General features: G+C 41.9%; 35 protein-coding genes, 1 tRNA gene and 1 pseudogene. 27 read left to right on the plus strand and 10 right to left on the minus strand.

The window, feature by feature from the left end; translation table 11 throughout:
* Positions 1-26 precede the first annotated feature (26 nt).
* Positions 27-623, minus strand: coding sequence for an HAD-IA family hydrolase (locus EAG18_RS18870; protein WP_125253914.1), 597 nt, complete (start codon positions 621-623; stop codon positions 27-29).
* Positions 620-1,330 carry a bifunctional 2-polyprenyl-6-hydroxyphenol methylase/3-demethylubiquinol 3-O-methyltransferase UbiG gene (gene ubiG / locus EAG18_RS18875; protein WP_125253915.1) on the minus strand — a complete coding sequence of 237 codons (711 nt, stop codon included), beginning with the start codon at positions 1,328-1,330 and terminating at the stop codon, positions 620-622. The genes EAG18_RS18870 and ubiG overlap by 4 nt, the downstream gene beginning before the upstream one ends.
* A gap of 262 nt (positions 1,331-1,592) precedes the next feature.
* Here ubiG and gyrA point away from each other — a divergent pair, with 262 nt between their 5' ends.
* The 9 genes from gyrA (at position 1,593) to pyrF (ending at position 12,089) form a co-directional block, all read left to right on the plus strand.
* Positions 1,593-4,265 carry a DNA gyrase subunit A gene (gene gyrA / locus EAG18_RS18880; RefSeq protein ID WP_125253916.1) on the plus strand — a complete coding sequence of 891 codons (2,673 nt, stop codon included), beginning with the start codon at positions 1,593-1,595 and terminating at the stop codon, positions 4,263-4,265.
* Positions 4,266-4,483: 218 nt separating this feature from the next.
* Entirely contained in the window at positions 4,484-5,566 is a 1,083-nt protein-coding gene (gene serC / locus EAG18_RS18885) for a 3-phosphoserine/phosphohydroxythreonine transaminase (RefSeq protein ID WP_125253917.1), read from the plus strand.
* Positions 5,566-6,846, plus strand: a complete 1,281-nt coding sequence (gene aroA, locus EAG18_RS18890; RefSeq protein WP_125253918.1) for a 3-phosphoshikimate 1-carboxyvinyltransferase — start codon at positions 5,566-5,568, stop codon at positions 6,844-6,846. Before serC ends, aroA begins: the two co-directional genes overlap by 1 nt.
* A gap of 249 nt (positions 6,847-7,095) precedes the next feature.
* Positions 7,096-7,812, plus strand: coding sequence for a (d)CMP kinase (gene cmk, locus EAG18_RS18895; RefSeq protein ID WP_125253919.1), 717 nt, complete (start codon positions 7,096-7,098; stop codon positions 7,810-7,812).
* Between the two features lie 97 nt (positions 7,813-7,909).
* Positions 7,910-9,577, plus strand: coding sequence for a 30S ribosomal protein S1 (gene rpsA, locus EAG18_RS18900; RefSeq protein ID WP_125253920.1), 1,668 nt, complete (start codon positions 7,910-7,912; stop codon positions 9,575-9,577).
* Positions 9,578-9,639: 62 nt separating this feature from the next.
* Positions 9,640-9,930, plus strand: coding sequence for an integration host factor subunit beta (gene ihfB, locus EAG18_RS18905; RefSeq protein WP_010377033.1), 291 nt, complete (start codon positions 9,640-9,642; stop codon positions 9,928-9,930).
* Positions 9,931-9,947: 17 nt separating this feature from the next.
* On the plus strand, positions 9,948-10,211 hold the full coding sequence (locus tag EAG18_RS18910; protein ID WP_125253921.1) for a LapA family protein: 264 nt from the start codon (positions 9,948-9,950) through the stop codon (positions 10,209-10,211).
* 2 nt (positions 10,212-10,213) lie between these two features.
* Positions 10,214-11,350, plus strand: a complete 1,137-nt coding sequence (locus tag EAG18_RS18915; RefSeq protein ID WP_125253922.1) for a lipopolysaccharide assembly protein LapB — start codon at positions 10,214-10,216, stop codon at positions 11,348-11,350.
* Positions 11,351-11,378: 28 nt separating this feature from the next.
* The gene (pyrF, locus tag EAG18_RS18920) at positions 11,379-12,089 is read left to right on the plus strand and encodes an orotidine-5'-phosphate decarboxylase (protein ID WP_125253923.1); all 711 of its coding nucleotides are present in this window, start codon (positions 11,379-11,381) and stop codon (positions 12,087-12,089) included.
* A gap of 57 nt (positions 12,090-12,146) precedes the next feature.
* Here pyrF and EAG18_RS22225 read toward each other — a convergent pair whose 3' ends face one another.
* The 3 genes from EAG18_RS22225 to EAG18_RS18935 form a co-directional block, all read right to left on the minus strand.
* Positions 12,147-12,914, minus strand: coding sequence for a hypothetical protein (locus EAG18_RS22225; protein WP_185745626.1), 768 nt, complete (start codon positions 12,912-12,914; stop codon positions 12,147-12,149).
* Positions 12,914-14,713, minus strand: coding sequence for a 6-hydroxymethylpterin diphosphokinase MptE-like protein (locus EAG18_RS18930; protein ID WP_185745627.1), 1,800 nt, complete (start codon positions 14,711-14,713; stop codon positions 12,914-12,916). Before EAG18_RS18930 ends, EAG18_RS22225 begins: the two co-directional genes overlap by 1 nt.
* A 348-nt stretch (positions 14,714-15,061) precedes the next feature.
* Positions 15,062-15,265, minus strand: a complete 204-nt coding sequence (locus tag EAG18_RS18935) for a hypothetical protein (protein ID WP_125253925.1) — start codon at positions 15,263-15,265, stop codon at positions 15,062-15,064.
* Between the two features lie 42 nt (positions 15,266-15,307).
* On the opposite strand from EAG18_RS18935, the gene EAG18_RS18940 reads away from it, so the two are divergent.
* The 4 genes from EAG18_RS18940 to EAG18_RS18955 all read left to right on the plus strand — a co-directional run bounded on the left by EAG18_RS18940 (position 15,308) and on the right by EAG18_RS18955 (position 22,961).
* The gene (locus EAG18_RS18940) at positions 15,308-17,344 is read left to right on the plus strand and encodes a bifunctional 2',3'-cyclic-nucleotide 2'-phosphodiesterase/3'-nucleotidase (protein WP_125253926.1); all 2,037 of its coding nucleotides are present in this window, start codon (positions 15,308-15,310) and stop codon (positions 17,342-17,344) included.
* A gap of 417 nt (positions 17,345-17,761) precedes the next feature.
* Entirely contained in the window at positions 17,762-18,799 is a 1,038-nt protein-coding gene (locus EAG18_RS18945; RefSeq protein WP_125253927.1) for an efflux RND transporter periplasmic adaptor subunit, read from the plus strand.
* Positions 18,800-18,807: 8 nt separating this feature from the next.
* The gene (locus EAG18_RS18950) at positions 18,808-21,924 is read left to right on the plus strand and encodes an efflux RND transporter permease subunit (protein ID WP_125253928.1); all 3,117 of its coding nucleotides are present in this window, start codon (positions 18,808-18,810) and stop codon (positions 21,922-21,924) included.
* 155 nt (positions 21,925-22,079) lie between these two features.
* A complete protein-coding gene (locus tag EAG18_RS18955; protein ID WP_125253929.1) occupies positions 22,080-22,961 on the plus strand; it encodes a patatin family protein in 882 nt (293 codons plus the stop codon).
* Between the two features lie 41 nt (positions 22,962-23,002).
* Here EAG18_RS18955 and EAG18_RS18960 read toward each other — a convergent pair whose 3' ends face one another.
* Both EAG18_RS18960 and EAG18_RS18965 read right to left on the minus strand, forming a co-directional pair.
* Positions 23,003-23,833, minus strand: a complete 831-nt coding sequence (locus EAG18_RS18960) for a S1-like domain-containing RNA-binding protein (RefSeq protein WP_125253930.1) — start codon at positions 23,831-23,833, stop codon at positions 23,003-23,005.
* A 2-nt stretch (positions 23,834-23,835) separates the two neighbouring features.
* Positions 23,836-25,167 (minus strand): DEAD/DEAH box helicase, encoded by a 1,332-nt coding sequence (locus tag EAG18_RS18965; RefSeq protein ID WP_125253931.1) that lies wholly within the window; start codon positions 25,165-25,167, stop codon positions 23,836-23,838.
* A 208-nt stretch (positions 25,168-25,375) separates the two neighbouring features.
* Between EAG18_RS18965 and EAG18_RS18970 the strand changes: the two genes are divergently transcribed.
* The 9 genes from EAG18_RS18970 to EAG18_RS19010 all read left to right on the plus strand — a co-directional run bounded on the left by EAG18_RS18970 (position 25,376) and on the right by EAG18_RS19010 (position 35,620).
* Complete coding sequence (locus tag EAG18_RS18970; RefSeq protein ID WP_125253932.1) at positions 25,376-26,359, plus strand: rhodanese-related sulfurtransferase; 984 nt, start codon at positions 25,376-25,378, stop codon at positions 26,357-26,359.
* Between the two features lie 267 nt (positions 26,360-26,626).
* Positions 26,627-28,009: an NAD-dependent succinate-semialdehyde dehydrogenase gene (locus tag EAG18_RS18975; RefSeq protein WP_125253946.1), complete on the plus strand. Its 1,383-nt coding sequence runs from the start codon at positions 26,627-26,629 to the stop codon at positions 28,007-28,009.
* Positions 28,010-28,332: 323 nt separating this feature from the next.
* Positions 28,333-29,343: an L-threonylcarbamoyladenylate synthase gene (locus tag EAG18_RS18980; protein ID WP_125253933.1), complete on the plus strand. Its 1,011-nt coding sequence runs from the start codon at positions 28,333-28,335 to the stop codon at positions 29,341-29,343.
* 216 nt (positions 29,344-29,559) lie between these two features.
* Positions 29,560-30,576, plus strand: a complete 1,017-nt coding sequence (locus tag EAG18_RS18985; protein WP_125253934.1) for an efflux RND transporter periplasmic adaptor subunit — start codon at positions 29,560-29,562, stop codon at positions 30,574-30,576.
* A gap of 45 nt (positions 30,577-30,621) precedes the next feature.
* Positions 30,622-33,672, plus strand: a complete 3,051-nt coding sequence (locus EAG18_RS18990) for an efflux RND transporter permease subunit (protein ID WP_185745628.1) — start codon at positions 30,622-30,624, stop codon at positions 33,670-33,672.
* A 232-nt stretch (positions 33,673-33,904) separates the two neighbouring features.
* On the plus strand, positions 33,905-34,276 hold the full coding sequence (locus tag EAG18_RS18995) for a hypothetical protein (RefSeq protein ID WP_125253936.1): 372 nt from the start codon (positions 33,905-33,907) through the stop codon (positions 34,274-34,276).
* An 82-nt stretch (positions 34,277-34,358) separates the two neighbouring features.
* Positions 34,359-34,449, plus strand: a tRNA-Ser gene (locus EAG18_RS19000).
* Positions 34,450-34,502: 53 nt separating this feature from the next.
* Positions 34,503-34,886 (plus strand): hypothetical protein, encoded by a 384-nt coding sequence (locus EAG18_RS19005; RefSeq protein WP_125253937.1) that lies wholly within the window; start codon positions 34,503-34,505, stop codon positions 34,884-34,886.
* A 119-nt stretch (positions 34,887-35,005) separates the two neighbouring features.
* The gene (locus EAG18_RS19010) at positions 35,006-35,620 is read left to right on the plus strand and encodes an FKBP-type peptidyl-prolyl cis-trans isomerase (RefSeq protein ID WP_125253938.1); all 615 of its coding nucleotides are present in this window, start codon (positions 35,006-35,008) and stop codon (positions 35,618-35,620) included.
* A 99-nt stretch (positions 35,621-35,719) separates the two neighbouring features.
* Here the strand turns inward: EAG18_RS19010 and asnS are convergent, their stop codons facing one another.
* Positions 35,720-37,117, minus strand: coding sequence for an asparagine--tRNA ligase (gene asnS / locus EAG18_RS19015; RefSeq protein WP_125253939.1), 1,398 nt, complete (start codon positions 37,115-37,117; stop codon positions 35,720-35,722).
* Positions 37,118-37,344: 227 nt separating this feature from the next.
* Here asnS and EAG18_RS19020 point away from each other — a divergent pair, with 227 nt between their 5' ends.
* The gene (locus EAG18_RS19020) at positions 37,345-37,779 is read left to right on the plus strand and encodes an ATP-binding protein (RefSeq protein WP_125253940.1); all 435 of its coding nucleotides are present in this window, start codon (positions 37,345-37,347) and stop codon (positions 37,777-37,779) included.
* A 225-nt stretch (positions 37,780-38,004) separates the two neighbouring features.
* On the opposite strand, the pseudogene EAG18_RS19025 reads toward EAG18_RS19020, so the two are convergent.
* Positions 38,005-38,242: pseudogene (locus EAG18_RS19025) on the minus strand (site-specific integrase); the annotation flags it as partial.
* 393 nt (positions 38,243-38,635) lie between these two features.
* On the opposite strand from EAG18_RS19025, the gene EAG18_RS19030 reads away from it, so the two are divergent.
* From EAG18_RS19030 to EAG18_RS19045, 4 genes are all read left to right on the plus strand, one after another.
* Positions 38,636-39,025, plus strand: a complete 390-nt coding sequence (locus tag EAG18_RS19030; RefSeq protein ID WP_125253941.1) for a hypothetical protein — start codon at positions 38,636-38,638, stop codon at positions 39,023-39,025.
* Between the two features lie 81 nt (positions 39,026-39,106).
* Positions 39,107-39,502 carry a hypothetical protein gene (locus EAG18_RS19035; RefSeq protein ID WP_125253942.1) on the plus strand — a complete coding sequence of 132 codons (396 nt, stop codon included), beginning with the start codon at positions 39,107-39,109 and terminating at the stop codon, positions 39,500-39,502.
* A gap of 6 nt (positions 39,503-39,508) precedes the next feature.
* On the plus strand, positions 39,509-40,429 hold the full coding sequence (locus EAG18_RS19040) for a hypothetical protein (protein ID WP_125253943.1): 921 nt from the start codon (positions 39,509-39,511) through the stop codon (positions 40,427-40,429).
* Between the two features lie 127 nt (positions 40,430-40,556).
* Entirely contained in the window at positions 40,557-40,883 is a 327-nt protein-coding gene (locus EAG18_RS19045; RefSeq protein WP_125253944.1) for a hypothetical protein, read from the plus strand.
* Between the two features lie 268 nt (positions 40,884-41,151).
* Here EAG18_RS19045 and EAG18_RS19050 read toward each other — a convergent pair.
* Positions 41,152-41,992, minus strand: an 841-nt coding sequence (locus tag EAG18_RS19050) for a transposase (RefSeq protein WP_275557342.1), incomplete at its 5' end; no start/stop codon positions are given.

Consider the following 41,992-nt stretch of genomic DNA (forward strand, 5'->3'; position numbering starts at 1 on the left):
GAACCCCCACATCGCAACAGCACTTTTCATTTTTGCAGATTTTGCAGCAATAATGTGAACCCCCACATCGCAACAGCACTTTTCATTTTTGCAGATTTTGCAGCAATAATGTCACGCTCTGCATCACCTACATACATACATTGACTGGGATCAACCCCCAGTTTTGAGGCAACCAATAAGAGCGGCTCTGGGTGTGGTTTTGCGACTGAAAGCGTATCGCCACAAACCACWATATCTATCATTGCCAGTTCTGGTATTTGCTTTAATAACGGTAGCGTCAAAAACTCAGGCTTATTGGTCATGATCCCTACCTTTATGTTTTGCTTTCGAAGGCTATCCAATAACGCCCCAATATTTGCAAAACAATGAGAGTGTTTGGCAAGGTTATCCGCATAATAGTCGAGTACAGATTGGCGTAGTTGATTAACATCAAATTGATGCAAGGTGTCGCCAAACCCCACTTTTAGCATTGCCGCGACCCCGTCAGATATGGCACTGCTGTAAATGGCTTTTTCAACCACAGCCATATTATTCATTGCTAAAACGTGATTTAGCGCAGCACCCAAGTCTTCACTCGTGTCGAGCAGTGTGCCATCTAGGTCAAATAAAACAGCGTTAATCATACTAGCTTCTCAAAATGAAGTACGTAGTTGACGGAAACGTCTTTAGTTAAAGTGAATGTCTGTCCAATCGGATTGTAGTGAATACCGCTTGCTGCTCTTACTTTTAAGCCATAACTCTCAGCCCAATTTATCAAAGTAGAAGGACGAATAAATTTGTCATGTTCGTGAGTGCCTTCTGGCACAATCTTCAGTAACTTTTCAGCGGCAACAATAGCTAGCAAATAAGCTTTAGTGGTTTTGTTTAAGGTAGAAAAGAACGCATGTCCACCAGGTTTCACTAATTTTGCAACTGCGCGGATGATAGACTCTGGATCGGGTACGTGTTCAAGCATCTCCATACAGGTAACTACATCAAATGTACCAGCACGCTGCTGGGCAAAATCTTCAACTGGTACTTTTTGGTAGTTCACCTGAATATTGGCTTCTAGCGCGTGTAGTTTGGCAACATTTAGTGGCTCTTGACCCATATCAATACCGGTTGCATGTGCCCCCATCTTCGCCATACTTTCCGTTAGTATTCCGCCACCGCAGCCAACATCTAGTACATCTTTAGCAAATAAACCGCCACATTTATCGTTAATAAAGTCTAATCGCAAGGGGTTAACATTATGAAGCGGCTTAAACTCTCCTTCTTTGTCCCACCAGCGTTCGGCGATTTCTTCAAATTTTGCTATTTCATTAGGGTCTACATTTTGATGTTCGGTCATAAAAAACTTCCTCGTCGAATTGAGCGCATTATAAAAGGGATTTGATAAAAATAGCACCTGTAAAACGCTAAAAAGTGTGATAGCATGGCTAACGAATTTTATAATAAACAACACCCTTGCTGATACGCTGAAGCAATTCGGTTTTTAATAAGTGCTTTGATTTTGCATTTCAATTAACAAGCCATTTGATATTCAGCAAACAGCGCTACACACGTAATAGTGTGACATAAAAGGGGTGGACACTGAAGGAAAGTGGAGTCAAATGTCTGATCTCGCCAATGAAATCCTGCCAGTCAATATCGAAGATGAATTAAAAAATTCATATCTAGATTATGCGATGAGCGTTATTGTAGGCCGTGCATTACCTGATGTACGTGATGGTCTAAAACCAGTTCACCGCCGTGTATTATTCGCGATGAATGAATTGAAAAATGACTGGAATAAACCTTATAAGAAATCAGCTCGTGTAGTTGGTGATGTTATCGGTAAATATCACCCGCACGGCGATAGTGCTGTGTACGATACAATTGTACGTATGGCTCAACCTTTCTCTCTGCGCTATATGCTAGTAGATGGACAAGGTAACTTTGGTTCTGTTGATGGTGACTCTGCTGCTGCAATGCGTTATACGGAAGTGCGTATGGCGAAAGTTGCACATGAGTTACTTGCAGATCTTGAAAAAGAAACTGTGGATTATGTGCCAAACTATGATGGTACAGAACAAATACCTGATGTTTTACCAACAAAAATACCAAACCTATTGGTTAACGGTTCTTCTGGTATCGCAGTTGGTATGGCAACCAATATTCCACCTCATAATTTAACTGAGGTGATCAATGGCTGTTTGGCTGTTATCCAAAACCCAGACATTACCATTGAAGAATTGATTGACTATATACCAGGTCCTGATTTTCCAACTGCTGCTATTATCAGTGGTAAAAAAGGCATCGAACAAGCTTATAAAACAGGTCGTGGTAAGATTTATATCCGCGCCAAAGCGGAAATTGAAGTCGATGAAAAAACAAACAAAGAAACAATCATCGTCCACGAAATTCCGTATCAAGTAAATAAAGCGCGATTAATAGAGAAGATCGCTGAGCTTGTAAAAGACAAAAAAGTCGAAGGGATCAGTGCGCTGCGCGACGAGTCAGATAAAGACGGTATGCGTATTGTTATTGAAATTAAGCGCGGTGAAGTCGGTGAAGTTGTACTAAACAACTTATATGCACAAACGCAGTTACAAACTGTGTTTGGTATTAATATGGTTGCGCTAGACAACAACCAGCCTAAATGTTTCAACCTCAAAGAAATGCTCGATGCGTTTATTATTCACCGTCGTGAAGTAGTAACTCGTCGTACTGTTTTTGATCTTCGTAAGGCCAGAGACAGAGCACACACGCTTGAAGGTTTAGCAATTGCACTTGCAAACATTGACCCAATTATTGAACTGATCCGTCGCTCACCAACACCAGCTGAGGCGAAAGCAGCATTAACAGCGCGTGGGTGGGACCTTGGTAATGTGAAAGCAATGCTTGAGCGCACTGGCGAAGAGAACGTTGCACGTCCAGATTGGTTAGCTGAAGAGCTAGGGATCCGTGATGGTCAATATTACTTGTCTGAACAACAGGCGCAAGCCATTCTTGACTTAAGGCTACACAAGCTAACCGGTCTTGAACATGAGAAAATTTTAGCTGAGTATAAAGAGCTACTCGACATCATTGCTGAACTTCTGTACATCCTATCTTCTCCAGAACGCTTGATGGAAGTTATCCGCGATGAACTAGTTGAAATCAAAGATACGTATGGTGATGAGCGTCGCACAGAGATCACCGCGGCTGCACATGACATTAGCCTTGAAGATTTGATCAACGAAGAAGACGTCGTGGTTACACTTTCTCACGAAGGCTACGTGAAGTACCAGCCTCTTAGTGATTACGAGGCACAGCGCCGTGGTGGTAAAGGGCGCTCTGCAACTAAGATGAAGGATGAAGACTTCATCGAGCGTCTACTGGTGGCAAATACGCATGATACAATCTTGTGTTTCTCAACCGCTGGCCGTTTATATTGGTTGAAAGTTTACCAATTGCCACTTGCCTCTCGCGCTGCGCGCGGCAAACCAATCGTTAACTTATTACCATTGGAAGCCGATGAACGTATCACGACAATTTTACCGGTTCGCGAATACGAAGAGGATAAGTTTATCGTCATGGCGACGGCAAGTGGTATCGTTAAGAAAACACCTCTGACAGCATACAGTCGTCAGCGTGCAAGTGGTATTATTGCCATCAACTTGAACGAAGGCGATAGCCTTATCGGTGCTAACATTACCACAGGCGAAAATGACATCATGCTGTTTACTGAGCATGGTAAAGTTGTCCGCTTCAATGAGAAACAACGTGACTCGGAAACGGGTGAAGTGAAGCGTGACCCTGAAACAGGTGAAGAGTTGCTAGCCTTACGTCCTATGGGTCGTACAGCTACAGGTGTTCGTGGTATCAAGATGCCAGACGATGTGAAAGTTGTATCGCTAATTGTACCGCAAGGAGAGGGTGCAATCTTGACCGTGACTGAAAACGGTTACGGAAAGCGTACTCCACTTGAAGAGTATCCAGCGAAGAGTCGCGCGACACAAGGTGTTGTGTCTATCAAAGTGACTGAAAGAAATGGTTCGGTGGTTGGCGCTGTTCAAGTTGATGATAACGATGAAATCATGTTGATTTCAAATCGTGGCACACTAGTAAGAACACGTGTAAACGAAGTATCGACGGTAGGAAGAAACACTCAAGGTGTTATCCTAATTCGTACGATGGAAGAAGAAAAAGTGGTCGGTCTTCAACGGATTGAAGAAATTGAAGTAGAAGACTTGCCAGAAGGTGAAATTGTTGAAGCTGAAGGTGAAGCAACCCCAGCAGTTGATTCGGACACCGAGGAATAACACAACCTTATCTTTAATATAAAAAGCGACTTCGGTCGCTTTTTTTCTTTATGTCAGTTTTTTCAATCTCCCCCTCTATGACAATAGCTCGAACCCTGATAAATTAAGGCTACGAACTATCCGGCTTTTGCTTGGGCAACTCACTGTTCATTCAAAAAAATATGATAACAATTCATCGRTAATTTGGATGGGCTAGTTTATTAGGAATGAGGAAAAATATGACGGTTTATAATTTTTGCGCGGGTCCTGCGATGTTACCTGTTGAAGTGATGAAAAAAGCGCAAAAAGAGTTTTTAGATTGGCAAAATTTAGGCGTATCGGTGATGGAAGTTAGCCATCGCTCTGCGCCTTATTTGGAGATGGCGAAGCAGTGCGAGGCCAGCCTACGTCGTTTAATGAATATCTCCGACGAGTTTGAAGTGTTATTTATGCACGGTGGCGGCCGTGGTCACTTTTCAGCAGTACCATTGAATTTGCATGTGGATGGTTTGCCTGGCGTGTATGTTGAAAATGGTATTTGGTCAACCGGCGCGACAAAAGAGGGCGCGAAGTTTACTCAAACACACGCAGTTAATATCCGAGCCGACGAAAATGGTCAGTTTGACATTTTGCCTGTATCTAAGTGGAAATTACCGGAGGAAGCGTCATTTATTCATTATTGCCCAAATGAAACAATAGACGGCATCGAAATATTTGAAGTACCTAAGCATCCTACAGCACCAATTGTTGCTGATATGTCCTCCAACATCCTTTCACGCGAAATCAATGTGGATGATTTTGATTTGATTTACGCAGGTGCGCAGAAAAACATTGGCCCTTCAGGGTTAAGTATTGCAATTGTTCGTAAAACATTACTAAAACGAGAGGGCTTGCCTAGGCCTGCAATTCTAGACTACGCTATTGAAGCTGATCAGCAAAGTATGTACAACACACCACCTACATTTGCTTGGTATCTTGCCTTTGAAGTATTCAAGCACTTAGAAAGTATCGGTGGCGTGAAAGCAATGGAAGCGCATAATACAGCGAAAGCAGCTGTGCTTTACGATTACATTGATAGCTCAGATTTCTACTCAAACAAAGTGGCTAAACATTGCCGTTCGCTAATGAATGTACCATTTTGGCTAAATGATGAAAGTCTCAACGACAAATTTTTAGCTGAAGCTGAGCAAAACGGCTTAATAGCGCTAGAGGGCCATCGTTTTGTAGGTGGCATGCGTGCAAGTATTTATAATGCAATGCCAATTGAAGGGATAAAAGCTTTAGCTGCATTTATGGACAAGTTTGCCAAGGAGAATGGTTGATGGAACAGTTAACGCTTAAGCCTATAACCAAAGTTAGTGGCAGTGTCACGTTACCTGGCTCTAAAAGCTTATCAAATCGTATTTTGTTGCTTGCGGCATTGTGCGAAGGCACGACAAAAGTGACGAACTTATTGGATAGCGATGACATTCGCCATATGTTAGGTGCACTGTCTCAATTAGGCGTTGAAGTGACACTAGAAGACGACAACACGGTGGCACTTGTCAAAGGAAATGGTGGTAACTTTATTTCCCCCGTTGAGCCGTTATTTTTAGGCAATGCTGGTACGGCGTATCGGCCATTAACTGCTGTGCTTGCTGCTATATCCGGTGATTATGAACTGATTGGTGAGCCGCGAATGGAAGAGCGCCCAATTGGCCATCTTGTTGATGCCATGCAAACGCTTGGTGCAGATATTCAATATCTCAAAAACAAAGATTATCCACCGCTAAAGATTGTCGGTAAGCAACTTACCGGTGGTGAAGTTGAAATTGACGGCAGTATTTCAAGTCAATTTCTAACAGCACTGCTGATGGCAGCGCCACTTTTCAGTGGCGATACTAAGATCAGGATTAAAGGTGAACTTGTATCTAAGCCTTATATTGATATTACCATTGGCGTGATGGCTCACTTTGGGGTTCATGTAGAAAACCACGATTATCAGTACTTTGTTGTGAAGGCCGGTCAGCAGTATCGGTCTCCAGGTACACTCATGGTTGAAGGAGATGCGTCCTCGGCGTCCTATTTTATTGCTGCCGCTGCCATTGCAGGTGGTGAAATTGAGATCAACGGAGTGGGTAAACAAAGTGTGCAAGGGGACATTGGTTTTGCCAAAGTGATGGAACAGGTTGGTGCGCATATCGAGTGGTATGATGAACGTATTGTGGTTCGTAAGGGCCAGTTAAATGGTGTAGACATTGATGCCAATGCAATCCCTGAYGCGGCAATGACACTTGCAACGGTAGCGTTATTTGCCAGTGGTAAAACGGCGATTCGAAATATTTACAACTGGCGTGTAAAAGAAACTGATAGGTTGGCTGCAATGGCGACTGAACTAAAAAAGGTCGGTGCGCACGTAGTTGAAGGGCATGATTATATCGAAGTGACTCCTCCTGTTAATTTTAACTTTACAGATGTGGACACATATAACGATCATCGTATCGCGATGTGTTTCTCTATGGTTGCGGTAGGAGGGCAGTCTATCACTATTAACGACCCTAAATGTACAGCCAAGACTTTTCCCACTTATTTTTCAGTACTAGAAAGTATTAGCCAGTACTGAAATCTATCTTGATGCCGAGTCTCTTCGGCATCAACTTTCAGTTTACCTCAGCTAAAAAGTAACCCGTTCTAACAATTATTTGTATAAATTTGATGGCTGGTTTTATGCCAAAAGCTTGTGTCTTACGGTATTTAATGGCACTAATAATTTGACATATAACAAAAAATGACAGGTAAATAAGGATATATTCAGCAAATTGACGTATACTGTGCGCCGTCAAATTCAGGTGAGCATTTTTAGGAGGTCTAAATGCAGGCAGCTATGCCAGTTATCACCGTAGACGGCCCAAGTGGTTCAGGCAAAGGAACTGTTTGTCGCTTGTTAGCTGAAACATTAAATTGGGAAGTGTTGGACAGTGGTGCGATTTATCGCGTACTTTCTTTGGCTGCACTACACCACCAAATTGCTACAGACAACGAAGAGGGGTTAGTCCCACTCGCTGCCAATTTGGATGTACAATTTTCAATAGATAAAGAAACTAAAAGAAGCAAAATTGTACTTGAAGGTGAAGACGTCACAAACACCATTCGCAATGAAGAAGTTGGTGCGGCAGCATCAAAAATTGCGGCACTTCCTCGCGTGAGAGAAGCTTTACTGCGTCGTCAACGTGCTTTTAGAAGCGAAGTAGGTTTGATAGCAGATGGACGTGATATGGGAACGGTTGTGTTCCCTGACGCAGAGCTCAAAATTTATTTAACGGCAAGCGCAGAAGAACGCGCTCGCAGACGATTTGTTGAGTTGAATGAAAAAGGCCATGATGTTACACTAAGTGGTCTGTTGGAAGACATTAAAGCTCGCGATGATCGCGATATGAATCGCAAGGTTGCCCCATTAGTGCCTGCCAGTGATGCTATTGTTGTTGATACAACAGAGCATAACGCTGAGCAAGTGTTCGAACAGGTTATGTCTTTTATCCAAGACGCCATTGTGGCAGGTAAGCTTCCTAAAAGTTGCTTGCCGAAGTAATTTTTTAATGACACAGGCAGGAAGCTAGTGTTTATTTAACAACCCCATGCAGCATGGTTGCTAATTGGTAATTTAACTTTATAGAGACGTATTTAGTATGTCAGAAAATTTTGCGCAGTTATTTGAAGAAAGCCTACAGGGTTTTGAAGTTGAGCAAGGCTCAATCGTTAAAGGTACAGTAATCGCTATCGAGAACAACGTTGTTCTTGTTGACGCTGGCCTTAAGTCTGAAAGTGCAATCCCTGCAGAGCAATTCAAAAATGCTGCTGGTGAACTAGAAGTTGCAGTAGGCGACGAAGTAGACGTAGCACTAGATGCAATCGAAGACGGTTTCGGTGAGACTATCCTTTCTCGTGAAAAAGCTAAGCGTCACGAAGCTTGGATCCGTCTTGAGAAAGCTTGTGAAGAGCAAGAGACTGTTACTGGTGTTATCAACGGTAAAGTTAAAGGCGGTTTCACAGTTGAAGTTGATTCAATCCGTGCATTCCTACCTGGTTCACTTGTTGATGTACGTCCAGTTCGCGACACCGCTCACCTTGAAGGTAAAGAGCTAGAGTTCAAAGTAATCAAGCTAGACCAAAAACGCAACAACGTTGTTGTTTCACGTCGTGCTGTTATCGAGTCTGAAAACTCTCAAGAGCGTGAAGAACTACTTCAAAACCTTGTTGAAGGTCAAGAAGTTAAAGGTATCGTTAAGAACCTTACTGACTACGGTGCATTCGTAGACTTAGGCGGTGTTGACGGTCTTCTACACATCACTGACATGGCTTGGAAGCGTGTTAAGCACCCTTCAGAGATCGTGAACGTAGGTGACGAAATCAACGTTAAAGTACTTAAGTTCGACAAAGAGAAGACTCGTGTTTCTCTAGGTCTTAAGCAACTTGGCGAAGATCCATGGGCTGCTATCGCTGGTCGTTACCCAGAAGGTGCAAAGCTTACTGGTCGCGTAACTAACCTAACTGACTACGGCTGTTTCGTTGAAATCGAAGAAGGCGTTGAAGGTCTAGTACACGTTTCAGAAATGGACTGGACTAACAAGAACATCCACCCTTCAAAAGTAGTTTCACTAGGTGATACTGTTGAAGTTATGGTTCTTGAAATTGACGAAGAGCGTCGTCGTATTTCTCTAGGTCTTAAGCAGTGTAAAGCTAACCCTTGGCAAGAATTTGCTCGTCTTAACAATAAAGGCGACCAAGTTTCTGGTAAGATCAAGTCAATCACTGACTTTGGTATCTTCATCGGTCTTGACGGTGGTATTGACGGTCTTGTACACCTATCTGACATCTCTTGGAACACTCCAGGCGAAGAAGCTGTACGTGAGTACAAGAAAGGTGACGAAATCACAGCTATCGTTCTACAAGTTGACCCAGAGCGTGAGCGTATCTCTCTAGGCGTTAAGCAAATCGATGCTGATCCATTCACTAACTACCTAGACGCCAACAAAAAAGGTGCTATTGTTAAAGGTAAAGTGACTGAAGTTGACGCTAAAGGCGCAACTGTAGAGCTAGGTGAAGGCGTTGAAGGTTACATCCGTGTAGCTGACATCGCACAGGAGCGTGTTGAAGACGCAACTGCTGCTGTTTCTGAAGGTGACGAAATCGAAGCTAAATTTGTAGGTGTTGATCGTAAGAATCGTACTATCAGCCTATCTGTTAAAGCTATCTTCGAAGCTGAAGAAAAAGAAGCTCTAGAGAAGCTTAAGAAAGAAGAGCCTGCGTTCGAAAACGCAATGGCTGCAGCTTTCAAAAATGCTCAAAAAGACTAATTAATAAGTCTTTACACTAGGAAGGGCGCTTAGCCCTTCCTTATACCCTTAAAGGAAACATTATGACAAAGTCTGAATTGATAGAACAACTTGCACTGCAGCACGCTCATGTTCCTGTTAAAGATGTAGAAAATGCGGTAAAAGAAATCCTTGAACAAATGGCTGGCTCATTATCAGACTCGGAACGCATAGAGATCCGCGGTTTTGGTAGTTTCTCGCTTCATTTCCGTTCACCTCGTACTGGTCGTAATCCTAAGACTGGCGAAACAGTTGAATTAGACGGTAAATATGTCCCGCACTTTAAGCCAGGCAAAGAACTGCGCGATAGAGTAAACGAAAGCTTAAATAATTAAGTCTAACGGAGCAAAACTTGGTTGCAGTATTGAAAAAGGGATTAGCTGTTGTTGCCATACTGATTGCATTTTTAGTTGGAACACAAAATCCACAAGTAGTTGGTGTCAATTTTGTAATTGCAAGTGCAGAGTTACCACTCGCAACCTTAATGAGCATTTGTTTAGCGTTTGGAATAATGATTGGCTTATTGGTAACCGCACCGGTTTTATCTAAGCTTAAATGGCAGAACCATCGCCTAAAAAAAAGTAATAGTAAGCTTAGCCAAGCAACCGAACGCTAGTCATGATCGAGCTGCTGTTTTTATTACTACCTGTGGCCGCTGCATACGGTTATGTTATGGGTAAAAATAGTGCTAAAAATCAAGCACTAGAACAAAGCAGGCAGATCACCTCAGAATATAGTAAAGGCCTGAAGTTCCTATTAGATAGAGAGGAAGATCAAGGTCTTGAACATCTTACCAAACTTTTAGAAGTCTCTGCAGATTCAGTAGATCATTATCTTACCCTTGCATCTTTATTTAGGAAGCGAGGAGAGCTAGATAGAGCAATCAAAATTCATGAACTGTTACTTAAACAGCCAAATCTTGATGAAGAAGTTGTCAAATCATGCCGTTTAGAACTTGCTCAAGATTACATATTGGCAGGTTTATTAGATAGTGCCGAGGAGCACTTAGTTATTCTAGTAAAATTGGGTTTTAAAGAGGCGCTTGATCCGATTTTAAACCTCTACTCTCAAACTAGAGACTGGCGTAAAGGAATGCATATGTATGAGGCGCATTCTGAGTTATTCAAAAAAAACTCCCATTGTGCAACGATTGCAAATTTTTACTGTGAAGCTGCCGTTCTCGAAAATAACCCAAGCTTATTTGAAAAGGCGACCTCTCTTGCCCATGAAACGGTTAGACCTCTTTATGAAATGGGAAAAGATGCGTATAAACACGATGACTATGTTAAGTGTATATATTATTGGCGTAAACTTGTAAGTCAGTTTGTATTTATGGCTCCTCTAGTGTTAGAAGAGCTAGAATCTTGTTATGTTAAATTAAATATTCACGAACAGTTCTTTGAGTTGGTGTCTGAGTTATTAGAGAAAGGTGGGGTATTGATTAGAATAAAGTTTTGCCAAGGTATGGTAAGACAAGGGAAAATTCCAGAGGCCATAGAGTTTCTAACTGATAGTTTAAAGCGTGAACCATCAATTAGAGGCTTTAGTTATTTGCTACAACTTATAAGTGGTAAAGATGCTAAAATTGATCACGTATTGCAAGAAATAGATAAACTGGTTAAGTCTTATATTGCGACTAAACCAAATTATCAATGTGGTCATTGTGGATTTACAAGCCATACGATGTATTGGTTATGTCCCTCATGTAAACACTGGGAGTCTCTTGCTCCAAGCCGTGGATTAGACGGTTATTAAATTTTTGATTTGGCCAAATAGGGTAACTATGTCGACACAAGATTTTAAAAAGGTTTTGATTGCGCTTGATTATAATAATGAAGACGCTGCATTATCATTTGTTTCTCAACTTTCACCTGACGAATGCCGATTGAAAGTGGGTAAAGAAATGTTTACCTATTTTGGCCCACAGTTTGTAAAAAAACTTGTAGACATGGACTTTGATGTATTCTTGGACCTAAAGTTTCACGATATTCCCAATACAGTCGCAAAAGCAGTAGCTGCTGCTGCTGAGCTAGGGGTATGGATGGTTAATGTTCATGCAAGTGGTGGTCATGAAATGATGTCAAAGGCGAAAGAAGCCTTAACAGTTTACGGTGATAAAGCACCACTACTTATTGCTGTTACAGTCTTAACCAGTATGGATCAGGGCCAATTGCTTAAACTTGGAATTGAAAAGACTCCGCAAGAGCAAGTGCTATATTTAGCAAAACTTGCAAAGGAGTCAGGTCTTGATGGAGTCGTTTGTTCTGCACAAGAAGCCGAATTGTTGAAACGTGAGCTTGGTGAAGAGTTTAAGCTTATTACACCAGGGATCCGACCAGCAGGAACTGATGCTGGCGATCAAAAACGCATTATGACACCACAAAAAGCTGTGCAAGCTGGTAGTGACTATCTTGTTATCGGTCGTCCTATCACACAAGCTAAAGATCCTGCAGCAGCACTAAAAGCGGTTAACGATAGTATTGTAGCCTCATAAAAAAATACTGTTATATAACGAAGAAAAAGCCAACGCTCCATGAGCGTTGGCTTTTTTTTATTGTCCTAGTTTTAAGTCACAGCCATAAGCATAGTAATAATCTTCTGAGAGATATTGTGCATATACTCTCGTCTTATTATTTTTATTGATGTACCAGTCACCCATAAAGGTATAATTTGGATCTTCGCTTGCCTTAAAGATGAACTTCTCTAATTTATGAGCATCGGTAGCACCGATCTTCAAAGTTAAAATATTTTTCTTAACTTTATAATTGCCTCTAGCAATAAAGTCTGCACCCCTATCAATCTCTGTTTGTTCTGTCGCCCTAGCTATAACTAAGTTTTTATTTGTTCTGACACAAATGTCATAAAGAGGAGATCTAAACCCATATTGCTCATATTCAACGTGTAATACGCCTTTTGTTAGTTCAGTACTAGAATATGGGAACGTTGAGCTACCAGTTGAGTCGCCAGTGCCAAATGAATCGCCAGTACCAAATGAATCGCCAGTACCAAATGAATCGCCAGTACCAAATGAATCACCAGTACCAAATGAATCACCGGTACCAAATGAATCGCCAGTACCAAATGAATCGCCAGTACCAAATGAATCGCCAGTACCAAATGAATCACCAGTACCAAATGAGTCACCTGCACCAAATGAGTCGCCTGTGCTAAACATATCGGCGCTATATTCAGAGCCCAGTTGATATTCAGCGCTATGTTGCGCGGTTTCTCTGATATTGTCTGCAGCAGAGGCCACTGATTGAGTTGTGTTTACCAAGATGACTGAGAGAGGTAGAACTGCAAAGATGTTGAATTTCATTATCTATCCTTATTTAAATTTATAATTTCTAACTTTATTTGTGTGATAGCTTTTACAAGCTGTTCCTTTATTTCTCTTATATATATATCCTCACTATTTTTTGATATGTGATTTGTGTGGTTTTGTATTGAAAACAAAATATATTTAAGACTTCCTGATAGAAGGATCATTGCTGCTCTATCATAGGTATTTTCCTCTAACTCTCTGATAGTTTTTGAAAGTCCGTTAACAACGTCCTCATAGCTAAAAGAAGATAATATTTTCCTATTGAGGCTGTTAATAACCTCAACTATAGATGAGACATTTTTATTTATAGCTTTATGAGTTGAATTGACAGTTTTAAATGTAGATATTGTATGTAAAAGGTATTCATTATTGTATTCAGCGACGTCACATGGAAACTTCTGAGTAGATAACGTACCATCTATTTTTGCACCATTGCCTATATTATAAACTTTTACCTTTGGGTTTACTCTAAATAATGATTCTAATGATTTCTTTGACTCATTAAATATTCTTGTCGTAAGTACTTTATCGGTATTATTTCCTTTTACATAAAAGCTACCTTTAAATTTGGATTTACTTAGGCGGTCACTCTCATTGTAGTATTGAGAATGTATACTATGATGTTCTTTTTCATCAATAAACCCGTAGTCACATCCAGACAATATAATTTTCTCAACTCCCATGTAGATTAGCGCTGCGGCAGCTGCATTTGTTACCGTTGGGTTACAGTGATACAAAAGATCAATATTATTGCTTAGCTTTATTATTTCTGATGCTGAATCGTTAGCTTTGAAAAAAACAAGTTTATTTTTAAATAAAGATAATGTTTTTGGTGAAATAGTGTTTAATGTCAGCAAAACTGTATTTTTTAACGCCGGATCACTTAGATAACGCTCTTTCAACGTGTGATTGCTTTCAGTTCTTTCCATTTCTACATGTATATGCGGCGTGATATTATTTTTTAGCAAGCTAGCTAAAGAGGTACCGCAGGAAACGATTAGGCCTTTAAAGCTTTTTATATCTTGGATGACTAAGTCTAATGATGGGCCGTTTCCAACAATTAATGCTGTTGTGTTAGAAAAGCAAGAGAAGTCTGATTTTTTAAATACCCTTAAACTATCATTATTTGCTAACGTGTGTCTTATACCTATGATTTCATCTTCGGCATATCCCCACATGCTCACAAGAGAGTTTCTCCACTCTGTGAATTTTTCATATATTTCATCAAATAGCTCGTTGTTGTAGTGTCGATACAAGCTAATGTCAGCAAGTATTCCACAATGCCGCTCGGTTAAGTACTGCTTTATCTGAAATAAAAATGATGAGTAGTTTTGACACTGTAGAACTTTTAAATTTCCTCCTCTTTTTATACATGTTTCGCGTAAAGAATTGAGGTTTATATTGTTATGCGCAATAGTTTCTAGCGCTTTGTTATTTTCTATAACAATTACATCTACGTAGTTTAACTTCTCAAGTAATAGTGGTACATGGTAGCCAGCACCCAATCCCAGCACTATTAAGGTACTTCTGTTGGGGATTGAATTTGCCCTAAAGCCAAGCTTTTGTGCCACATCATAAGCTTCGTTTATAAATTTCTGATGTGAAAACTGGGTGCTATTTCTGGAAAAGCTTAAAGAAAGGTGTGTGGGTTGTTTAAAAAATAACTCGACTTGCTGATTACATGCGGTTTTTGCATCGCCGCCATAAAACTTTGTCTCAATTTGCTGTAATGCGTTTTCATCAAGGCAGGAAGATACATTGAATTTGATATTACTGTCTTCAGTGAATTCCATATACATTCTATTCCGTTTAAACTTTCAGTTATGTTCTTATTTTATAATTTTATTGCTTTTATTTAAAGTATTCATATTACTATCCATAGCTGTTACCTTCCAAGCGACAGTGCAATTCATCAATTCCTGAAGAGTTGAGAAGGCTAACTTATCGACGCTTAGCCTAAAAGTTACAAACTATTTATCGAAATCTTATGGCGTCAAGCTAATTAAATAAATTATATACACTCAAAGCTAGCGAATAACTCTAGCTTTCTTTTGCTACTCCACAAGGTTGAAATAGAGTAAAACGATTATTCATTCACCTGCCCCAAATTAACATTAACTCAGTTTAGTGTGCAAATGTTGTCAGCTGGATAAATTGTCCAACAGCTTATAAATCTCTGTCATACAGTGGCTCTTTTCATCATCAACTAACAGATTTAGTAACGTCATATTTGTTGCATTTAACTGCCACAAATTTTTAGCTTCTCTGACTTTTTTACCTCGTATAGTGACATCCGCCATGCAAAATGCAATGGCTTGATATTGATAGGCAATACTCAAATTCACTTAAGCATACGCGAGTATGCAGATAACGCTAAGAAAGGACTTATGAATACAACACGATTCCCAATAGCACTGCTTTTAGGTGTGGCAAGTATAATAACTGGTTGCTCAGACTCTGATAATGACGTTGAAATAAATATACCTAAGGTAGCTGAGCTTCCCAAAGAGGGCACTTTGGTTTCTCTACGCTTATTAGAGACTACGGATCTACATGCAAACATGCTGAACTACAATTACTTTTCTGACAAGCAAGATGACAAAGTTGGACTAGTTAAAACTGCAGCTTTGATCCACCATGCTAGAAGCGAAGTGAAAAACGCCATGCTTGTTGATAATGGCGATTTAATCCAAGGCAGCCCACTTGGTGATTATATAGCTAAGATAAAAGACTTAAAGGAAGGTGACGTTCATCCTGTTTACAAAGCGATGAATACATTAACGTATGATGTTGCAAATATTGGTAACCACGAATTTAATTTCGGCCTAGAGTTTTTGGAAGAGGCAATTAATGATGCCAATTTTCCTTATATTAGCGCCAATGTGTTTAAAGTTGATGGCGACGAAGACGAATCAAATGACGTCCCTTTTTTTACCCCTTACATTGTTAAAGAAAAACGGTTTCTTGATGAACTTGGTAAGGAGCAAGTGATTAACGTTGGGTTTATTGGGTTTGTGCCACCGCAAATTATGCAGTGGGATAAGGCCAATCTTGAAGGTAAGGTGATTGCCAAAGATATTATAAAAATGGCGGAATATTATGTGCCCAAAATGAAAGCTGAGGGTGCGGATGTCATTGTTGCTATTCCACATTCAGGGTTAGATGTAAGCGCTGATAAACCGATGGCTGAGAATGCCTCTTATGCACTGTCGAAAGTTGAAGGTATTGATGCCATTATGTTCGGCCATGCACACGCCAATTTTCCCGGGGCTGGCTACGGCGATTTACAAGCTTATGGTATTGATAACGAAAAGGGTACGATTAATGGTGTTGCAGCGGTGATGCCGGGGTTTTGGGGAAATCATTTAGGTATAATTGACTTAGATGTTCGGTTTAATTCAGGAGAATGGGTTGTAGTCGATTCTCAATCAACGCTCAGGCCAATTTACGAGACTGATGATAATCGTAATACTGTTTCTTTGGTAGAGAGCGATGCAACTATTGAAGCCGCGATTCGTCATGAGCATAATGAAACGCGGACTTGGGTCAATGAACCATTCGCAAAAATTACCAATACCGTTAATAGCTATTTCGCCTTGGTTAATGACGATCCATCTATTCAGATCGTTACTGATGCACAAGCATGGTATACCGCAAAAATCGTTCAAGGTACGGAGTTGGAAGGTCTGCCTATTCTCTCCGCTGGTGCGCCATTTCGCGCAGGTCGAGGTGGGCCCGATGATTTCACCGCGATTCCTGCCGGAGACATTGCTTATCGTAACGTAGCTGATATGTATATTTATCCAAATGTGCTCAAAGTACTGAAGCTGTCGGGTGCTGAAGTTCGTGAATGGCTTGAAATGTCTGCTGGACAATTTAACCAGATCACAGCAAACACTGAGGGGGTTCAGGCGTTGATCAACCCCGATTTTCCTTCTTATAATTACGACGTGTTAGATGGCGTAACTTATCAGATTGATGTTACCGAGCCTGCGCGTTACGCAGCAAATGGTGACAAGGTCTCTAACGGTAATCGGATCAAAGCACTTAAATATCAAGGCGAGCTAGTAACAGATGAGCAAATTTTCTTAGTGGCAACAAATAACTATCGCGCTTCGGGCGGCGGTAACTTTCCAAACGTATCAGCTGATAAAATAGTGGTGGATTCACCAAATGAGAACCGTCAGGTCGTCGCTGATTATATTACCTATGTCAGTGAAAAAAATGGTGCAAAGGGTTTAGATCCATCCGCTGATATGAACTGGTCATTTTCTCCTGTGGTTGGCGCATATATTGAGTTTTTTAGCTCAGCGAGCACTGATGCAGAGTTATATAGCCAGCAGTTTATTCATATTCTCCCTACCGGAAAAACCAACGAAAATGGATTTGCGCTGTATCAGTTAGATTTAACACAACCACTGTAACTTTTATAAAAGCCGCCGATTATTTATTCTTCGACGGCTTCGTTCACTATGAAATGAGTAGATTGCCTGCTGCTTAAACGCGTTTCCTAGGTCACTAGTCAGGGACTATCGTTCATAATCGATTTTTAACGCTCTTCGGGTCAGTTTCAACCAAGATATATGCAATCAAACTTTGTCTATGCACAACTTTATATTTAAGAGATTATTGCTAGTCGCTTTTTGATTGCTACCTTTAACATCATATCAACTACCTTTTTATTCCATTTAACATGTTTGGATGGTAATGATTGCTATTTGTGTTAATGTGTCCTCGTTTTGGCAACTTTACGTATTGGACGGAACAGTTTGTCAATCTGCTTGTATTCTTCGAGTGTGAACTCAAAGGGTTATGGTCAAATAATTTTGGAACAATGTAATATGAAAAGCGTTTGCTTAATTTTATTCCTGTTGCCTTTCTATTTATTTGCTGATGCTGCCAATGTGGTAGTGGCAGAAGTGAAACAACAGAAACTTCAACGAACATTATCTTTAACAGGATCGATCAGCGCCGCCCAGCATGCTGAGGTATCAAGCTTAACGGATGGCGTGGTGACAACTATTTTAGCTGAAACCGGTGATATAGTTACTGCACAAACTGTCCTGCTAGGTTTAGATGCCGCATTGATAAACGCGGAGCTTAAAAGTTTAGAAGCGGCTCTAGAGCGAGCTCAAGTTGAACGAAATAACGCATTAAGGCTCGTAAACGAAGCCAAATCCTTATCAAAACAAAAATTGTTTGCACAAACAGAGCTTGCAGAGCGAAACACTAGACTGAAATTAGCAGAGGCCTCGTTATTAGAAGCGCGAGCAAATATTACATATCAACAAGAATTGTTAAATAGACACCAATTACGCGCACCTTTTTCCGGTGTTATTGCAAAACGTACGGTTGACTTAGGTGAGTGGGTAACCCGAGGCCAAACGGTCTTTGAATTGGTAAGCGAAGCAACACTTTGGCTTGATTTACAAGTACCTCAGGAGTATTTCCAACTGGTTAAAGTTGGCAGCGCAGTTAATTTCAATGTCGCTGGTGATACTTCTTTGGTACATCAAGCAAAAGTATTAGCTAAGCTTCCTGTAGTCGACCAAGCTAGCCGGACTTTTCTACTTCGACTGGTTGTAGCAACAGATAGCGGGCTGCGAGTCGGCGCTTCAGCGACAGCGCAACTGCCTCTGGTCGATGCACTACAAAGTGTCGTTATTCCAAATGATGCAGTACTGCGTCACCCTGATGGTGGCTTCAGCGTATTCGTTGTAGATAACGGTAAAGCAAAGCGCCAACACATAAAAGTAGGAAGTAGATTAAACGGATATATTGAAGTGACTTCAGGCTTGCAGGTTGGTGAGCAAGTGGTAGTGGAAGGCAATGAGCTGTTACAAGCCGATCAGCTGTTAAATATCGTGCCGGGGCTATAGGAGTAGTCATGTTAAAAGCGAGTGTAAAACATGCCATTCTCGTTGCCGTGACGGTATTAATCTGCTCAATATTGGGTATTGTTGCTGCATTTAAGATCCCCGTGCAAATGATCCCTGATCTGGAAGTAAGAACAATCTCTGTTGTTACAAATTGGCCTGGGGCAACACCTCAAGACGTAGAGAAGGAAATATTAATAGAGCAAGAGCGATACCTACGCTCCCTTGCCAATCTCAAGCGGATGTCGAGTTATGCAAGTACTGGTGAAGCCGAGATTGAATTAGAGTTTCCTTTTGGTGTTGATGTAAATGAAGCACTGATAAATGTCAGTAACGCATTGTCTCAAGTGCCAAATTATCCTGAAAATGTTGATCAACCAGTGTTGTATAGCAGCTCATTTTCGAGCAATGCGTTTATGTTCTTTAACTTAAAGCCACAATCAGGTAATCCGCTTAACATCGATATTGATATGCTGCGTGATTATGCCGAAGACTTTATTCGTCCAGAGATGGAAAGAGTTTCTGGTGTTTCTCAAGTTAACGTCCGTGGTGGTGCACTTTATCAGGTGCAGATCTTGGTCGACCAACAAAAACTAGCAAGTCGCGGAATTAGTTTGGTTGATGTTAGAAATGCGATAAGAAGTCGCAACCAAGATGCGTCAGCTGGAGATATAGACAGTGGCAAACGTCGCTATTTACTGCGTATGGTCGGTCGTTTTCAATCTGCACAAGCACTGGAGGAATTGGTAGTCAGTCAACGCCAGAATACGACTATCAAACTAAAAGATATTGCTGAAGTCAAGCTTGACCACTACGAGGTCAGAGATGTTGCATATAACAACGGCGAGCGAGCATTAATGCTTTCGGTTAGACGAGAAAGTGGCTCTAACGTGATGGCGATAAAAGAAGAAATGATGCAGGTAGTGGCGCGTATCAATCGTGACATGCTCTCACACAATGGTTTACAGCTAACGTTACTCAGTGACGACGTTCGTTATGTCAAAGGATCTGTTGAAAACGTATGGACCAACCTCATTTTAGGCGCGCTCCTCGCCACTTTGGTGATGTTTTGGTTTTTAAAAAGCCCACGCTCTACACTCATTGGTGTAATGGGCGTACCTATTTGTACTATTGCAGCGTTTTTGGGATTACTACTTTTTGATAGGACGATTAATGTTATTTCTTTAGCTGGAGTCGCGTTTGCTATTGGGATGACGGTTGATAACACTATCGTTGTGCTTGAAAATATAGAGCAGGCCAGACGTCGTGGGCTAGATAAGTTGCAAGCAGCTATCTCTGGCGTACAAGAAGTGTGGCCAGCCGTACTGGCGTCAACACTGACTACTGTGCTTGTGTTCGCGCCGATTTTATTTATTCAGCAAGAAGCAGGGCAGTTATATTCAGATGTCGCTATTGCAATTTCCGCTGCGATCATCGCCTCTATGCTAGTTGCGTTATTTGTCGTGCCTGCTGCAAATGCGAATTTCGCATGCAAGAATATTACCAGCGGCATGCTATCAACACTGACGTTGCCAAAAGTTGTTCCAGCTATGCTATCAAGCAGCTCTGCTCGTATTGGGTGTATTGTTTTGGGGAGCGTGCTACTGCTAGGTGGTGCATGGCTATTTATGCCAAAAGCTGAGTATCTACCAGAAGGTGAAGAGCCCAAAGCGTTTTCGATGATGATAGCACCGCCAGGGTATAACCTTAGTCATATGCAGAAGATTGGTGACGAAATACTCCCGTACTTAAACAAGCATCTGGAAAATGACGATAGTGATTTTGTTGCGGGGAAAACACAGTTACCACCTCTTAAATATTATTCAATGTCCGTCGGTGTTGGCAGTATTTGGCTATTAAGCGAGCCGTATAATGGCGAATACATTGACGAGATGATGGATGCGATAACGAGTAAATTCAGAAGCTATCCAGGCATGCGTGCATTTTCTTCTAGAGGATCTATCATTTCAAGTAATGATGGTGGTTCTAGAGCTGTTGCCTTGGACATTAGCGGCACAGATCAAACAGCACTTTATCGTGCTGCAGATGCGGTTTACCGATTGGCAGGAGAGGTATTTGATAACCCTCAGATAGATTCGGCACCTTCTTCACTGACTCTTGACCAACCTCTCATTGAAATTCAACCTAGGTGGCAGCGGCTCGCTGAGGTCGGTATGAGTGCAGATGAATTGGGCTACACGGTAGCGGCCTTGAGTGATGGTGCTTATGTCGATGAGCTTATTTTAGGCGACGATAAAGTGGATGTTTTCTTGTTTTCAGAGGCTGGAAATCAGCAAAGCCTGTCACAACTTGCGCAGTCACCCGTTGTCACAAAAGCAGGCCTAATCCCATTAAGTTCTTTAGCGGATCTGCAAGAAAAAGCTGACAGCGATAGTTTGCGCCGAGTTGATGGTCGCAGAACGGTGACTGTTTATATCATTCCACCAAGAAATGTGGCGCTTGAGCAAGCACAGGAGTTGGTTAGAACCGAGTTGTTACCACAGCTCCAGAGACAAGGCGATCTGTTGCCCGGTGTCAATGTGAGTATTGGTGGGGCAGCCGATCAACTAGACAAAACAAAAGAAGCGTTAGGTAGTAATTTTATCGTTGCATTGGCACTTTGTTATTTATTGTTGGTCGCTATTTTTAAACACTGGGGTTATCCATTATTTATTATGGCAACAGTCCCCCTCGGTATGGCTGGCGGTTTACTGGGTTTGATTGCTATCAATGGTATTGGAAGTGTTACAGGAGCTTTTCATCAGCCTTTTGACATGATCACTATGCTTGGCTTTTTAATCTTGCTTGGAACTGTGGTAAATAACCCAATACTAATCGTTGATCAAAGTCGTAGAAATCTGGAAAACACCTCAATGAGTGTTTATGAAGCTGTGATCTCGGCACTGCAAACACGATTAAAACCGATTGTCATGTCGACAATGACGACGCTATGTGGTCTTGCACCTTTGGTCTTTATTCCAGGAGAAGGCTCTGAACTTTATCGGGGAGTGGGCATGATAGTACTTTGCGGTATTGCTATGGCAACTATCGTAACACTCACCATTTTACCTGCGTTATTGGTCACCTTTTTAAAAAGGCCATTAGAGAGTTCAGTAAGCAAACTCTAATCTCATCCTAGTCATTCAGAGAGTACTATAAATGCCTTGCTTGAACTTTGATGCTCAGCAGGGCATTTTTATTACCGAATGAAAACTTGAATTTACAGGGTTTTGTCCTCAGTAAATAGAGTGAAGCACAGTTTTTTATAACAAAAGAGCACACTATGGCAAATAATATACGTTCCGCAATTATTGCTGAAGGCGGAGGTCAAAAAGGTATTTTTACTGCGGGAGTGCTTGATGCTTTTCTTGAAAAAAGGTTTACGCCGTTTGATTTAAAAGTGGGAGTATCAGCAGGGGCACAAAATCTTGCTGCATATTGCGCTCGTGCTAGCCAGTATGCGCAAACTGCCATTGAATCACTAACGACAGAGCAGCAATTCTTTCGCCCCGCACGCTTTTTTACTGGGGGGAATGTTATTGATCTCGATTGGTATTTTCATCAAGTCGAGCACAGCACTAAGGTACGCTTTCCTACAGAGCCGCATCATTTAACGCCAAAGAGTAACTTTTACGCGGTAGCAAGTGATCTTGAATCACTAGCGCCACATTATTTGCATACGTGGCATGACAATATGTTTACGCACCTTAAAGCGTCGAGTGCCATTCCATTTTTATATCGCCCCGGTGTGAATGTGCAAGGACATGGCTTGATGGATGGCGGTGTTGCCGATCCATTACCTGTTCGCTGGGCGCATCAAAAAGGTGCAAAAAATATATGGGTGATAAGGACAATAGAGGCCCACGATGATGGCAAGATGCCAGTGCTAGAGCGGTTAAAACCAATTATGCGACGGGTTAATCAATCTCCAAAAATGTTTGAAATGTATCATCACTATCAAAGTCGCTACGCCGATGCAGTTAACTTTATGAAGGCTCCGCCAGAGGACGTTAATGTCATTCAAATTGCGCCAACTAGAACACTCGAGTCGATGGTACTAGGATCAAGTCCCGAGACCTTAAAGTCAGACTATAAATTGGGCTTTGAATTAGGGCTAAAGGCGGTAGATAAGTGGCGTGATATGTTTGAAGCCAGCCCGATGTAATAGCAAGTCTCAGATTGAGACTTGCTACCTATGATTATCGGTTAAGACTTGCGAATTGAAATAGAAGTCGCTTCAATGTCAATTCGGCCATCTTTAAATAAACCACCAATGGCTTTTTTAAAGTTAGCCTTAGAGGTAGAGAAAGTGCGTTTGATGGCGTCAGGATCTGACTTGTCACCCAATGGTAAATAGCCGCCACTTTCTTCTAGTTTACTGTATATTTCCTCTGCTAGGTCTTTTACTTTTCCTATGCCAGGTTTCTCTAATACCACGTCAATCTTATCTTCGTCATGAACCGCTTTCACAAAGCCTTTCATCCGCTGGCCGATGTACATGCGCTTAAATACATCGTTGAAAAAAACCAAGCCAAAGTGTTTTTCATTGACAATAACTTTATAGCCCAAGTCAGTTTTTGCAGCGACAATCAAGTCTACTTCTTCAAACTTATCATACTGAGCTTTCGATTTACCTAAAAATTTACCCAGTGCACTGGATGCACAGATGCGTTTACTGGCGTTATCTAGATACAATTTCACTAAATAGCTGTAACCATCGCGCATTTTCGGTTTTTGCTCATTGTATGGAGCAAGTACGTCTTTATCTATGCCCAAATCTAAAAAGGCACCAACTTTATTGATTTCTTTTACACGCAGTAGGGCAAACTCTCCAACTTGCGCTAACGGCTTTTTCGTCGTTGCGGTAGCGTGCCCAAGGTTATCTTGATAAATAAAAACCTCAACAGAGTCGCCTTCTTCCATGTGCTTTGGCACTTCTGTGCGCGGAAGAAACACATCGCCAAGTTCACCACCGTTCAAGTACGCACCTTCAGCGGTAAGTTCTTCAATGGTTAACATCTTAATTTGACCTAGCATGATTATTCCTCGTCAGTTTGTGGTTTTGGTTTGCGACGTAGTGGCATTGAGCCATCAATATCAATTGGTGGCTGGATCACTTTTCGTGGCTGTGCTTTTTTCACAGGCTTTTTCTTTGGTTTACTCGTTTTGCTAGGCGCTACATTTGCAGGACGATTTTTACCATGCTGTGGTTTTTGTTTAAGCCCTTTGAATTTACCGACCAAGCCTTCCACTTCTTCAAAGCGCAATGGTTCATCAAGATAGTTCTTGATTGCCACATAACTATTCCAGTCTTTTGGACCCACAAGCGAAATCGCATGACCTTTGAAGCCAGCTCGGCCTGTACGACCAATACGGTGCACGTATTCCTCAGCCTGCTTAGGTAAGTCAAAGTTAATAACATGCGTTACTGACAATAAATCTAATCCGCGGGAAGCGACATCTGTGGTTACTAACACTTTATAAATGCCACGACTAAAGCTTTCCATGATATCTAAGCGTTTGCTTTGTGGCATGTCGCCTGAGAGTGATACCGCTTTAATCGACATGTCGTTTAATAATTTACTTAACCTGTCGGTGTCGCCGCGGGTTGCAGTAAATATAATGCACTGGCCAACCTCACTTTTTGTGATGAAGTGTTTCAGCAGCGCTTCTTTATGATCTAAATGATCGGCAAAGTACAGGGCTTGTTTAATGTCTTCATGTTGCTGGTGGGCATTACTTAGCATAATGCGTTTTGGCGATTTCAGTAGTTGACGCGAAGACGCTTCAACCTGAGTATGGTCTAGCGTGGCTGAAAACAGAAGGGTTTGTCTTTGTCGATGATCCGCAGAGTCATTAATGATGTCTAGTTGTTTCTCAAAGCCAAGGTCAAACATACGGTCTGCTTCATCAAAAATAAGCAGTTCAAGGCCGCCCAAAAACAAAGAGCGATTTTCAACATGATCGGCAATACGTCCCGGTGTACCCACCACAAAATGTGGGTCGCGGCGAAGCGCTTTTACTTGATCGTTGTAGTTCTCACCACCTAAAACCTTACAGACTTGAATATTTGTGCCAGCACACAAAGCACGACATTCAGAGAATACTTGAGTCGCGAGTTCACGAGTTGGGGCGACGATAACCACGCGTGGATCGCGTTTGCTTAGCGCTTTTTGCTTCATTACACGCTGTACGGCGGGCAGCAAGAAGGCAAGGGTTTTGCCTGAGCCTGTTTTAGACTGCGCAAAAACATCGTGGCCAGCTAAAGCCGTTGGGATGGCATGCGCTTGGATCTCGGTAGGTTCCGTGATCCCTTGGTGAGCTAATTGTTGTTCTAGGCGCGTATCTATCCCAAGTTCAGTGAATCTCAAGTCAATTTCTCCAAGTCTTGAATTTTAAAAACACGAGATTATACCAAAGCATAGACGCTATCGGATATAGAATTTGTGTTTTTTGCATTTTAATCAAAAATCCGTAGAATACGCGCCTCAGCGCCGGGTTTACGACTCGGTTTTCATGCTTTACACATCGTCATGCTTAATGTGTAAGCTAATCAAAGCTTAAATCTAGGAAAATACAATGTCAGAACAATACGTTGTTTGTGCTATGTACAAGTTTGTCTCTTTACCTAACTATCAAGAGATAAGACAGCCACTTCACGATGTGATGGAAGCGAATGAAGTTCGTGGTACGTTATTACTTGCCGAAGAGGGTATTAACGGTACTGTTGCGGGAAAGCGAGAGGGTATTGATGCACTACTAGCTTGGTTAGACAAGCAACCAGGCCTTGATAACATCGTTTATAAAGAGTCGTTCGATGAAACTTGCCCTTTCTACCGCACTAAAGTAAAGCTTAAGAAAGAAATCGTGACCATGGGTGTACAAGGTATAGACCCTAAAGAAGTGGTTGGTACGTACGTAAAACCACAAGATTGGAATGCATTGATTTCAGACCCTGATGTGGTACTCGTTGATACGCGTAACGACTATGAAATCGAGATCGGTACATTCAAAAATGCCATCGATCCTAAAACCAAGACTTTCCGTGAATTCCCTGAGTGGGCGCAAAATAATCTAAACCCAGAAAAGCACAAAAAAGTAGCGATGTTCTGTACTGGCGGGATCCGCTGTGAAAAGTCAACAGCATACATGAAAGAGCAAGGTTTCGAAGAGGTTTATCACCTCGAAGGCGGCATTTTAAAATATTTAGAAGAAGTGCCAAAAGAAGAAACGATGTGGGAAGGCGAGTGCTTTGTTTTTGATAACCGTGTAGCGGTCGATCATGATTTGAATAAAGGCTCTTATGATCAATGTCATGCTTGTCGTATGCCAATCACCGAAGAAGAAAAGCAACGTGATGAGTATATGGAAGGCGTGTCTTGCCATCATTGCCACAAAGATCTAACAGAAGAGCAAATTGCTCGTTTTGCTGAGCGTCAAAAGCAGATTGAATTGGCTAAGCAACGTGGCGAAGGGCATATTGGCCATGATGCTCAAGAGGCAATTAGAAAGCGTAAAGAAGAAAAACTAGCGCAAAAAGAAGCTCAGCGCCAAAAATCTTAAGCACTGCTTTTAATAAAATGAATAAAAGGAGCCCAATGGCTCCTTTTTGCTATGAGATGTGCAAACTTTTCATACTCAGTATGTAGTCTTTTCTAACCAAGTTATCCCCATTATTATTCTTAAGACACATAATAAAAATAAATTAATTAAAAATCATACTGTTACATGTTTATATCTTGATGGCGCTTTCTTTGCAACAGCTAAAGGCAATAGCAGTAAATCACTAATACTGATTTACGTTGTTACAATCTTTGAAGGAGTCTCATGATGCCAAATATGGTCACTACAATTAATCCCGCCAACGAGCAACCAGTAAACGAATATCAATTGATGAATTTGCATGAAGCAAATAAAGCGGTAGATTTAGCGAACGATTGCTATCAATTTTGGAAAAAAACTACCTTTACACAACGGGCTCAAAAGTTAAATAAACTGGCTGATTTGATTGAGGCAAACTCCCCCAAGTTAGTTGCGTTAATGACCGAGGAAATGGGCAAAGTCACGGAGCAAGGCAAGCAAGAGGTCGCATTATGTGCAAAGATTTGCCGTTATACAGCGGAGCAAGGAGAAAGTGAGCTCCAAGATGAACATCGTGTATTTGAACAGGGTCATGCGATTATCACGTACCAGCCAATTGGTGTGATTCTAGGGATCCAACCGTGGAATTTTCCGCTTTACCAAGTTATTAGGTATAGTGTTTCAAATGTAATGGCGGGCAATACCACTGTCATGAAACATGCATCTAATGTGTTTGGGATGGCGAAACTAATTGAAGAGTTATATTTAGAAGCTGGGTTTCCAAAAGGCTGTTTTCAATCTTTACTCATTGACGGAAAGACAGCAGGTGAACTGATCGAAAATCACCACATTCGTGGTGTGACCTTTACGGGTAGTGACAAAGTAGGAAAGCAAGTTGCGAAGCGCTCTGCTGAGCTGTCCAAAAAGACGGTACTGGAACTGGGCAGTAACGATGCTTTTATCGTGTTGGCGGATGCCGATATCGAAAAGTCAGTAGCAGCATGTATACAAGGGCGTATTGTCAACAACGGTGAAACCTGCGTTGCCGCGAAGCGCTTTATTATTGTTGATGAAATTTATGATCAGTTTAGAGATGCCTTTGTGTCAGGGTTTAAACAGTTAAAAGTTGGAGATCCGAGCGCGGCAGACACAGATCTTGGTCCTATGGCACGTAAAGACTTACGTGACGAATTACATCAACAAGTCGAAGCATCTATTGACGCTGGTGCAAGGTGCACACTTGGTGGCAAAATTCCAAAGGACAAAGGCTTTTATTATCCGGTCACTATTTTAGAAGATGTTAAACCCGGTATGCCTGCGTATGATGATGAGTTATTTGGGCCAGTAGCGTCTTTGATCCGTGTAAAAGATGAAGCTGAAGCAATGATGGTGGCTAATGATTCGCGCTATGGCTTAGGTGGTGGGATTTTCTCCAAAGATACGCAGCATGCAACGGAGCTTGCCATCAAAGAGTTCGACACAGGTATGGTGAACATAAATGGTTATTCTCTTGCACAGCCCAATTTACCATTCGGTGGGGTAAAGGACAGCGGCTATGGCAGAGAGCACGGTGGTTTTGGAATAAAGGAATTTGTTAATGTGAAAACGGTAATGGTTGCAAATGCACAGTAAGTAACTTGAGCCGCGGATAATCAATGCCTTCTAGCAGCCAGTCTTTCCAATTGCCAGCTAGTGGTGCGTAAATTCGCCTTGCCTACAGGATGTAGGCACCTTTGTGAGAGCAGGGCGCGGAAGCGGTGTCTTCCCTAAAACTTTCTGGCTAGGCAAGGGAACAACTAAGTTGTGCGATAGCAAACAATGAGTTGGAGCATTCCTTATCCAAATCTCAAGTTAAGTATTTTTGACTATAGATGTACACCAGAGCCAGTAATGCTGGCTCTTTGCATTTTAAATTGGTTATAATTCGCGTCCATTTTTTACAGTGAGAAGACAACGTGGGTGAAGCGAGCTTAACTACCTTACATTTATTGGCAACAGATCCAACCGCGGTGACTCAAGCGGCTGAGCTTGCACGTGATGGTCAACTGGTTGCGGTTCCAACTGAGACCGTTTACGGCTTAGCAGCTGATGCTAATCAGCCAAATGCAGTAAAAAAAATTTTTGCAGCAAAAGGGCGCCCAGCTGATCACCCTCTCATTGTTCATGTGGCCGACAAGTCTTTGGTAACTCAATGGGCTGAAACCTTGCCTGATTATTTTGACGCCTTGGCTGACGCATTTTGGCCAGGACCGTTGACCATAGTTGCTAAAAAGCGTGCACATGTCAGTGATATTGTTACTGGCGGTCACAAAACAGTTGGGATCCGAGTACCAAATCACCCAGCGATGTTAGCATTGTTACAACAAGTGCAGTCGGGACTTGCTGCGCCGTCAGCGAATCCCTACAAGAAAATCAGCCCAACCACTGCCGAGCAAGTATTATTTGGTTTGTCTGGTAAAATTGCTGCGGTTTTAGATGGTGGCCCCTGTGAAGTGGGTCTCGAGTCGACCATTGTTGATATTTCATCGCCTACACCAAGGATCTTAAGGGCGGGGCCTATTACCAAAGCTGATCTTGAAGCGGTACTAAATATGGAAGTGGAAGAACCAGATGTCCACACTGTGGCTGTGCCTGGTAATGTAAAAGCGCATTATCAGCCCAGCAAACGTCTTACGATTCTATCAACTCAAGCGCTGACGTCTCGCTTGCAGTTAGGGTGTGCGTCCAATACGGGAATTTTATATTATTCTTCAGAAATAGAGTCAATACTCTCGGAGCATCGCGATATAAATGAGCTGGTGGATCTAAAACTTGGTGCGGAAAAAACCAAGTATGCACAAGGGCTGTATTACGGCCTGCACCAATTAGACCAATCTAGTGCAACAGAAATTTTATTGGAAGCACCTCCACGTACGCCTAAGTGGCGAGACGTGAATGACAGGCTAATGCGCGCAGCCGCGCAATAAAACACCACAGCGCGAATGCCTATCGCGCTCATTTTGACCACTATCTTTACATAACTTTACCTTACTTTACATGGGCTTATCTTTTCTTTAGGCCACTGTAAGGCATACTGCACTTTATCGCACTTATACTGTGTGTTATCGAATAGTTTATCTTGGTTTGAGTGAATAACTGTTACACTCAAAGCAGCTAAAATAAAGGTAGTTTATAAGGTTAATATGTGTAAAGTAACGCGCTTGGTAGCTATTGTAGCTACCATGTTGATAACCAGCGCCGTGCAGGCAAAACCTTCGCAAGTGATTGCAGAGCCAATTCAATTTGAAAGTAGCAGTGAGCAAATTCAAGCGGTAGGCAATGCAGAAGCGATCCAATCAGTCATACTTTATCCCGCAACTGGAGACAAGGTAACCGCCGTGCATTTTAGTCCGGGCGACCATGTAGAAGCAGGCACCTTGTTACTTGAATTAGATTCACGCCGTCAAAAAGCTGCGCTGAAAGAAGCACAAATTCGCTTGGCGGATGCACAACGTACCGTTGAGCGTTTGACCGACAGCCAAAAGCGCGGAGCCGTGCCTATTAATGAGTTAGATAAGGCGGTAACAGAGCGTGACCTTGCAAAAGTTGCAGTAGTACAAGCCGAAAACGAGCTTGAAGACCGCCGCGTTATTGCGCCGTTTAGTGGTGTGATGGGGTTAACTGACGTTGAAGTGGGCGACCGTATTACAACACAAACCGCGATTGCCAGTATTGATAATTTCGACAAACTTTACGTTCAATTTGCCGCACCTGAATCGGCTTACAGCATGCTCAAAGCGATTGATAACGTTCTACTAACACCATGGAATGATAATGACACCCGCATTAGTGCTGATATAGCCCAGATGGACTCGCGGATAGACCCTACAGCAAGAACCTTGAGAGTGAAAGCCATTTTCGACAATCAAAATGCGCGATTTTTACCGGGCATGAGCTTTAGAGTATCTCTAACTTTGCTAGGCCAAGAATTTGCAGTTATTCCAGAAGCTGCGCTTCTGTGGGGGGCAACAGGTCCTTATGTATGGAAAGAAGAAAATGGTAAAGCTAAACGGGTTGATGTGAAAATCCAGCAACGCTTACCCGGCAAGTTACTGGTGTCTGGGGAGTTAGCAGCAAGAGAGTTATTAGTTGTTGAAGGGGTGCAACGACTTCGTCCTGGTCAAGAGATTGCAATTACAAATGCGCTGGCGAGGGAATAAACTGTGACCAAGCCTGATTTACCACAACTACAAGATTTACCGTCAATGGCCATTCGCCGTCCGGTACTTATCGTCGTTTTAAATTTGTTAATCATTATTGCGGGAATTGCGGCATTAGCCGGTGTAGAAGTACGGGAATTGCCAGATGTAGATAGGCCAAGATTAACTGTTTCAGCTTCTTTTCCTGGTGGCTCTCCCGAAACCGTCGATACCGAAGTAACCAGTAAGCTAGAGGGCGCAGTAGCTCGGGTAAGCGGAGTCAAAAGTATCCGTGCACAAAGCGAAGAAAATAATGCGCGCATTGTTGTTGAGTTTCGTCCTGGGATTAACCTCGATGATGCGGCAAACGAGACCCGTGAATCTGTATCGCGAGTACAAAGAGAGTTGCCTGAAGAAGTTGAGCGTGTTTCGATAATAAAAGCGGATAATGACGCTGAAGCTGTTGTGTCTTTAACGGTAAGCTCGGCTTCATTGACACTTGAAGGTCTAACCGAGCGTGTTGAGAAAGATTTAGCACCACAATTTTTAACCATTCCAGGTGTTGCAGATGTTCGCCTCAACGGTGACCGAGAGCGAGTGCTTAGGGTAAGGCTTGATCCACTCAAGTTGACGAGTTTTAACTTAACAGTGCCAGATGTAGCAGCTGCACTTAAACAAGCGCCATTTGATGTGCCTGCCGGTAGCTTGAAGTCAGATGACCAGCAGCTGATTGTTCGTGCAGACGCGACCTCTATTACCGCAGAGCAGATCAGTGACATCATCATTCGAGGCGATACACGCATTGGAGACATTGCGTCTGTGTATTTCGGTCCAGCAGATCCTCGCTCTATGGTACGGCTAGATGGTGAACCTGTCATTGGTCTTGAAATTATTCGCCAAGCCCAGTCCAACACCATTGAGATCTCCGATGAAGTGCTACAGCTTGTTGAGAAAACTAAAGCACGATTTCCTGATCTCGCGCTTTCTGTTACCTCTGATGATGCCCAGTTTATTCGTTCGTCAGTGGATGAAGTGCTTAGCTCTTTGGTGATAACTATATTACTAGTCGTGTTCACACTGTGGGTTTTTATCGGTTCATGGCGTGCAACGCTGATCCCTGCTTTTGCCATCCCAGTTGCGCTGATCGGCTCGCTGGCACTTATTTGGGCGCTGGGATTTTCAGTGAATATTCTTACTCTGCTGGCATTAGTCTTGGCGACAGGGCTTATTGTTGATGATGCCATCGTAGTCAGTGAGAATATCCAGCGTCGTCGCGGGGAAGGGATTGGCCGTCGTGCAGCGGCGGTATTAGGCACCCGAGAAGTCTTTTTTGCTGTGGTGGCCACAACAGCAGTATTGGCTGCGGTATTTGTGCCCATTGCCTTTTTACCCTCAACGGCTGGTCGATTATTTAGAGAGTTTGGTGGTGTGCTGGCAGGAGCTGTGATTATTTCCTCGTTTGTAGCTTTATCGTTAGTACCTGCACTGACTTCAAAGCTAAAATTAAAACAAGATGGTAAAAAGCACATTTTCTCTGAAGCGGGAGTTAAGCTCGCGACTTGGTACCGTGGTACGATCCATTGGGTACTAGATCATGCTTGGCTTACGTTTGGCATATTTGTGATTGTCGCTGGACTATCAGGCGCGTTGTATACACAGCTAGACAATGAGCTGTTACCATCAGAAGACAGAGGTAAGATCCGAATATTCGCTAGAGGGCCTGACGGTGTTGGTCTTAACTTTATGGATAGGCAAGCCAAGCAAATGGAAGACATTTTGTTACCGTTTGTAGAGAGTGGCGAGATAGAGTCTATTTACACTGTAGTTGGCCAGTGGGATCCCAATATCGTGTTTATTACTGTGCCATTAAAGCACTGGGATGAAAGGCATTTCTCACAACAAGAGATTATTGACAAAATCCGAGCTCCACTTGGTAATATTCCAGGTGCCCCGGCACGCGCTTTTGGCGCAAATAGCCTAAACCTAAGAGGTCAAGGTGGGGGAATTGAACTTGCGTTACTTGGTAATGACTACCTTGAAATATTCGAAGCAGCGCAGACGTTTGCTGCCTTAGTTGAAAAAGAAATGCCGGATGCGGCTCCTGTGCAAATATCTTATCAACCTTCGCAACCTCAGCTTCGTGTTAACATTGACCGCCGCAGAGCAGAAGAGCTTGGTGTGAGTTTGAGTGACATCTCAACCACACTCAGGGCTGCAATCAATGGAGATGATGTTGCCGACCTTAATGTTGGCGATCAATCTATTCCTATCATGCTCCAAGCACAAAATCATACTATTCGAGATCCCAGTGACTTGGCCAATCTCTACGTGGGTAGTCGCTCTGGTGCGTTAGTCCCACTCAGTAGCCTCGCGGTAATTGTAGAAGAGGGCGTTGCGGCTGAGCTTGAGCGTCATGCTCAGCGTCGTAGTATTGAGCTTGATATGAAGCAGCCTGAAGCAATACCAATGGCTGAAGTAGTTGAACAGTTACGCACGCTAGCAGAGCGTAGCTTACCGGATAGCGTAACCTTGGCGTTCAAAGGGGAAGCGTTAACGTTTGAAGAGACTGCTAATGAGGTGTTATTGACTTACGTGTTGGCCTTTTTAATTGTATTGCTAGTACTTGCTGCACAATTTGAAAGCGTGAATAGTGCGGTTGTTGTGATGATAACCGTGCCGTTTGGGATCTCCTCAGCGATACTCGCACTTTATCTAACCGGCACTTCACTTAATATCTATTCTCAAATTGGTTTAGTCATGCTGATAGGACTAATTGCTAAAAATGCAATTTTATTGGTTGAATTCGCGGATCAATTACGTGACAAAGGACGTACTGTTAGGCAAGCAGTAGAAGAGGCTGCGGTGATACGTTTACGTCCGATCATGATGACATTAGTGTCGACATTACTAGGTGCATTACCGTTGATTTTATCGGTTGGCGCAGGTGCTGAGTCGAGAAATTCAATTGGTTGGGTAGTGTTTGGTGGTCTTGGGTTAGCTGTATTCTTTACTTTATACCTAACACCTGTCGTTTATCTTGGGTTAGCTAGATTCACTAAACCAAGAGCTGATGAAACCAAGTTATTAGTAGATGAACTTGATAAAGCAGACAGTTAACTTTATCACTTCAAAATAACCCCTAAAAAGCACAGCAATAGCTGTGCTTTTTTTGTGCAATGATTAATGCTGTGGTAACGGATACTTTGGTATTTTTTCTTGAACTTTCCACAAATTAAACTGTCTCAGTCGATGTGGTTGTTTTATAGCCATTATGTTTGCTACTCTAAGACAGTAAATCCTGTTTTCTATAACAATAAAAAATAATAAGCTAATTGAAAGAAGATGTGTCATGGGTAATTTATTTTTAAAAGAACGGGAAAATTGGACTGCCTGGATCATTTGGAGCCTAATAGGATGCTCCGCGACTGTGATGCTTTCAAGCTATACCAGCCAAATTTGGATGAGCCTACTTGCACCAATCATAGTATTAGGTGTATTAACTACATGGATGAGTTATACCAAGCGATTCGACTTTTCTAGAGCATTTAAAGTCCTTAGTACCGTGGTATTAGTGTCGACAATACCTGTCATCATTGAGCGGGTGTTACCGGCAAAAAATGCCGTTGTTGGTATGATTGACTCGGGGATCATTATTATTGGAGTGGTTGTGGCGAGTAGTGTGTTTGCCTATATCGCTAAGAGACCAAAACAATATTATTGACTGTAATTTGCTCGATTAAATGCAAAAATCAAAATAGAGCTTTACAAGCGGGTATTTAATCCATAGAATGCGCGCCAACAACGGAGAGATGGCTGAGTGGTTGAAAGCACCGGTCTTGAAAACCGGCATACGTTAATAGCGTATCTAGGGTTCAAATCCCTATCTCTCCGCCACCTCATTCCCAAAACCGCCTCTATTTGGCGGTTTTTTTCGTTTGGAGGCGTACATGTCAGCGGCTAGTAATATTGTAATAATAAAACATAGTTCTCTTTGGATTGTATTTAGTTATTTTTATCTTAGTGGTCTCAACATGGCGCTTACGCTATCGATTGACTCGCAACAAGACCCAGACATAACGATGACACTATTACATGTGTTTTTATTTAATTGTCTGGCAGGCCACTTAATAACAAAATATGAAAAGAGCTGGCCGCAATTGGCGAGTGTGGTTATTGCATTGTGTGGTGTTATTGGTTTTGGTCACTATTTTACTGGTAGCTTAGGTGAATACAGTGACGAGCTAAATGTTGGCTTAGTTTTGTTACTACCGTTTGCAACCTTTGTGATGAAAAAACTCAAACAATACGCCGAAGAAAAAGCCGCTAGTTAGCGGTTTTTTTGTCTTTGCAGCTGAGCTCGAGTGCTTGATATTCCAGCAGCTTCGGTATCTTGAGTAATTTTGCTGTGATACAATCATAAATTCTTGTTAAATAAAAATATGGAAAGACTATGTCTCAATTCAACACAGACGCAGATAAAGCGAGCTATGGTATTGGCTTACAGATGGGTGAGCAATTAAAAGCGAATCCTTTCGAAGGCTTAAACCTTAACTCTGTATTCGAAGGTATGAAAGACGCTTATGCTGGTGACAGCTTCCGCGTTGAGATCCCTGAAATCCAAGCAGCATTTGAAAAGATCAATGCTGAGATCCAACAGCGTCGTGAAGAAGAAGCGAAAGTATTGGCTGCTGAGGGCATTGCATTCCTTGAGGAAAATGCAAAACGTGCAGAAGTAACGGTAACTGAGTCTGGCCTTCAATACGAGGTTGTTGAAACAGGCGAAGGTGCTAAACCTGAAGCGGAATCAAAAGTACGCGTTCATTACCACGGTACACTTATTAACGGTACAACGTTTGATAGCTCATACGAGCGTGGTCAGCCAGCTGAATTCCCTGTAAATGGTGTTATCAAAGGCTGGACTGAGGCACTACAAATGATGCCTGCTGGTTCTAAATGGCGTCTATACATTCCACACGAGCTTGCATACGGTGAGCGCGGTGCGGGTGCATCAATCGCACCTTTCTCAACGTTAATCTTCGACGTTGAGCTACTAGAAGTTTTGTAATAAATAGTATTTGTTACACAAACAAAAAGGCCTTCTAAATGAAGGCCTTTTTACATTTAACCAAAGTCGATAAGAGCACAACTTTGGTATTACTAAGACTTAGTACGTTGCACTACCTTTTGTGCGTGGGAATGCAATCACGTCACGTACGTTGCCCATACCCGTTACATATGCAACCAAACGCTCGAAGCCAAGACCAAAGCCTGAGTGAGGCACTGTTCCATACTTACGTAGGTCACGGTACCAGCTGTAATCTTCTTTGTTCAAGCCCATTTCTTCAAGTCGCGCATCTAGCACATCTAAACGCTCTTCACGTTGTGAGCCACCAATGATTTCACCAATACCAGGTGCAACAACGTCCATTGCGGCAACGGTTTTACCGTCTTCGTTTTGACGCATGTAGAACGCTTTAATATCACGAGGATAGTTTTTGATTACTACCGGTGCGTTAAAGTGTACTTCAGCTAGGTAGCGTTCGTGCTCAGACTGTAAGTCGACGCCCCATTCAACAGGGAATTCAAACTCTTTATCACATGCTTTAAGAATGTCGATAGCATCTGTGTAATCTACCTGAGCAAAGTCTTTGTCGATGAATGACTCTAGGCGAGTAATGGCATCTTTTTCGATGCGTTGTGCGAAAAATTCCATATCATCACGACGTTCGTCAAGTACTGCTTTAAACACATACTTCAACATATCTTCTGCAAGTGCTGCAATGTCGTTCAGGTCAGCAAACGCAACTTCAGGCTCAACCATCCAAAACTCAGCTAGGTGGCGAGACGTGTTTGAGTTCTCAGCGCGGAATGTCGGGCCAAACGTGTAGATTTTTGAAAGGGCACTGGCGTAGGTTTCACCGTTAAGCTGACCTGATACCGTCAAGAATGCTTCTTTACCAAAAAAGTCTTCTGAATAGTCTACATCGCCTTTGTCTGTGCGTGGTAGGTTGTTCATATCAAGTGTAGATACACGGAACATCTCGCCTGCACCTTCACAGTCACTCGCGGTAATGATAGGTGTGCTGATCCACTGGTAGCCACGCTCGTGATAGAAGCGGTGAATTGCTTGTGCAAGACAGTTACGCACACGTGTCACTGCGCCCATTACGTTAGTGCGCGGGCGAAGGTGTGCATGTTCGCGTAAGTATTCAATACTATGGCGCTTTGCCGCCATAGGGTAAGAATCAGGATTCTCAACCCAGCCTAATACTTCAACACTGTTAGCTTGGATCTCAAAAGATTGACCTTGACCTTGAGATTGTACAAGCACACCAGTCACCGCTACTGAACACCCAGCAGTAAGACGAGTCACTTCGTCATAATTATTCAGCGAATTAGGGACTACGGCTTGAATAGGGTCAAAACAAGAACCGTCATGAACGGCTAGAAATGAAATACCTGCTTTTGAATCACGTCGTGTACGGATCCAGCCTTTTACTGTAACTTGGCTGTCAACCGCAACGGTGCCTGCTAGTAGCTCCGTTATCGCTGTGTGGCTCATCTTTACTCCAAATGATTTATTTTTTATTTGTAAATTAAAAGACAGAATGTCTTATCGTCATGTAAGCCGTATCTTACCTGCGATGAACAAATAAAAAAACACTGAAATGCAAAAAACTACACTCAATTAAACGACTAAAACCATGAAAAAATACCGATGTTGTGGCATTATGAACATTCGATGATAAAAATTACTTAAATAATACTAACAGTGACGTTCAAAATTCGATGAAACAAGTTTTTATTTTGAGGGGGCTACCAGGCTCTGGTAAATCGCATTACGCGCAAACGCTAGCTGATGACTTAGTTGCTGGTGATGAAACACAGTATTTTATTTGCTCAACGGACGACTTTTTCGTTAATGAAAATGGTGAGTATCACTTTGAAAAGCAGCGCTTGTCCGAGTACCACAATTTAAATCTTGCCCGTTTTATAAACGCACTAGCAGAGGGGATCCCGCTTGTGGTCGTTGATAACACCAATATTAAAAAGTGGGAATTTGTTGCTTACGCCTCTGCGGCTACTGCGATGGGTTATCAAGTTAAAGAAGTGATCGTTGGCGAAATTAGGGATAAGTCACTACAACATTTATACGCCAAACGAAATGGCCATGGCGTTGGGCTGAAAACGATTTCTAAAATGGCACACCTCTTCGAATGGTGATAAAGCTTAGAGTAGAGTAACGCTAACAATGCTCGTGCAGTTAAACAGGGTAGTACAATATCCGATCTTATAGTTAAAAATAGCGGATTTAGACGTCACCTACGAGCAATCAAGAGACGGTCGTCAATGTTAGCTTCATTCTACATAGCGGCCGTTTAGTCAACTCATTCCAGCCCCATTTCGATTCAGCAGTGAAATGTGCAACCAACTTTTGTAGCTTCAGTTGACCCCGTTAAGTGCAACTTTTTGTGTGTTGATAGCCACATTTCGGTGTTTGGCAAGGAAGGTTAAAAGCTGTGTAACTTCTTCCTTCTTCCGTTCCCATTGTCTCAGGGTGACGCTTGTGGTGAAAGTTAATGAATGCCTTAATCCAATATAGGTAGGTTTTTTCTGTTCGAATGCTGTAACCACGCATACGCATTTCTTCCTGAAGGCCTTTCAGAAATGGGCTTTTTAGACTCATGATAACTCCTTACTTCATAATGCTGTGTATATATACAGCATTATCTAAAGTTCTCGGATATCAAGGGAAATAATGAAAAAATTTTTGCGCGTTTACGCATGAATAAATTAAAAATATTATTTTTATCAATAGGTTATTTATTTTCGATTTGAGATAATAGGTTTGGGAAACGCGCATGCGCATTTTTCTAGATGGTATATTTAGAAGAATGCTGATAAGTTCTTTACATACTGATAGTTAACTGCGCGCGTTTTCACTGGTCCAACGAGGTAAACGCGCATGCGCACGAATAAAATGTTATGTTTCCGGGGGGAATCTTGAGGCATTACCAAATTTTTCCTTGCCAATTAGTATCAGTTGGTTTGTTTTGGCTCATAAATTATAGGGGGTGTTATGTCACATATTTTCACTGAAAAAAATATCAGAGACTTCAATCAGGAGGTTTTTGAACGGTATATTAGAAAGCACGGGTATAGCCTGTCTAAGTTGGATGAATATACTTTTATACCCTTACATCTGGACTTTCCTCCAAAATTCTACGAGCAAAAAGGCAATGTCAAAAAGCCATTGCTGACTCATTACGCTTTAGAGCTAGTTTCCCGTGGTTGTATGGTGCAAAACGATACGGAGTTTTGTTTGACACCAGAAGGCTATACAAAGGGTTACCGATACAAACACCCAGTCAAATACTTCTTTAAAGCGCACTGGCAGTGGTTCTTTGGGGTTATTATTATGGGGTTCATAATAGCTGTAGCAACAGTGTCTGATGACTTAATCACGTAATCCCAAAAATAACTGACACCCATCAAAAATAACTGACACCCATTACTATTAATACCCAAGCTGAGCACGTCAAGTAAAAATATGCGTATAGAGGACAGCCTTTCAATTACAAGTGAAGTAAGAGATGAGTGGTTACAGCAAGGAATGCTAAGTGAGTTAGTTTCATATGTGACTTCAAATTACGATACTGTTTCATCGAAGCCAATGCTTTTTATCGTCCCAATAAGGGAAAAGCTAGTAAAAGACAACGAAACAGAGTTGTTAATTAAACTCTTTAAAAAATTGATAAAGGTTCAGACCGAAGACCTATGGTTTCATTTACCCCAACTAAAAAATGTTGGCGGTACTTTAAATAGTGAGCAACTTGAAGATAGGCTGCAAAAAGTTAATGCTGCGCAATCAGGCTGTCTAACATTGTTGGGGCACTATGTGCATGACTTAAAAGCGCTCAGCTATAGTGATTTAGCACGGAGATGAGGTTACATGAAATATGAGCTTCCATTTGAAAGAACAGGTTATCTGCCGAAGGTAGTGGCGACTTTAAGTGGTTTAGATGACAAAGAAAGTGGTCATGAAAATTTATGTTTGAACCACCCGCTTGATGTGTTTTACTTTACATTTTCGGATGTGATTAAGTGTGTTAGCCGACTTACACGTCGGTACGAGAAAGACATAACGAAAAGAAAAAACAGTAGCCAATACAAACCTGATGATATCGAAGAGTACAGTGTCGACATTTTCAATACAATTTTCTATTCATCAAACTTTATCGAAGCTTGTCAGTCTATTATTAAGTCTGTATGTCATGGTAACAAAAAAGTACAGACGAAAGCTGTTCGTGAGTTTAATGTTTCAACAAAGGACTATCGAAGTCATATTTCAAAAATAATAAATGAAATCAAACATAAGCATCGGAGGGTTAACACATTTTCCTATGCTTGGGATAGTAATTTGATAATTGGATACTACATTGAAGGTGTAGTAGATAAAGGGGTTTTAGGTCCTGATCCATTGATTCATAAGAACTTTAATGGGCTAAGAACAGGATTTTCTTTAAATAGATATATCCCATATTATTTAATTAACCTTTATCATGTTGCTTCTTGTTTAGATAGTGTAATGAAAAAATATGGAAACGTAGGTGATTCAGAGTTTACACTTCGAGAAAATCGCGACATTGTTGACTGCATAGAAATGGTATCACGATTACCAATGGCACTATTCACCGATGAATTTAAACTCAAAGTTCCAGCTATATCAGCCAAGGCTGGGGAAAGGTTTTTATTAGAATTGCCGGGGAAACGTAAAATTGAGAACAAGAAACTACATATCGCAGATGTTTCTTTAGGTGCTCGCGTAGGTTTGCACAGTAAAACAATGACTTTTCCGTACTTTGCTGGCTAACAAAGCAATCAAGGTGATGCGTTAGACTCGGCGGTTTTGGTATGGAGTTAGGTGTGCTTTGTTAGCTCAGTGAGGCACACCTTATCGCAGGCGTTAGCTTGCTAGACAATTCAGAAGGAATTTAAGTTTGAATAACAAAGATAAGAAAGAAGATAGGGTTTTTGCTGTTAATTATTCACAAGTTGATCCAAAAACAGATCAAAATACACAACTTGCCTTAGCTAAAATGGAACTGACTTACGCAATTATTGGGCAGGTTCTGGGTTTGGTTTGTATTTTAGGTGGTATTGGTTTGTTTCTAAATGGTGTTACAGGTTCAACGAGTTGGACTGCAAACATTCTTGGAGCAGAATCAGCAATCACTGATGCTGCACCCGGTGCAATTTTATTTATTGTTGGTATTTTCATGGTCCTTGTAACTAAGTATAAATTCGTGCATAAAAAAGCAAGCTAACAAGCAATTAAACAGGGATAAAAAACTTGCGTAAAAACGAATGACACCCAAACATAAAAACGAATGACACTCATTACTATTAATGCCCAAGCTGAGGACGTCAAGTAAAAACGTATGAATGCACTTGCATCACTTTGGTCAAAAGCGTATATCGACAGGTTATTTTTTAGCACTCGAGCGTATCTCTACACTAAAGCCAAGTTGTCGCGCACAACAAAGCGCTGTAAATACAACAGTTATAGATTATCGAGTTGGTAGGTTCGCCTCGCTAAGCCAACAAACGCTCGCAGTTTGTGAGGTTTGTCCGCCGTCGCTTTTGCAGTGTTTCACAGTAGGCGGTTACTGTTCGCTCTCGGCCCACTGCACCGTGAAATACCTGAGAAAACTGCATAGTGAGTTTTATCCAGTTTTCAGGTTCTATATTTAGTCGAGTGAGAATGTGTTGAGACTCAAAGATATAACCGCGTTTATCGGCGCGAATACAACGGCCTGTGAGTTCAACCAATTCAATATAGGATTTGAGTTCAAAAGGCAGGCCTTTAGGCATATGTTTTCGTGGGCTACCCACAAAGGGTAGTAGGGTTTTTGGTTGCTTTCCCATCTTCGCGTGGTCGATGCGTTTTTTGATGCTGGTRTAGTCTGAGGTTTCAGGYGTTGCGGCGATGTTGGCTCTAATGGGGTTTAAGTCTACGTATGCGAGACAAGCAGCCAGCGCTGCTTCATCCAGTAATGCTTGGGATTTAAACCGTCCTTCCCAAAAACGGCCTGTACAATTATCTTCTCTATTTGCTCGGCGRGCGATGTTTTCGTTAAGCACTCGCATAAACCAGCTAATATCGGCCAGCCTTTGCCTGTACTTATCAACCAGTTCATCTAGTATCAACTGCTCCGACTCATTGAGTGGCTCACCTTCAGTAAATTTTTGGCTTATCCCATTACCTTTAAACAACTTGTGCCATCGTATCACTATCGATTCATCGGACAGACGTTTCGCCTTGTTGTCATCAACATATAACACAATGTGAGTATGATTACTCATCACGGCATAAGCACAGACATCAATACAAAATACGGAAGCCAACATCAATAGCTTTTCTTCAACCCAATCC

The organism is Pseudoalteromonas sp. J010 (genome assembly GCF_003934235.1).
In the GTDB taxonomy this organism is placed as follows: Bacteria; Pseudomonadota; Gammaproteobacteria; order Enterobacterales; family Alteromonadaceae; genus Pseudoalteromonas; species Pseudoalteromonas peptidolytica.

What these genes read in the sequence shown, in the direction of transcription:
- EAG18_RS18995 (WP_125253936.1), top strand. Translation starts at nt 33,905, where the DNA reads ATGGGTAATTTATTTTTAAAAGAACGGGAAAATTGGACTGCCTGGATC.
- EAG18_RS18960 (WP_125253930.1), bottom strand. Translation starts at nt 23,833, where the DNA reads ATGCTAGGTCAAATTAAGATGTTAACCATTGAAGAACTTACCGCTGAA.
- ubiG (WP_125253915.1), bottom strand. Translation starts at nt 1,330, where the DNA reads ATGACCGAACATCAAAATGTAGACCCTAATGAAATAGCAAAATTTGAA.
- EAG18_RS22225 (WP_185745626.1), bottom strand. Translation starts at nt 12,914, where the DNA reads ATGAAATTCAACATCTTTGCAGTTCTACCTCTCTCAGTCATCTTGGTA.
- EAG18_RS18985 (WP_125253934.1), top strand. Translation starts at nt 29,560, where the DNA reads ATGTGTAAAGTAACGCGCTTGGTAGCTATTGTAGCTACCATGTTGATA.
- EAG18_RS19010 (WP_125253938.1), top strand. Translation starts at nt 35,006, where the DNA reads ATGTCTCAATTCAACACAGACGCAGATAAAGCGAGCTATGGTATTGGC.
- EAG18_RS18940 (WP_125253926.1), top strand. Translation starts at nt 15,308, where the DNA reads ATGAATACAACACGATTCCCAATAGCACTGCTTTTAGGTGTGGCAAGT.
- EAG18_RS18955 (WP_125253929.1), top strand. Translation starts at nt 22,080, where the DNA reads ATGGCAAATAATATACGTTCCGCAATTATTGCTGAAGGCGGAGGTCAA.
- EAG18_RS18970 (WP_125253932.1), top strand. Translation starts at nt 25,376, where the DNA reads ATGTCAGAACAATACGTTGTTTGTGCTATGTACAAGTTTGTCTCTTTA.
- EAG18_RS19020 (WP_125253940.1), top strand. Translation starts at nt 37,345, where the DNA reads ATGAAACAAGTTTTTATTTTGAGGGGGCTACCAGGCTCTGGTAAATCG.
- EAG18_RS18990 (WP_185745628.1), top strand. Translation starts at nt 30,622, where the DNA reads ATGGCCATTCGCCGTCCGGTACTTATCGTCGTTTTAAATTTGTTAATC.
- EAG18_RS18950 (WP_125253928.1), top strand. Translation starts at nt 18,808, where the DNA reads ATGTTAAAAGCGAGTGTAAAACATGCCATTCTCGTTGCCGTGACGGTA.
- EAG18_RS19005 (WP_125253937.1), top strand. Translation starts at nt 34,503, where the DNA reads ATGTCAGCGGCTAGTAATATTGTAATAATAAAACATAGTTCTCTTTGG.
- EAG18_RS18975 (WP_125253946.1), top strand. Translation starts at nt 26,627, where the DNA reads ATGCCAAATATGGTCACTACAATTAATCCCGCCAACGAGCAACCAGTA.
- cmk (WP_125253919.1), top strand. Translation starts at nt 7,096, where the DNA reads ATGCAGGCAGCTATGCCAGTTATCACCGTAGACGGCCCAAGTGGTTCA.
- asnS (WP_125253939.1), bottom strand. Translation starts at nt 37,117, where the DNA reads ATGAGCCACACAGCGATAACGGAGCTACTAGCAGGCACCGTTGCGGTT.
- EAG18_RS19030 (WP_125253941.1), top strand. Translation starts at nt 38,636, where the DNA reads ATGTCACATATTTTCACTGAAAAAAATATCAGAGACTTCAATCAGGAG.
- EAG18_RS18945 (WP_125253927.1), top strand. Translation starts at nt 17,762, where the DNA reads ATGAAAAGCGTTTGCTTAATTTTATTCCTGTTGCCTTTCTATTTATTT.
- serC (WP_125253917.1), top strand. Translation starts at nt 4,484, where the DNA reads ATGACGGTTTATAATTTTTGCGCGGGTCCTGCGATGTTACCTGTTGAA.
- gyrA (WP_125253916.1), top strand. Translation starts at nt 1,593, where the DNA reads ATGTCTGATCTCGCCAATGAAATCCTGCCAGTCAATATCGAAGATGAA.
- rpsA (WP_125253920.1), top strand. Translation starts at nt 7,910, where the DNA reads ATGTCAGAAAATTTTGCGCAGTTATTTGAAGAAAGCCTACAGGGTTTT.
- EAG18_RS19040 (WP_125253943.1), top strand. Translation starts at nt 39,509, where the DNA reads ATGAAATATGAGCTTCCATTTGAAAGAACAGGTTATCTGCCGAAGGTA.
- EAG18_RS19035 (WP_125253942.1), top strand. Translation starts at nt 39,107, where the DNA reads ATGCGTATAGAGGACAGCCTTTCAATTACAAGTGAAGTAAGAGATGAG.
- EAG18_RS18930 (WP_185745627.1), bottom strand. Translation starts at nt 14,713, where the DNA reads ATGGAATTCACTGAAGACAGTAATATCAAATTCAATGTATCTTCCTGC.
- ihfB (WP_010377033.1), top strand. Translation starts at nt 9,640, where the DNA reads ATGACAAAGTCTGAATTGATAGAACAACTTGCACTGCAGCACGCTCAT.
- pyrF (WP_125253923.1), top strand. Translation starts at nt 11,379, where the DNA reads ATGTCGACACAAGATTTTAAAAAGGTTTTGATTGCGCTTGATTATAAT.
- EAG18_RS18915 (WP_125253922.1), top strand. Translation starts at nt 10,214, where the DNA reads ATGATCGAGCTGCTGTTTTTATTACTACCTGTGGCCGCTGCATACGGT.